This window comes from Streptomyces sp. NPDC057002 (assembly GCF_042673825.1).
Taxonomy (GTDB): Bacteria; Actinomycetota; Actinomycetes; order Streptomycetales; family Streptomycetaceae; genus Streptomyces.
Genome location: NZ_JBHURZ010000004.1, coordinates 279,962 through 336,060 on the forward strand (window position 1 = coordinate 279,962; position 56,099 = coordinate 336,060).

The 56,099-nt window shown below is 68.0% G+C and carries 56 protein-coding genes, 1 tRNA gene and 4 pseudogenes (2 of these 61 running past the window's edge); 30 read left to right on the forward strand and 31 right to left on the reverse strand.

The window, feature by feature from the left end:
* The 9 genes from ACFT32_RS21245 to ACFT32_RS21285 all read left to right on the forward strand — a co-directional run.
* Positions 1-336 carry the final stretch of a glycosyltransferase gene (locus ACFT32_RS21245; protein WP_382491373.1) on the forward strand. 951 nt of this gene lie to the left of the window's left edge, so 336 of the gene's 1,287 nt are visible here — the last part of the coding sequence; the start codon falls outside the window, past its left edge; it ends in the stop codon at positions 334-336.
* A gap of 99 nt (positions 337-435) precedes the next feature.
* Positions 436-1,017, forward strand: coding sequence for a dihydrofolate reductase family protein (locus ACFT32_RS21250; RefSeq protein ID WP_382491375.1), 582 nt, complete (start codon positions 436-438; stop codon positions 1,015-1,017).
* A gap of 23 nt (positions 1,018-1,040) precedes the next feature.
* Positions 1,041-1,595, forward strand: a complete 555-nt coding sequence (locus tag ACFT32_RS21255; RefSeq protein WP_382491378.1) for a dihydrofolate reductase family protein — start codon at positions 1,041-1,043, stop codon at positions 1,593-1,595.
* 197 nt (positions 1,596-1,792) lie between these two features.
* Positions 1,793-2,035, forward strand: coding sequence for a hypothetical protein (locus ACFT32_RS21260; protein ID WP_382491381.1), 243 nt, complete (start codon positions 1,793-1,795; stop codon positions 2,033-2,035).
* A 96-nt stretch (positions 2,036-2,131) separates the two neighbouring features.
* Positions 2,132-3,538: an FG-GAP repeat protein gene (locus ACFT32_RS21265; protein WP_382491384.1), complete on the forward strand. Its 1,407-nt coding sequence runs from the start codon at positions 2,132-2,134 to the stop codon at positions 3,536-3,538.
* Between the two features lie 35 nt (positions 3,539-3,573).
* Complete coding sequence (locus ACFT32_RS21270; RefSeq protein WP_382491386.1) at positions 3,574-4,995, forward strand: FG-GAP-like repeat-containing protein; 1,422 nt, start codon at positions 3,574-3,576, stop codon at positions 4,993-4,995.
* Positions 4,996-5,078: 83 nt separating this feature from the next.
* Complete coding sequence (locus ACFT32_RS21275; RefSeq protein ID WP_382491388.1) at positions 5,079-6,524, forward strand: FG-GAP-like repeat-containing protein; 1,446 nt, start codon at positions 5,079-5,081, stop codon at positions 6,522-6,524.
* Between the two features lie 17 nt (positions 6,525-6,541).
* Positions 6,542-7,972, forward strand: a complete 1,431-nt coding sequence (locus ACFT32_RS21280; protein ID WP_382491391.1) for an FG-GAP-like repeat-containing protein — start codon at positions 6,542-6,544, stop codon at positions 7,970-7,972.
* Positions 7,973-8,094: 122 nt separating this feature from the next.
* Entirely contained in the window at positions 8,095-9,105 is a 1,011-nt protein-coding gene (locus ACFT32_RS21285) for a Yip1 family protein (RefSeq protein ID WP_382491394.1), read from the forward strand.
* A gap of 54 nt (positions 9,106-9,159) precedes the next feature.
* Here ACFT32_RS21285 and ACFT32_RS21290 read toward each other — a convergent pair whose 3' ends face one another.
* Positions 9,160-9,657 (reverse strand): phosphoribosyltransferase, encoded by a 498-nt coding sequence (locus tag ACFT32_RS21290; protein WP_382491397.1) that lies wholly within the window; start codon positions 9,655-9,657, stop codon positions 9,160-9,162.
* Positions 9,658-9,667: 10 nt separating this feature from the next.
* Complete coding sequence (gene dcd / locus ACFT32_RS21295; protein ID WP_382491399.1) at positions 9,668-10,243, reverse strand: dCTP deaminase; 576 nt, start codon at positions 10,241-10,243, stop codon at positions 9,668-9,670.
* Positions 10,244-10,814: 571 nt separating this feature from the next.
* Between dcd and ACFT32_RS21300 the strand changes: the two genes are divergently transcribed.
* A tRNA-Gly gene (locus ACFT32_RS21300) sits at positions 10,815-10,888 on the forward strand.
* A 49-nt stretch (positions 10,889-10,937) separates the two neighbouring features.
* Here ACFT32_RS21300 and ACFT32_RS21305 read toward each other — a convergent pair.
* The 10 genes and pseudogenes from ACFT32_RS21305 to ACFT32_RS21350 all read right to left on the reverse strand — a co-directional run bounded on the left by ACFT32_RS21305 (position 10,938) and on the right by ACFT32_RS21350 (position 17,092).
* On the reverse strand, positions 10,938-12,107 hold the full coding sequence (locus tag ACFT32_RS21305; RefSeq protein WP_382491401.1) for a tyrosine-type recombinase/integrase: 1,170 nt from the start codon (positions 12,105-12,107) through the stop codon (positions 10,938-10,940).
* A 2-nt stretch (positions 12,108-12,109) separates the two neighbouring features.
* Positions 12,110-12,319, reverse strand: a pseudogene (locus ACFT32_RS21310) (excisionase family DNA-binding protein); the annotation flags it as partial.
* Positions 12,316-13,620, reverse strand: coding sequence for a replication initiator (locus ACFT32_RS21315; protein WP_382492711.1), 1,305 nt, complete (start codon positions 13,618-13,620; stop codon positions 12,316-12,318). The pseudogene ACFT32_RS21310 and the gene ACFT32_RS21315, both read right to left, overlap by 4 nt.
* A gap of 130 nt (positions 13,621-13,750) precedes the next feature.
* Positions 13,751-14,008 carry a SpdD protein gene (locus ACFT32_RS21320; RefSeq protein ID WP_382491404.1) on the reverse strand — a complete coding sequence of 86 codons (258 nt, stop codon included), beginning with the start codon at positions 14,006-14,008 and terminating at the stop codon, positions 13,751-13,753.
* A 26-nt stretch (positions 14,009-14,034) separates the two neighbouring features.
* Positions 14,035-14,229, reverse strand: coding sequence for a hypothetical protein (locus ACFT32_RS21325; protein ID WP_215120063.1), 195 nt, complete (start codon positions 14,227-14,229; stop codon positions 14,035-14,037).
* A gap of 9 nt (positions 14,230-14,238) precedes the next feature.
* Positions 14,239-14,430 carry a mobile element transfer protein gene (locus tag ACFT32_RS21330; RefSeq protein ID WP_215120064.1) on the reverse strand — a complete coding sequence of 64 codons (192 nt, stop codon included), beginning with the start codon at positions 14,428-14,430 and terminating at the stop codon, positions 14,239-14,241.
* On the reverse strand, positions 14,430-14,621 hold the full coding sequence (locus ACFT32_RS21335) for a hypothetical protein (RefSeq protein WP_104783024.1): 192 nt from the start codon (positions 14,619-14,621) through the stop codon (positions 14,430-14,432). Before ACFT32_RS21335 ends, ACFT32_RS21330 begins: the two co-directional genes overlap by 1 nt.
* Before the next feature lie 18 nt (positions 14,622-14,639).
* Positions 14,640-15,278, reverse strand: coding sequence for a DUF2637 domain-containing protein (locus tag ACFT32_RS21340; protein WP_215120065.1), 639 nt, complete (start codon positions 15,276-15,278; stop codon positions 14,640-14,642).
* 84 nt (positions 15,279-15,362) lie between these two features.
* Positions 15,363-16,724, reverse strand: coding sequence for an FtsK/SpoIIIE domain-containing protein (locus ACFT32_RS21345; RefSeq protein ID WP_382491409.1), 1,362 nt, complete (start codon positions 16,722-16,724; stop codon positions 15,363-15,365).
* Positions 16,725-16,741: 17 nt separating this feature from the next.
* Complete coding sequence (locus ACFT32_RS21350; RefSeq protein WP_215120067.1) at positions 16,742-17,092, reverse strand: hypothetical protein; 351 nt, start codon at positions 17,090-17,092, stop codon at positions 16,742-16,744.
* 367 nt (positions 17,093-17,459) lie between these two features.
* Here ACFT32_RS21350 and ACFT32_RS21355 point away from each other — a divergent pair, with 367 nt between their 5' ends.
* A complete protein-coding gene (locus ACFT32_RS21355; protein WP_251057841.1) occupies positions 17,460-17,681 on the forward strand; it encodes a hypothetical protein in 222 nt (73 codons plus the stop codon).
* A gap of 22 nt (positions 17,682-17,703) precedes the next feature.
* Here the strand turns inward: ACFT32_RS21355 and ACFT32_RS21360 are convergent, their stop codons facing one another.
* From ACFT32_RS21360 to ACFT32_RS21370, 3 genes are all read right to left on the reverse strand, one after another.
* Positions 17,704-18,432, reverse strand: a complete 729-nt coding sequence (locus tag ACFT32_RS21360) for a GntR family transcriptional regulator (protein WP_382491412.1) — start codon at positions 18,430-18,432, stop codon at positions 17,704-17,706.
* Positions 18,433-18,494: 62 nt separating this feature from the next.
* On the reverse strand, positions 18,495-18,959 hold the full coding sequence (locus ACFT32_RS21365; protein ID WP_382491415.1) for an ATP-binding protein: 465 nt from the start codon (positions 18,957-18,959) through the stop codon (positions 18,495-18,497).
* A 288-nt stretch (positions 18,960-19,247) separates the two neighbouring features.
* Entirely contained in the window at positions 19,248-19,988 is a 741-nt protein-coding gene (locus ACFT32_RS21370; RefSeq protein WP_382491418.1) for a GntR family transcriptional regulator, read from the reverse strand.
* 143 nt (positions 19,989-20,131) lie between these two features.
* Between ACFT32_RS21370 and ACFT32_RS21375 the strand changes: the two genes are divergently transcribed.
* From ACFT32_RS21375 to ACFT32_RS21385, 3 genes are all read left to right on the forward strand, one after another.
* Positions 20,132-21,238: a DUF1152 domain-containing protein gene (locus ACFT32_RS21375; protein WP_382491421.1), complete on the forward strand. Its 1,107-nt coding sequence runs from the start codon at positions 20,132-20,134 to the stop codon at positions 21,236-21,238.
* Between the two features lie 1,312 nt (positions 21,239-22,550).
* Positions 22,551-22,985: a hypothetical protein gene (locus ACFT32_RS21380; protein WP_382491424.1), complete on the forward strand. Its 435-nt coding sequence runs from the start codon at positions 22,551-22,553 to the stop codon at positions 22,983-22,985.
* Positions 22,986-23,161: 176 nt separating this feature from the next.
* Positions 23,162-23,794: a hypothetical protein gene (locus ACFT32_RS21385; RefSeq protein ID WP_382491427.1), complete on the forward strand. Its 633-nt coding sequence runs from the start codon at positions 23,162-23,164 to the stop codon at positions 23,792-23,794.
* Between the two features lie 202 nt (positions 23,795-23,996).
* Here the strand turns inward: ACFT32_RS21385 and ACFT32_RS21390 are convergent, their stop codons facing one another.
* Positions 23,997-24,761, reverse strand: coding sequence for a hypothetical protein (locus ACFT32_RS21390; RefSeq protein WP_382491430.1), 765 nt, complete (start codon positions 24,759-24,761; stop codon positions 23,997-23,999).
* 1,143 nt (positions 24,762-25,904) lie between these two features.
* Here ACFT32_RS21390 and ACFT32_RS21395 point away from each other — a divergent pair.
* From ACFT32_RS21395 to ACFT32_RS21410, 4 genes are all read left to right on the forward strand, one after another.
* Entirely contained in the window at positions 25,905-27,491 is a 1,587-nt protein-coding gene (locus ACFT32_RS21395) for a pentapeptide repeat-containing protein (protein WP_382491432.1), read from the forward strand.
* A gap of 630 nt (positions 27,492-28,121) precedes the next feature.
* The gene (locus ACFT32_RS21400; RefSeq protein WP_382491435.1) at positions 28,122-28,820 is read left to right on the forward strand and encodes a DUF6152 family protein; all 699 of its coding nucleotides are present in this window, start codon (positions 28,122-28,124) and stop codon (positions 28,818-28,820) included.
* Between the two features lie 3 nt (positions 28,821-28,823).
* Positions 28,824-29,306 (forward strand): DUF6644 family protein, encoded by a 483-nt coding sequence (locus ACFT32_RS21405; RefSeq protein ID WP_382491437.1) that lies wholly within the window; start codon positions 28,824-28,826, stop codon positions 29,304-29,306.
* Positions 29,307-29,509: 203 nt separating this feature from the next.
* Positions 29,510-32,131, forward strand: a complete 2,622-nt coding sequence (locus tag ACFT32_RS21410) for a beta-glucosidase (protein WP_382491440.1) — start codon at positions 29,510-29,512, stop codon at positions 32,129-32,131.
* Here ACFT32_RS21410 and ACFT32_RS21415 read toward each other — a convergent pair.
* Positions 32,062-32,847, reverse strand: coding sequence for a carboxymuconolactone decarboxylase family protein (locus ACFT32_RS21415; protein ID WP_382491442.1), 786 nt, complete (start codon positions 32,845-32,847; stop codon positions 32,062-32,064). The two genes, ACFT32_RS21410 and ACFT32_RS21415, sit on opposite strands and share 70 nt — an antisense overlap.
* Entirely contained in the window at positions 32,844-33,224 is a 381-nt protein-coding gene (locus tag ACFT32_RS21420; protein ID WP_382491445.1) for a cupin domain-containing protein, read from the reverse strand. Before ACFT32_RS21420 ends, ACFT32_RS21415 begins: the two co-directional genes overlap by 4 nt.
* 672 nt (positions 33,225-33,896) lie before the next feature.
* Here ACFT32_RS21420 and ACFT32_RS21425 point away from each other — a divergent pair.
* Complete coding sequence (locus ACFT32_RS21425) at positions 33,897-34,205, forward strand: hypothetical protein (RefSeq protein ID WP_382491446.1); 309 nt, start codon at positions 33,897-33,899, stop codon at positions 34,203-34,205.
* Positions 34,206-34,219: 14 nt separating this feature from the next.
* Here ACFT32_RS21425 and ACFT32_RS21430 read toward each other — a convergent pair whose 3' ends face one another.
* The 4 genes from ACFT32_RS21430 to ACFT32_RS21445 all read right to left on the reverse strand — a co-directional run bounded on the left by ACFT32_RS21430 (position 34,220) and on the right by ACFT32_RS21445 (position 38,259).
* Positions 34,220-35,080, reverse strand: a complete 861-nt coding sequence (locus ACFT32_RS21430; protein ID WP_382491449.1) for a helix-turn-helix domain-containing protein — start codon at positions 35,078-35,080, stop codon at positions 34,220-34,222.
* Positions 35,081-35,324: 244 nt separating this feature from the next.
* Positions 35,325-36,347 carry a zinc-dependent alcohol dehydrogenase family protein gene (locus ACFT32_RS21435; RefSeq protein WP_382491451.1) on the reverse strand — a complete coding sequence of 341 codons (1,023 nt, stop codon included), beginning with the start codon at positions 36,345-36,347 and terminating at the stop codon, positions 35,325-35,327.
* 33 nt (positions 36,348-36,380) lie between these two features.
* Positions 36,381-36,779 (reverse strand): cupin domain-containing protein, encoded by a 399-nt coding sequence (locus ACFT32_RS21440; protein WP_382491454.1) that lies wholly within the window; start codon positions 36,777-36,779, stop codon positions 36,381-36,383.
* Positions 36,780-36,864: 85 nt separating this feature from the next.
* Positions 36,865-38,259, reverse strand: coding sequence for an MFS transporter (locus ACFT32_RS21445; protein WP_382491457.1), 1,395 nt, complete (start codon positions 38,257-38,259; stop codon positions 36,865-36,867).
* A gap of 149 nt (positions 38,260-38,408) precedes the next feature.
* On the opposite strand from ACFT32_RS21445, the gene ACFT32_RS21450 reads away from it, so the two are divergent.
* The gene (locus ACFT32_RS21450; RefSeq protein ID WP_382491460.1) at positions 38,409-39,305 is read left to right on the forward strand and encodes a helix-turn-helix transcriptional regulator; all 897 of its coding nucleotides are present in this window, start codon (positions 38,409-38,411) and stop codon (positions 39,303-39,305) included.
* A gap of 228 nt (positions 39,306-39,533) precedes the next feature.
* Positions 39,534-39,872, forward strand: coding sequence for a hypothetical protein (locus ACFT32_RS21455; protein ID WP_382491462.1), 339 nt, complete (start codon positions 39,534-39,536; stop codon positions 39,870-39,872).
* 109 nt (positions 39,873-39,981) lie between these two features.
* Here the strand turns inward: ACFT32_RS21455 and ACFT32_RS21460 are convergent.
* From ACFT32_RS21460 to ACFT32_RS21470, 3 genes and pseudogenes are all read right to left on the reverse strand, one after another.
* Positions 39,982-40,233 (reverse strand): annotated as a pseudogene (locus ACFT32_RS21460) (site-specific integrase); the annotation flags it as partial.
* 67 nt (positions 40,234-40,300) lie between these two features.
* Positions 40,301-40,519 (reverse strand): annotated as a pseudogene (locus ACFT32_RS21465) (hypothetical protein); the annotation flags it as partial.
* A 182-nt stretch (positions 40,520-40,701) separates the two neighbouring features.
* Entirely contained in the window at positions 40,702-41,211 is a 510-nt protein-coding gene (locus tag ACFT32_RS21470) for a 2'-5' RNA ligase family protein (RefSeq protein WP_382491465.1), read from the reverse strand.
* 726 nt (positions 41,212-41,937) lie between these two features.
* Here ACFT32_RS21470 and ACFT32_RS21475 point away from each other — a divergent pair.
* The gene (locus ACFT32_RS21475) at positions 41,938-42,204 is read left to right on the forward strand and encodes a hypothetical protein (protein ID WP_382491468.1); all 267 of its coding nucleotides are present in this window, start codon (positions 41,938-41,940) and stop codon (positions 42,202-42,204) included.
* 135 nt (positions 42,205-42,339) lie between these two features.
* The gene (locus ACFT32_RS21480; protein ID WP_382491471.1) at positions 42,340-43,146 is read left to right on the forward strand and encodes a choice-of-anchor K domain-containing protein; all 807 of its coding nucleotides are present in this window, start codon (positions 42,340-42,342) and stop codon (positions 43,144-43,146) included.
* A 341-nt stretch (positions 43,147-43,487) separates the two neighbouring features.
* Here the strand turns inward: ACFT32_RS21480 and ACFT32_RS21485 are convergent, their stop codons facing one another.
* Positions 43,488-43,949: an HNH endonuclease family protein gene (locus tag ACFT32_RS21485; protein WP_382491474.1), complete on the reverse strand. Its 462-nt coding sequence runs from the start codon at positions 43,947-43,949 to the stop codon at positions 43,488-43,490.
* Positions 43,950-44,246: 297 nt separating this feature from the next.
* A complete protein-coding gene (locus ACFT32_RS21490) occupies positions 44,247-44,735 on the reverse strand; it encodes a hypothetical protein (protein ID WP_382491477.1) in 489 nt (162 codons plus the stop codon).
* 767 nt (positions 44,736-45,502) lie between these two features.
* Between ACFT32_RS21490 and ACFT32_RS21495 the strand changes: the two genes are divergently transcribed.
* Both ACFT32_RS21495 and ACFT32_RS21500 read left to right on the forward strand, forming a co-directional pair.
* Complete coding sequence (locus tag ACFT32_RS21495) at positions 45,503-46,132, forward strand: class I SAM-dependent methyltransferase (RefSeq protein WP_382491479.1); 630 nt, start codon at positions 45,503-45,505, stop codon at positions 46,130-46,132.
* A 105-nt stretch (positions 46,133-46,237) separates the two neighbouring features.
* On the forward strand, positions 46,238-47,134 hold the full coding sequence (locus tag ACFT32_RS21500; protein WP_382491481.1) for an aminoglycoside phosphotransferase family protein: 897 nt from the start codon (positions 46,238-46,240) through the stop codon (positions 47,132-47,134).
* Between the two features lie 64 nt (positions 47,135-47,198).
* On the opposite strand, the gene ACFT32_RS21505 is transcribed toward ACFT32_RS21500, so the two are convergent.
* Positions 47,199-49,643 (reverse strand): tyrosine-type recombinase/integrase, encoded by a 2,445-nt coding sequence (locus ACFT32_RS21505; RefSeq protein ID WP_382491484.1) that lies wholly within the window; start codon positions 49,641-49,643, stop codon positions 47,199-47,201.
* On the reverse strand, positions 49,640-50,773 hold the full coding sequence (locus ACFT32_RS21510; RefSeq protein WP_382491487.1) for a tyrosine-type recombinase/integrase: 1,134 nt from the start codon (positions 50,771-50,773) through the stop codon (positions 49,640-49,642). Before ACFT32_RS21510 ends, ACFT32_RS21505 begins: the two co-directional genes overlap by 4 nt.
* 440 nt (positions 50,774-51,213) lie before the next feature.
* Here ACFT32_RS21510 and ACFT32_RS21515 point away from each other — a divergent pair, with 440 nt between their 5' ends.
* Both ACFT32_RS21515 and ACFT32_RS21520 read left to right on the forward strand, forming a co-directional pair.
* Positions 51,214-51,789 (forward strand): GIY-YIG nuclease family protein, encoded by a 576-nt coding sequence (locus ACFT32_RS21515; protein WP_382492714.1) that lies wholly within the window; start codon positions 51,214-51,216, stop codon positions 51,787-51,789.
* A gap of 546 nt (positions 51,790-52,335) precedes the next feature.
* Positions 52,336-52,896, forward strand: coding sequence for a hypothetical protein (locus ACFT32_RS21520; protein WP_382491490.1), 561 nt, complete (start codon positions 52,336-52,338; stop codon positions 52,894-52,896).
* A 483-nt stretch (positions 52,897-53,379) separates the two neighbouring features.
* On the opposite strand, the gene ACFT32_RS21525 is transcribed toward ACFT32_RS21520, so the two are convergent.
* Positions 53,380-53,499 carry a hypothetical protein gene (locus tag ACFT32_RS21525; RefSeq protein ID WP_382492717.1) on the reverse strand — a complete coding sequence of 40 codons (120 nt, stop codon included), beginning with the start codon at positions 53,497-53,499 and terminating at the stop codon, positions 53,380-53,382.
* Between the two features lie 11 nt (positions 53,500-53,510).
* Here ACFT32_RS21525 and ACFT32_RS21530 point away from each other — a divergent pair.
* Together ACFT32_RS21530 and ACFT32_RS21535 are read left to right on the forward strand one after the other, a co-directional pair.
* Positions 53,511-54,044 (forward strand): annotated as a pseudogene (locus tag ACFT32_RS21530) (DUF1152 domain-containing protein); the annotation flags it as partial.
* Positions 54,041-54,265, forward strand: a complete 225-nt coding sequence (locus ACFT32_RS21535) for a hypothetical protein (protein ID WP_382491493.1) — start codon at positions 54,041-54,043, stop codon at positions 54,263-54,265. The pseudogene ACFT32_RS21530 and the gene ACFT32_RS21535, both read left to right, overlap by 4 nt.
* Positions 54,266-54,691: 426 nt before the next feature.
* Here ACFT32_RS21535 and ACFT32_RS21540 read toward each other — a convergent pair whose 3' ends face one another.
* Positions 54,692-55,312, reverse strand: coding sequence for a TetR family transcriptional regulator (locus tag ACFT32_RS21540; RefSeq protein ID WP_382491495.1), 621 nt, complete (start codon positions 55,310-55,312; stop codon positions 54,692-54,694).
* A 125-nt stretch (positions 55,313-55,437) separates the two neighbouring features.
* On the opposite strand from ACFT32_RS21540, the gene ACFT32_RS21545 reads away from it, so the two are divergent.
* Positions 55,438-56,099, forward strand: the 5' portion of a protein-coding gene (locus ACFT32_RS21545) for an aldo/keto reductase (protein ID WP_382491498.1). Its footprint extends 331 nt past the window's final position; only the first 662 of its 993 coding nucleotides appear in the window; its start codon is at positions 55,438-55,440; its stop codon lies beyond the right edge, outside the window.

Genomic DNA, 56,099 nt, shown 5'->3' on the forward strand with positions numbered 1-56,099 from the left:
TGGACCGTCGTCATGACGCTCATGACCCTGGGCGGCCGGTACCACAACCCCGGCGTGGCCCTGGTGTATCTCGCCGTGTATCTGGTGGTCCGGTACGGCCAGTCCGGGCTGTACGTCCTCATGCGGCCGGACATGACCGCGGGTCAGCGGTGGCACTCCTGGCTCGTCGGCACCCCGACGGCGGTGTTCATGAACATCGTGCTGCTGTGCCCGACGCGCTACTGGGCCCTGTTCAAGCTCCGCGACAACGCGTGGCAGTCGCGCGGGCTGACGGCGAAGACGTCCCTGCCGAAGGGGCGGCATCGCGGCGGCTCGAAGCAGCCGCTGAACGTGTGACCGCTCCCCTGTCCCGAGCCCGGGCGATGAGTTCCGGGCTCGGGACAGGTCTATGCATACGGAAGGGCCGCCCCGGCCCCCCGGCGCATGGGAGATGTGATGGGCAGCGTGATCATGCACAACGTCGTGTCCGTGGACGGCTTCATCGCCGACGCGGACGACCAGGTCGGGCCCCTCTTCGACTGGTACGGCAACGGCGACACCCCGCTGAATGAGTACGCCAGGGTCTCCAAGGTCTCGGCCGACTATCTGAAGCCGACGCTGGCGCAGATCGGGACGCTGGTCGTGGGGCGGCATGTGTTCGATATGACCAACGGGTGGGAGGGGACACCGCCCGCGGGCGAGCACCTGGTGGTCGTGTCGCATCGGCCCCGGCCCCAGGGCTGGCACCCGGACGCGCCGTTCCACTTCGTCGACGGAGTGGAGGAGGCCATCGCCAAGGCCAAGGAGCTGACCGGGGAGGACCGCAACGTCGGTGTGGCCGCGGGCGACGTCGGCGGGCAGGCGTTCGCCCTCGGTCTGATCGACGAGGTGGCGATGGACGTCGTACCGGTCGTCTTCGGCTCGGGCAAGCGGTACTTCGGGGCGGTCGACACCCAGCACCTGCTGGAGGACCCGCACACCGTGATCCAGGGCGACCGCGTGCTGCACCTGCGCTACCGCGTCCGCAAGCAGCCGTGACCGTCCAGGGGAGGCCGGCCGACATGGAACAGCAGACCGCAGCGGGCAAGACGCTCTGGCACTTCACGATGTCCCTCGACGGATTCGTCGCGGGCCCGGGCCACACGATGGACTGGATGACGGGGGTGACCTTCCGCCCCGGCCTCGTCCAGGAGTACGCCGAGACGACCGGCGCCGTGCTGGGCGGCCGGGCCGGCTGGGACGCGTACCCCGATCCCACCGGGATCTACGGCGGTGCCTGGCAGGGCCCCGTGTTCGTGCTCACGCACCACCCCCAGGACGCGGAGCCCACGCCGGGCGTGACGTTCCTGGACTGCGACGTCGCCGAGGCGCTGCGCATCGCCCTGGAGGCCGCCGACGGCAAGAACGTGGAGGTCTTCTCGCCGAGCATCGGCCGGCAACTCCTCGAGCGCGGGCTGCTCGACGAGATCGACCTGCACATCGCGCCCGTGCTGCTCGGCGACGGGATCCGGCTGTTCGACAACCCCGGGGGCGCGCCCGTACCGCTGGAGCTGCTCGTCGGGGAGGACCGCAAGGCCGCGGTGGACGTTCGGTACCGGCCGGTCCGGGCCGGGTGACACGGCCCCTCCACCTCAGAAGTCCAGCCCTCAAGAATTAACCGAACTCACGTACAACCCTTACGTCCCCACACAGGTCTCCTGATCGCCGACCACCCGTGAACGCCCGTACAACTCCCGGCGAACACGGACGGTCCCGGCACTTCATCGACGGTGGATGCCCGCCAGGCATCCCGCGTGCCGCAGGAGACTCCCGCATGGACCAGGACCAGCACCGGCGACGCCCCCAGAGGCGTCCGCACCCGCGCCCCGCCCTCGCGACGGCCACCGCCCCGGCCACGCCGACGGGCGGGTTGCTCATGCCCGCGACCGCCGGCCCGGCGACCCCCTGCCCGGCGACGAGCAACAGGGCGACGACCCGCAGGGCCGCGTCCCCGTCCAGGGCGACCGCGACGTCCAGGGCGACCGCGACGTCCCGGGGCTCCGCCCACACCGCCTGACCAGCCGCACGCCCCCGTCCTCCTCCTCACCGGGACCGGAACGGCCCTGCCCTCAGGTCCGGCCCGGCCCCACCCCTCCCCACCCGGAGCCCCGCCTTGCGCAACCGCACTCTCCTCCTGGCCGCCGCCCTCACCACCGGCCTCCTCTCCGGCACCCCGGCCACCGCCGCCCCCTCCGGCTTCGCCGGGGACTTCAACGGCGACGGATACCGGGACGTCGCGGCCGGCGCCGCGTGCGCCGACGTCGGCTCGGCATCCTGCGCCGGCGCGGTCGTCGTGCTGTACGGCTCGGCGTCCGGTGTCTCGGCCGCCCGCAGGGCCGTCATCACCCAGAACTCCGCGGGCGTGCCCGGCACCGCCGAGTCGGGCGACCTGTTCGGCTCCGCCCTGGCCACGGGCGACCTGGACCGGGACGGCTACTCCGACCTCGTCGTCGGCGCCTCGAACGAGAGCGTCGGCGACCGGGACGGCGTCGGCTCCGGCACCGTCCTGTGGGGCGGCAAGTCGGGCCTGACCGGCGGCAAGGGCCTGCCGCAGCCGTCGACGCTCGCCGAGTACGGAAACTTCTCCCGGGGCATCGCGACCGGCGACTTCGACGGCGACGGCGACACGGACGTCACGCTCACCGGCCAGAGCCACACCCGTATCTACCACGGCCCCTTCACTCGCACCGGCGGCCCGCTGAACAACCTCCGCGTCGGCGAAGTCGGCACCACGTTCGAGGTGTTCGCGGGCGACCTCACCGGCGACGGCGCGGCCGAGCGCGTCTACCCGTTCAACGTGGACGGCGACACCGGCGGCGAGATCGACTACTTCCGCTGGACCGGCACGACGTACAAGATGGCCGATCTGCCGAACGCCGACGGCTACCCCGGTTCCATCGGCGACATCAACCGCGACGGCTACGGCGACCTCGTCCTCGGCGACCACACGGACCCGTACGACCTCAAGCCCGGCGGCCACAAGGGCGGCCAGATCACCGTCTGGTACGGCGGCCCGAACGGCCCCGACCCGGCGCAGCAGCCGGCCGTCGTCCACCAGGACACCGCGGGCGTGCCCGGCGCTGCCGAGGCCGAGGACGGCTTCGGCAGCGCGGTGAGCACCGGCGACATCAACGGCGACGGGTACGCCGACGTCGTGGTCTCCGCCCCGGGCGAGGACGTCGGCTCGGCGACGGACGCGGGCTCGGTGACCGTGCTGTTCGGCTCCGCCGCCGGACTGAAGACCGGCAGCGGCGTGAAGTCGTACACCCAGGACACCGCCGGGGTGCCCGGCTCCGCCGAGTCCTCGGACCGCTTCGGTTCCGCGGTCGGCCTGACCGACGTGACCAAGGACGGCAAGGCGGACCTGGTCGTCGGCGTGTACGGCGAGAACTCCACGGGCGGCCTGTGGACCCTGCGCGGCTCCGCCACCGGCCTGACCACGAACGGCGCCCAGGGCATCACGACCACCGCCGTCTCCCTCAAGGGCAGCGTCAACCTCGGCTCGACCGTGGCCCAGTGACGCCCCGCCGACTCCCCTGTGAGGCACGTACACCCATGCGCACCCGTATCACCACCGCCGTCCTCGCCGCGGCCCTGACCCCGCTCGCCCTCACCCTCTCCGCCCCCGCCGCGCACGCCGCGCCGCCCGCCGCCCCCTACGACTTCAACGGCGACGGCCGCACCGACCTCGCGATCGGCGCGCCGGGCGCCACCGTCGCCGGGCAGGCGAAAGCCGGTGCCGTGTCGGTGGTCTACGGCAGCACCAGCGGGCCGAAGAGCTCCACGCGCACCCTGCTGACCCAGAACACCGCCGGGATGCCCGGTGCCGCCGAGGCCGACGACGCGTTCGGCTCCGCCCTCGCCTCCGCCGACCTGAACACCGACGGCTACGCCGACCTGCTGGTCGGCACACCCGGCGAGGACGGCAGCGACACCAACGACGGCACCGTCACCGTCGTCTGGGGCTCGAAGTCCGGCCTGTCCGGCGCCCGTTCGCTGTTCAGCTTCTTCAGCACCGACTACGACCGCTACGGCCAGACCCTCGCCGCGGGCGACTTCGACAACGACGGCGACCCCGACGTGGCGGTCGGCTCCACGGGCCCGGTCACCCTCTCCCTCGTCGCCGGGCCGATCACCAGGACCGGCGCGCACAACGGCGGTTCGGGCTCGCGCAAGGACATGTGGTCCACGTCGTACGGCATCACCCACCTGTCCTCCGGCAACGTCACCGGCGACGGCCACCCCCGGGTGATCCTGCACGGCCGCTCCGCCGGCACCGACGACGCCGTCACCGCCCTGGCCGACATGGAGATCAGCAACTACACCGACTGGCTGCAGAACCTGCCCGCCGGCTACGTCTCCGCCGTGGCGGACATCGACAAGGACGGCTACGCCGACATCGCCGTCGGCAACGACCGCGAGACCTCCGCCGACCCGGCGGGCGCCCTCGGCGGCAAGGTCACCGTCGTCTACGGCGGACCCGGCGGCCGGGACACCGGCCGCGCCCCGCTCGTCCTCACCCAGGACACCGCCGGTGTGCCCGGCGCCTCGGAGAAGGGCGACCGCTTCGGCAGCGGCGTCTCGCTCGGCGACATCAACGGCGACGGCTACGCCGACCTGGCGATCGGCACGGCTGGCGAGAACTCCGCCGCCGGTGCCGTCACCGTGCTGTACGGCTCGGCGTCCGGCCTGACCACCAAGGGCGCGACGTCGTACACCCAGAACACCGCGGGCGTGCCCGGCGGTTCCGAGAACGGCGACCGTTTCGGCGAGCGCGTCACGCTCACCGACCACACCGGCGACCGCCGCGCCGACCTGTCCGTCTCCGCGCCGGGCGAGAACGGCGACGGCGCGGTCTGGTCCCTGCGCGGCACGGCGACCGGCCTCACCGCCACCGGCTCGACGAGCCTCGGCCCGGGCACGACCGGCATCTCGACCGCCGGGGCGCCGGGGTACGGCACGGCGCTCAACTCCTGACACGGCCTCGACTCCTGACCACCACTCCTGACTCCTGACCACCACTCCACGCCGAACACTCCATACCGAAAACGGGGACTTCGATGCGCAAGCGCACCCTCCTCCTGGCGACGGCCCTGACCACCGGCCTGCTCACCGCCCTGCCCGCGACGACGGCCACCGCCGCCCCCGCCACCGGCCCGAGGGCCGACTTCAACGGCGACGGCTACGGCGACGTCGCCTTCGCCGCCCCCTACGCCAAGGTCGACGGCGCGGGCATGGCCGGCTACGTCGCCGTGGTCTACGGCGGCGCCACCGGCCTCGACCCGGCCAAGCGCACCGTGGTCAGCCAGAACACCGCGGGCGTGCCCGGCGAGGCGGAGGCCGAGGACACCTTCGGCGACGCGCTCGCCATGGCCGACCTCAACGGCGACGGCTACACCGACCTCGCGGTCGGCTCCACCGGCGAGGACGTCGGCACCGATGTCGACGGCGGCTCCGTCACCGTCCTGTGGGGCTCGGCGAGCGGCCTGAAGAACGGCACCACGGTGAAGGACCCGGCGGTCTCCGCGCACGACAACTGGGGCAAGCTGCTGACCGCGGGCGACTTCGACGGCGACGGCAAGGCGGACCTGGCCGCGGGCGCCTACGCCGACACGTACGTCATCCGCGGCGGCTTCACCACCACCGGCACCACCGGCCCCGTCCAGCGCGTCGCCACCCCCGAGACGGCGTACAGCGTCGACGCCATGGAGGCGGGTGACACCAACAAGGACGGCAGGTCCGACCTGGTCCTCACCTACCGCGTCCAGCTCGACGAGGGCGAGGTGAACAGCTGGTCCAAGGGCGTCGCCTACCTCGGCACCGCCACCGGCCTGGACACCTCGGTCCCCCGCCCGCTGAACGGCGGCACCTCCCTCGCGCTGGGCGACATCGACGGCGACGGCTACGACGAGATCGCCATCGGCAACGTCTTCTCGAAGGAGGACGACCACAGCGGCTCCCTCGGCGGCAAGGTCGTCGTCATCCGCGGCTCGGAGGGCGGCCCGGTCAACGGCGACGCGCCCATGGCCGAGCTCACCCAGGACTCCGAGGGCGTCCCCGGCTCCGACGAGGCGAACGACGGCTTCGGCAGCTCCGTCTCCATCGGCGACACCAACGGCGACGGCCACGGCGACCTCGCCATCGGCGTCGTCTTCGAGGACGTCGGCACCATCGAGGACACCGGCGCCACGATCCTGATGAACGGCGCGGCCTCCGGCGTCTCGCGCACCGGCGCCCGCACCTTCACCCAGGACACCGCCGGCGTCCCGGGCGCGGCCGAGGCCATCGACTACTTCGGCTCCGACGTCCTGCTGGCCGACGTCACCAAGGACGGCCACGCCGAGTTCACGATCACCTCCGGCTTCGAGGACGAGGGCATCGGCGCCATCACGGCCCTGCGCGGTTCCGCCACCGGCCCCGTCACCGACGGCGCCCGCTCCTTCGGCCCCGGCAGCCTCGGCCAGGTCCGTTCGTACGGCGCGTTCGGCGCCAACCTCATCGGCTGACCGGCCAGGGAGACAGCATGCGCAGATCCACCACGACCGCCCTGGTCGCCACCCTGCTGGCGACGGGCGTCACCCCCGTGTTCCTCACCGCCCCCGCCTCGGCCGCGCCCGCGAAGTTCGCCGACGACTTCAACGGCGACGGCTACCGCGACCTCGCCGCGGCCGCGCCCTACACCCCGGTCGGCGGCAGGACCGACGCGGGCGCCGTCGTCATCACCTACGGCTCGGCGAACGGCATCAGTGCCGCCCGCCGTACCGTCCTCACCCAGGACACGGCCGGCATCCCCGGCACCGCCGAGCAGGGCGACCGTTTCGGCGGGACCCTCACCTCCGGCGACCTGAACAGCGACGGATACGCCGACCTGGTGATCGGCAGCACCGGCGAGGACGTCGACTCCGATGCCGACGGCGGCTCCGTCACCGTCGTCTGGGGCGGCAAGAGCGGCCTGTCCGGCGGCCGCGGCGTCCCCGACCCGGCCGTGGCGGCCCACGACGAGTACGGCGTGTCCCTCGCCGTCGGCGACTTCAGCGGGGACGGCCTGGCCGACCTCGCCGTGGGCAGCACCGGCAGCGACATCTGGATCCACGAGGGCATCTCCAAGGCCTCCGGCTCGGGCACCCACCGCGAGCTCACCACCGGCCTCCAGACCGGCAGCGGCCTGTACGGCGCCCAGAACCTCGCCTCCGGGGACCTCAACGGCGACGGCACCGACGACCTGGTCGTCACGGGCAGCGAGGCGTCGACGTACGACGACGGCAACATGATCTACCTCGGTTCCGGCTCCGGCCTGACCTACCAGACGTTCCTCAAGAGCGACGCCTGGGACCTCGCGGCCGTCGGCGATCTCAACGGCGACGGCTACGACGACGTCGTCACCGCGGCCCCGGGCACGAACGGCAAGAGCCTCGGCGGCTCCGTCACCTCCTGGCTCGGCAGCGCGAACGGCGTCCGCACCCAGCCCCAGGCGACGATCAACCAGGACACCCCGGGCGTCCCCGGCGCGGACGAGGAGATGGACGCGTTCGGCAACGACCTCTCGGTCGCCGACGTCGACGGCGACGGCTACGCGGAAGTGGCCGTCGGCGTGCTCCACGAGACCATCGACGCCGCGAAGATCGCCGGGAGCGTGATCGTCCTGCGCGGCTCGGCCGCCGGCCTGACCGGCACCGGCGCCCAGTCGTTCACCCAGAACACGGAGGGCGTGCCCGGCACGGCCGAGTCCGCCGACCGCTTCGGCGCATCCGTACGCCTGTCCGACCTCACCGGCGACGGCAAGGCGGACCTGTCCGTGGGCTCCGACGGCGAGAACCACCCCTCCGGCTCCCTCTACAGCCTGCGCGGCTCGGCCACGGGCGTGATCACGAAGAACGCGATCAGCTTCGGCCCCGGCTCCCTGGGCATGTCGACGACGGACTACCTGAGGCTGGGCCAGGACATGCTGCGCTGACCCGCGGGTGCGGGGCCCTGGTGCGGGGCCCCGGCGTGGGGCAGCGGCGTGGGGCCTCGGCTCGGCCCGTACGGCCGAACCCTGACAACCCATCGGCTCCCAAAGGGCCTTACCCCTAAGGGATGTCACAGCTCGGCCGCAAAGCCGGGCCCGGAAGCCCGGGCCCGGCACGCCACCGCCCGGGACCAGGTACGTTCGAAGACGTGGCTGGATTCAGGATCGGACGCGGCCGGAACAACGGCGCTCCTCAGACGCGACCGCATAACCCCCCGCACGGGCAGCAGACGCCGCAGGGACCGTCGTACGGTTACCCGCCGGCGCCTCAGCCGTACCCGCAGCAGCAGCCGTACGGCAACGGCGGCGGCCCCACCTGGCCGCAGGCGAACGCCGGCCCCGGCGGCGGCTACGGCGGCCAGGGCGAGCCGGAGTACTTCGGCGACGGCGCGTACCCGCCCGGCCCCCAGGGCCCGCCGGACCCGTACGCGGCGAACAACCCGGGCCACACCCAGGCCTTCTCGGTCGGCGAGGACCCCTACAACCAGGGCGACACCTACCGCGCCGGCGCGGCGGCCCCGCCGCCCGGCCCGGTCGGCCCGCGCCTGCACTGGAAGGCCCTGCTCCGGGGGATCCTCCTCTCCCCCAAGCAGACGTTCCTCCAGATGCGCGACTACTCGATGTGGGGCCCGGCCCTCATCGTGACGCTCCTCTACGGCCTGCTCGCCGTCTTCGGCTTCGACGGCGCCCGCAAGGACGCGATAAACGCCACACTGTCGAACGCGGTCCCGATCGTCCTGACGACGGCCGTCGCGATGGCGCTCAGCGCGTTCATCCTGGGCGTGGTCACCCACACCCTGGCCCGCCAGCTCGGCGGTGACGGCGCCTGGCAGCCCACGGTCGGCCTGTCCATGCTGATCATGTCCCTCACGGACGCGCCCCGCCTGGTCTTCGCGATGTTCGCCGGCGGCGACGCGACGTTCGTACAGCTCGTGGGCTGGGCCACCTGGATCGCGGGCGGCGTCCTCCTGACCCTCATGGTCAGCCGCTCCCATGACCTGCCCTGGCCGAAGGCGCTGGGCGCGTCGGCGATCCAGCTGATCGCACTGCTGTCGATCGTGAAGCTGGGCACGGTCTGAGGTTCTGCGCGCACGAAAAAAGGGGCTCCCGGAGGAGCCCCTTTTTGCTGTCTGTCAGGCGTCGAGGACCTGCCCGGCGCGCCGCACGACAGGCGGTTCAACACTCCACGGGAAGTTGATCCACTCATCGGTCCGCTTCCACACGTACTCGCACTTCACCAGTGACTGGGACTTCTCGTAGACCACGGCGCTGCGCACCTCGGCGACGGTGTCGAGGCAGAAGTCGCGGACCAGCTTGAGCGTCTTGCCGGTGTCGGCGACGTCGTCGGTGATCAGGACGTTCTTCTCGGAGAAGTCGATCACGTTGGGGACGGGCGCGAGCATGACGGGCATCTCGAGGGTCGTCCCCACGCCCGTGTAGAACTCGACGTTCACCAAGTGGATGTTCTTGCAGTCCAGGGCATAGGCGAGCCCGCCGGCCACGAAGACACCGCCGCGGGCGATGCTGAGCACGACGTCGGGCTCGTACCCGTCGTCGGCGATGACCTGCGCGAGCTCGCGCACGGCGACGCCGAACTGCTCGTAGGAGAGGTTCTCCCGTACGTCACTCATATCCGGTCGCTCACACCTGGGTCCGATGGAAATTGAGGAAGGACCGGGAGGCGGTCGGCCCCCGCTGACCCTGGTACCGCGACCCGTACCGCTCGCTCCCGTACGGGAACTCGGCGGGCGAGCTGAGCTTGAACATGCACAGCTGCCCGATCTTCATCCCGGGCCAGAGCTTGATGGGCAGGGTGGCGAGGTTGGACAGCTCGAGGGTGACGTGCCCGCTGAACCCGGGGTCGATGAACCCGGCGGTGGAATGCGTCACCAGTCCCAGCCGCCCCAGCGAACTCTTGCCCTCCAGCCGGGAGGCGAGATCGTCGGGCAGTGTGATGACCTCGTAGGTGCTGGCGAGGACGAACTCCCCCGGGTGCAGGATGAACGGCTCGTCCCCCTCCGGCTCCACGAGCCGGGTCAGATCACTCTGCTCGACGGAGGGGTCGATGTGGGGGTACCGGTGGTTCTCGAACACCCGGAAGTAGCGGTCCAGCCGCACATCGATGCTCGAGGGCTGCACCATCGCGTCGTCAAACGGATCGATACGCACTCGTCCGGCGTCGATCTCGGCCCGGATGTCCTTGTCTGAGAGAAGCACGCCCCGAGGATACGCAAGGCGCGCGGAGCCACCACAACCGGACGACTCCACGCGCCTTATGCCCTTTGGCTATGCCTTTGTCCGCTGTTCGTTCGCTGTTCGCTACCGATCGCTACCGATCGCCGCCGATCGCTCCGCTCGCTACCGCTTCTGGTGGCTGACGGGCACGACGCTCCGGAGCCGCGTACACCGCGGGCACCGGAGCAGCCGGCCGGGGCCGAGTCGCTCGGCCTGCTGCATCGGGAACGAAGCGGTGGTGAACACGTGCCCATCGGCACAACGGACGACGGTGCGCTCCATCAAGTCCAAGAGTCCCTTCCCCAAGAGCCGCGTCTGGCTGGTGCTTGCCTGACGACAAAAGCCACAGTACGGGATAAAAGGAACAGCCTTCGAGGCGGCGCTCCGGTCCCGCCCGACCCCTCGCCGACGCCCCCACCGTACGCCCCAACTCCGGTTACCCGCAGCCGCATCCCACCCCTGAAACGCCCTCAGGCCCCGCGGCATCAACACCCGGGGTCTGACATGAGGTAAAGTGGCGAACGTTCGCACACCGACTCCGTCGGCGTCTTACGCGGGTGTAGTTTAATGGTAGAACATCAGCTTCCCAAGCTGAGAGCGCGAGTTCGATTCTCGTCACCCGCTCCACGAAGAAGGCCCAGGTCAGAGACCTGGGCCGTTTTGCTGTCCGCTGCGATCAGTCGTCGCGTGCCAGATCCGTGCCAGAACGCTTGTCGGCGGCCTTTCGGGCAGCCTCCTCCCGAGCCTTCTGAACCGTGGCGTCGAGGCCGGCGGCGACCTCTTCCTGTCGCTCCTCGTCGGAGTGCTGATAGATCAGCGCGGCCTTCTCCGAGGACTGCCCGGCTCGGACCATCGTGTCCTTGAGAGTGGCCCCGGACCGCGTCGACAGGGTGTGCCCGGTGTGCCGGAGGTCGTAGAACCGGAAGCCCTCAGGCAGGCCGACGACCTCCCGTGCCTTCCGCCACTTCCGCCCGAAGGTGCTGCGCCGGAAGGGAGCACCCTTCTCCCCCACAAAGATCAGCCCATCGGGGCCCGGCTCGGCGTAGGACTCAAGGTGCCAGCGGAGCTCCCGGTGAAGGAAGGCGGGAAGAATCACAGTCCGGGTGCCCGCCTCGGACTTGGTGTCGCCCTGGACGCGGCGACCGTCCATCCGCTCCGGCTCGGCGAGGCGGACGCGGAGGCGCAGGTTGTCGAGGTCGATGTCCCGGCGCCGGAGGCCGACCAGCTCTTCGGGCCTGAGCGGGCCGTAGGCGCCGAGGTAGACCATGAGCCGCCACCGCATCCCCACCGCATTGGCGAGGGCGTCCACCTGGGCGACGGTGGCGATGCGCCGCTCAGCGGCCTTCTCCTTACCAGCGCCCTTGATCCGGCACGGATTGCGCGTGATCAGCTCGTCGTCCACGGCCGTCTCCATGATGGCCTTGAGGAGCCGGTAAGCCTTGGCGGTGATCGTCTTGGCACCCGTGAGCCGCAGCCGTTCGGCGCGCCACTCCCGGACTCGGGGCGCGGTGATCTCGTCCAAGTCCAGGTCGGCTAACGCGAACAAGTGCTTGTCGAGGAGATACCGGTAGAGGTCCTGCGTAAGCGGCGCGAGCTCCCGTTCCTCCACCCACTTCTCCGCGTAGGCCCGGAAGCCCACCGCGCCTGCCTCCGGGTCACGCCAGTCACCACGACGAATCTCCGTCTGCCTTTCGGCGAGCCAGTCATCCGCGTCGGCCGTCGTCTCGAACGTGAAGGGAGCCGGACGCATCACGCCGTCTGGCCCCGGATAGCGCGCCTGGTACCGCCCGGAGGGAAGCCGTCTGATCGCGCCGAAGCGGCGGCGCCTGCCCCTGCTGTTGGCCATAAGGCAGCCCTTCCGTAGCGCGGGCGAGGCCGCCTCAGCGGCTCCACCGTGCGAGACCGGATGAACTCCTCGACCGCGCTCTCCGGGATACGCACATGCCGGCCGACCTTCACGTAGCGGATGCGCCGTTCCTCGACGAGCCGCCGGGGGAAGCGGGTGGTCGTGCCGAGCAGCTCGGCGACCTGGTCGACGGACAGGTAGCGGTCGTTCATGTAGCGGGCTCTCCTTCCGTTCCGGCGGCGGGTTCGAGGGATGCGGTCAGCCACTGTTCGCCGGTGCTGAGGCCGGTTCCGGCGAAGACCCAGTGGGCGAGTACGAGCGTCGTTTCGCCGTCCTGCGGGGTGGTGACCGGAGCCGCTTGGGCGCGGCGCCATTCGGCGCGGGCGTCGCGGAGGGCGCCCAGAGTGGTGGAGTAGCGGCGGGACTTGGTGGAGAAGTGGCCGCGGAAGCCGAGCATGTGGGCCCAGGCCCGCAGCCGGAGGTCTGCCAGCTCGGGGCGTGCGCCGAGGGTCCAGGCCGTGCGGATCATGCGGCGGGCATGGTCGCTGATCCGGGCCTGAGCCAGCTCGGCGAGGAAGCGAAGCTGGCGGTCCAAAGTGCCGGTCGCGGTCTCCGCACCTTTGGTGGCGTACTTGGCGATGTACGCGGCCACCGCGCGTTCGGTCAGCTCTTGGCCGTCGTCGAAGTCGGAGGAGCGGATCGTGCGGACGTCGAGCTGGCGGCCGAAGGTGAAGGTGTGAGACCGGCCGTCGACCTCCGGTCCGGTGACGCGTGCGGCGGTGGTCGCGGCGCGGATGGCATCCGTCAGCAGCTCGGCCGTCGCCCAGACCGGAGGCGATGTGTCGCCGCCTTCCGGTCCGTCGAGGCGGATGACCGCGTGGAAGTGGACGGCGCCGCGCTTCTGGTACTCGGCGACCTTGGCGAAGGAGATGCGCGCGTGGTCGCGGAAGGCGCGTTGGGTAAGTCCGGCGCGCTTGGCGACCTCACGGCGGAGGTAGATGGAGAACCGGCGCCAGAGGGCCCCTGCGTGGGCGTTCCAGAGCACGGCCGCTTCGTAGTCGTACCTCTCGGGATCGAGCGGTGTGCCCAGGGCGGAGTCTGACTCGGAGTGGCGTGTGCCGCAGCGGCAGTTCCGGCCGCTGGAGGGTCGGTTGTGGACCGGGCCGAAGCTCGGGGCGGTGAAGGTGGCGAATACGCGCGGGTGCGTGCCGACCTGTTCGGGGGTGCCCTTGCCGCCCCGCAGTCCGGCGGTGATCAGGTGGTAGGTGTCGCGGCGGTAGGTCTCGGCGCAGGCCGCGCAGCGGGTGGCACGTCGGTTGTTGCAGCGGACGAGGAGCTGGCCGGCGGGGAGGTTGGCAGAGTCCAAGTGGTGCAGGACGTTGCCGATCTCGCCGGTTGCCGTGTTGACGTCGTACTCGGTGCGGTGGCCGTCGAGGCGTACGGGGTGGGTGCAGCCGCCCAGGCCGGAGAGTTGGCGGGCCAGCTCGGGCATGGTGCCGCACGAGGCCAGCATGGAGAGTTCCGCCAGCGGGGGCGGAGTCTGCCGGGTGATGATGGGCATTCCTTTCGGCTGTTTCAGCGGTTGGGAGGGACGGCCCCGGGGCGGCGGGATGCTTGGCGGCGTTTGCCGCCCCGGTGGCCGGTCAGCGCCTGTTGGCGCCAGTGACGAGGGAGCGCAGGACCACAGCGGCGATGGCCACGGACACGGCCGAGACGGCGACCGCCGCCAGGAGCGCGGTGAGGACGACGCCGACGACGACAACGGCGGCCACCGCACCGGCGCCGACCCCCACGAACGGTGCGACCGAGTGGCCGGCGGAGGGAGCCGGGGCATGGTCCTGCGGGATGTGAGTGGTGATGCTCGGGACGTGCGGGGTGTCGGGCAGCTTGGGGCGGAACATCGCGGGACTCCTTGTCAGTCGGGGTGTCATTCGTGGGTGCCGTTGACGACGTCGACCCCGGAGCGGGTGCCGGACTCGATGGCCGGGGCGAGGAAGGTGTACGAGAGCCAGAAGCCGAACAGTGCGATCACGACGGCGACCCAGAGCCGGATGCCGAGGAACTTGATCGCGGCCCAGGCGACGACGCCCAGGACGAAGACGAGCGGCAGCGAGACAGTCATGGGCGCTCCTCAGCGGACGCGGCAGCGGTGGGTGCGCGCGGCCAGCTCGGCGGCGGCGCGGCTGTCGTAGTCCGTGGAGAAGCCGCAACGCGGAGCCGTACAGGCGGCGGTGTGCTTCTCGCGGCCCCGGCTGTCGTAGTAGGTGCCGACCTGGACGGGGCCGATGCGGACGACGCGGCGGAAACGGCGGTTGGCGGACATCAGGGCATCTCCTTGTCGGTCTCGCCGGTGAAGTCGGTGACGTGGTCGGCCAGCCAGCGCAAGATCTCGTCGCCCTCGTAGCTGTCGGCGGCGAGGATCACCGGCTCGGCGATCAGCACGGCTTCGGTGAGGCGGTTCTGTCGGGTCAGCTCGGCGGCACGCTTCAGCGCGCGGAGCGTGGACGGACGCAAGGTGGAAAGTCCTCCAGGTCAGGGGAGTTGAGTGGCGATGGTTTCGGCGAGCGGCATCGGGACACCGAGCCGGGCGCGAAGGGTCGAGGTGTCGATGTCAGTCCCGGTCCGGGCGCGGTGTTCGTCGGCGACCTTGTGCGCCATGGCGACGAGCGCGGGCGGTACCGGGGACGGCGACGGCGAAGCCGGCTCCTTGCCGACGGTGGGCAGTTCGGTCGATGCCGCAGTAGTGGGTTCGGGTGCTGTGGCCGTCGAAGGCGGCTCGGGTGCCGCCGCCGGAGCCTCTACGGGCTTCGGCGATCCGTGAGCGAGGAGCGTGCCGCCCAGGAAGGCCACCGCGGGCCAGCCCGCGACGAGGATGCGCAGCCAGGCCGGGACGTCGTCCAGGTCAAGCAATCCGGCCGTGGCGACGTTGGCTCCGAGCGACGCGATCAGCGCGACGAGGAACCAGCACCACCCGGCCGTTTTCGCCTCACCGGAGCGGAGCCGCCGCCAGGCGGCCACCAACAGCAAGTCGACGGAAACCGGGTAGGCCCACGCCTTCCAACCGTCCTGTCCGGCAGCCGAAGCCAGGTCGTGCAGGTGGGCGAAGGACAGTGCGGCGGCGATCAGCGCTTGAACGAGCACGGCGTCAACGCGGACGGGCAGAGTGCGCACGGCGCGACTCCTTCCGGTTCCAGGCATGGATGGGGTAGGGACTTGGCGCGGGACGGCCGCGCCGACCGTTGGAGCGCTTCGGCTCTAGTCGGTGACCGGCCGAGGGGCGGCCACGGGCCCGGACGCCTTCACAGGCATGGGCGGGGCGTACGGCCGGAAAGGCGTGAGCGCCGGTACGTCCGGGGCGAGGTGTGCCGTCTCGCGGCAGGTGGCCGCAGCGTCGGCAAGGGACAGGTGTGGGGTACGGATGCGGGACCAGCCGCCGGACGTGTCACCGACGACGGCGAGGCCGGGCAGCTCGGCAGCAACGGCGCAAGCCGCATAGACCGCCTCAGACGCGATGTCACCGAGAGCCATCTTGGCGGACGCTTCGTCGTTCACACGATGGCAGACACGGCCGGTCAGTTGGGCCCGCAGCATGGTGGCGCCCTTACCCAGCTCGGCCCCGAAGCGCTGTCCGCAGACCTCCAGGTAGATGCCGGCCGCACGGCCGAGCTGGGCGAGCCGGATGAGCTGGGTGACCATCTCGTCCCGCCGCTCTTCCTCCTTCCTCGTGGCGATGAGGAAGAGTTCGGCCACCTCATCGATGAACAGCACGACGGGCGCCGGCCGTTCGTTCTCCGGCAGCCCCCAGATGTCCGAGGTGATCTCTTCATCCGGAGTGCCGGGAGCGATGCCCTGCCGGGCCTTGATCAGGTCGTAGCGGTCCTCCATTTCCTTCACGAGCACGGGCAGCAGTTCGGCTGCCTGTTCCGGATCGGTGGCCAACGCGGAGAGCCGGGGCGCGAACGGCGCCAGCTCGACACCGCGCTTGCAGTCGATTCCCACCAGGACCACCGGCTGAGTGGCCAGCCCAGTGATCAGGTTCCGCAGGAACATGGACTTGCCCGACAACGTGGCGCCGAGCACGAGTTGATGCGGTACGGCTCGGTAGTCCCGCACGAACGCGGTTGCGTCCTCCTTCAGAGCCACCGGCACCTGAAGCAGGCCGACGTCCATCCGGCGAGGCATTCGCACCTTTCGCAGGACGTCGAACCCAACGAGCCGCAGTTCCACGACCCCAGGCTTGACTTCTCGGACGTACACGGCGTGAACGCCCCAGGCGTGCCGCAGCCGTTCGGCAGAGGCCGCCACGTCGGCAGGTTCCTGCCCCGGGGCGAGCCGCAGCCGGAGCCGGAGGCCGGTCGAGGTGGGCCGGATCATGCCCCGGCGAGGGGGCACCGGCCGGACCTCTCGCCGAGTGGTCGCCTTGACGGCCAGTGCCCGCCACCGGGACGGTTCGACCGTCAGGCCGCACGCATCCATGGTGGAGGAGTACGAGGCCAGTAGTCGGGCCACCGAGACCGGCAGTCCGACCGTGGACCAATACGCCGCCGGGTGAGCGTGCCGGGCGTAGGCCGCGCCGCCTATCGCGGCGAGCGACCCGCCCAGCTCGGCCCACGTCACCAGGTCGGTCGCGTCGATCAGCCCGCCTCAGCCATCGGGAAGGCACCCGGAGCCACGGCGGTGGCCCGGTAGGCGATGCCGTGCCGCTGCTGGCCGTTGAAGACGGACTCCCACGGCCGGGCAATCAGCCCCGGCAGGGCGACCGGCGCCCCGAGCGTCAGCCCCTCGGCGACACCGCTCTCAGGAACCGTGACCTTGATCAGCGACGACTCCCCCTCCTCGATGTAGACAACGCCGATGGTCATCAGGGCCTCACCGCTCACGGCGTCCTTGGCGACCTCACCGGTCTGCCGGTCACGCACCTTCGGCGCCGGAGCTTCGGTGAGCAGGATCGTCGCGGTCGAGGCGTCAATGCGGATCACACGCACAGAGATTTCTCCTTCTGAGTCGATCAACTCGCCACCTGACAAGTTGACTTAGCAAGTTCGAAGCTACGGATGCCAGGTTGACTTGTCAAGTGTCTTCATTGCGGTCGCCGAGCAGCCCTACTACCCCGAGCGCACTATGGAGTTAGCAGCACAGGGAGGGCGCGACATGAGCAAGCAAGACCGCGCTCCGGACCCACAGTCTTGGGGCCCGCGCAACCCCCAAGGAGCAGCACCACCGCCGGCCTCCTGGCCAGGACCACCGCAGCAGGGGTCACCCCCAATGCAACCGCCGTATCAGGGCAGTACGGCACCCCCGCCGAGGAAGCGGCGCCGTGTCTTCCTGTGGGTCTTTCTCGCCGTACAGATCTTGTTCCTGGCCTGGGTCATAGCGGGAGCCGCGAGCGGCAGCGGAACCCCCGACGAGTGCAGGGGCCTGACAGGAAACGATCTGGAGGTGTGCGAGGACGCCGGCGATGTCGGAACCACGATCGGCGTGGGCCTGATAATCGGGCTCTGGGTAGCCGTCGACTTCATCCTGGCCCTCACATATCTGATCTACAGGCTTGCCAGCCGACGACCCCGGGACTGAGGCACATTCACCGGTTCACTCATCAGCCCAGCCGGTAGGTGTCCTCAAGTTCCTGCCGGTCAGCCGGAAGTAGCACGTCAGAGACTTGCAGCGCCTGCCCGGATGCGTCGCACGCGATGACGAGGACGCTCAGCACTGGCACGCCGTCCGGCAGGCCCAAGAGTCCCGCTTCACCCGCCTCAGGAAGTCGAGCGGAGACCCGTTCCGTGACATGGTCGAAACGGATCTTCTTCCTGGCCTCCAGGTGTGCGCGCACACCTCCGGCCAAGGTCTCAGCACTCGCCAGCTCGGTGTCCTCGGCCAGGCCCGCGGGGAAGTACGACGAGACCAGCTCGACGGCTTCGCCATCCTCCTCGACCAGGAAACGGCGCATGAGCACCTTGGCTCGCTTCGGCAGCCCGAGCGCAGATGCGACCCGCACCGGAACGGGGACTTCGGCAACATCGACGAGGCGTCCTGCGGCCTGCGACTCGTCGCGCTCCAGAGCCTCTCGCCCCCGCCGATCCCTCTGCTCCACAACCTCCGGCCGGCCCCGAACGATCGTGCCGTACCCCTGCCGGGACTCAAGCCAACCGTCACGCTTCAGCAGCTCCAGCGCCCGAACGACGGTCGGGCGGGACATCCCGAAGGCTTGCACCAACTGGTTTTCGCTGGGCACCCGAGTGCCGGGCGGGTACGTGCCGTCCTCGATGCGGCTCTGGATCGTCTGAGCTAGGCGCACGTACTTCGGTGCCGCCACTTCATACGCCATGGACGCCGCCTGTCGCGATTAGCCAAGTCAACTGGTCAACCAGACTAGCGACAACTGGAGCGTCAGAACAGGAGCGGAGTGAAGCCCTCGCTGGACGGCCACGCGCCGGCCACGTCGCAGGAGACCATCGTCCCCCCGAAGCGGCTAGGCCCGGCATGCCACGACTCGGCAATAGAGTCGACCAGCAGCAGACCGCGACCGTGAGCGTCACTGGCCTCTGGCCGCCGCATCTGAACGTTCGCGGGGAAACCCGGGTTGTGCACCTCGATCCGAAGCGACGTCGCCACCCGAAACCACTCGACGCGCACCACCCAGGACTCATCCGCCTGCCCATAGAGAACCGCGTTGGTCACCAGCTCCGAGATCATCAACGCGCAGTCGTCGATCGAGCAGGCCGGGTTGTACGGGGCGAGGAACTTCCGGAACCAGTACCGGGCCCGAGGCACGGACTCCGCGACGGGGTGCAAAGTCATGGCACCGAGTCGCGGCCATTCCTCAGAAGGAAAGCGGTCGATCGTGTAGGCCATCCGCGCTCACTCCTTGCCGCTGCCGTCACAGTCAAGGCAGCGCCGTTTCGATGTGACACGGTGGCGATCGTTGGCCGTGGAGAGCGCCACAGCCGTACGGGAGCCAACGCGCTTCCAACCGCGCCCGCGACAACCCCGGCAAGTTAAGTGCGCGTCCTCGTCCGGCCGCTGACTCGTCACCCGTGCCCCCTTCCGAACCAAGTGGCCTTAGCCACTTCCTGGATAGTGGCATTAGCCACTTCAGATCCGCAACCCGTTCGCCGCAACTCGCGGGACCTCACCGCACCATCAGGTGAGGGGGTAGCCCTGCTCGAAGGCCCAGCGATGCGGCGGGTACGTGGCTTCGGCAAACTCCAACGGCCGGTCCTGGAGGTCGAAGACGACGTGGTGGACGATCAGGACGGCCGAGCCGGGCTCCAGTTGAAGGTCAACGGCCTCCTCCTCCGTGGCACCCCGCGCACACATGCGATCTTCCGCGTAACTGCCCTGCCGCCCGGTCATGTTCTCGACGTACATGAGCGTTCCCTCTTGGATGCGCTCCGGCTCAAGCAGCTTCGGCGCACGGTGGCCGACATCCGGAGCGAACCACGAAGTGGACAGCGTGATCGGCCCGTCCTGGTTGTTGGTCACCCGCCGCCGGTGCACAGCCCGACGATCCTTGACCAGGCCCAACCCTTCAGCGACGTGCGCCGGCGCCTCCATCCAACCGGTCGAGGTGATCACCGCGTACTCACCGGGCGTGTAGATCTTCCCCGTCTGCCGAGCCCGCCCGTACAACTCCCGTGCTCGACGGTTGACTTCCAGGCTCCGCACGTACGTGCCCGACCCCTGACGCTTCTCGACGAGCCCTTGATGGCTCAGCGCCTCCAACGACCGTGCGGCCGTGGGCCGGGACACCTTCCAGTCCGTCGCCAACTGCCGTTCGGACGGCACCTCGTCGCCCGGTCGCAGGTCACCTCGAAGAATCTGATCACGGATGTAGTGCGCGATCTGGAGATACTTCGGCTGAGCCTCCTCGATCTGTGGCATCAGTCCTCCTCACCCAACGTGGGCTCCAGGTGAGTAGTGGGCTACCCCGCTACCGGCCTGAGGCCGATTCTCGACACAAGTGGCTATGGCCTCTAGCCACTATAGGGTGAGTGGTCAACCCCGTACCCCGTAGGCTGAACCGCATGACGCGGTTGATCGTCGCAGCAGGAGGAGGGGGCGACGCCGTCGCCGCCGCAATGCTTCACGCCGCCCTCTACGGCGACGAGGACCAGGCGGTGATCCTCACGTACGCGTGGGACCGCCTTTTGGTCGACCCAGTACCCGGCCCCCGAGGACCAGACAACTTCACCGGTCTCCTGCCCCTCACCCCAGCAGTCTGGGCAGTGCCGGCCGAAGCCCGCCCCATCGCTCCGGCAGGCTCGACTCTCCCCCGACTCGCTGCAGAGCTCCGGCAGCACACGTTCGCGCTGATTGATCCGCACTACGGGGTCGAGGGCGTTACCCGCCAAGTCGAAGAGTTGGTGGACCACTTGTCACCAGAGTCGATCGACCTGCTGGACGTGGGCGGCGACATCCTCGCCCGCGGCGATGAGCCGACGTTGAAGAGCCCCCTCGCCGACGCCGTCACCCTCGCCGCGTGCTGTCAGGTGAACGCGCCCGTCCGTCTCCTGGTGGCGGGCCCCGGCCTCGATGGCGAACTCCCTCTCGCCGAACTGCGCGGCGTGCTCGGTCCGCTCCTCCACACCCTCACTGCAAAGGATGTCCAGCCGGTCAGCTCGGTCCTGGAGTGGCACCCGTCCGAGGCAACCGGGATGCTCGCGGCGACAGCCCGAGGCGTGCGCGGCACCTGCGAGATGCGAGACGCCGGCCTTCCGGTTCCCCTCACCGATGAGGGGCCGACCGTGCATGAGGTGGACCTGGACGAAGCGTTGACCCGCAACCAGTTGGCCCGGGCCATCCTGACGACCGCCACCCTGGACGAGGTCGAGGCACACAGCCGCGAAATTTGCGGCTACTCGGAGATCGACTACGAGCGGAACAAGGCCGCGTGGCTCAAGGACCAGCCATCGGTGGAGCTCGACCCGGAGGCCGTACTGTCCTGGCTCGACGACTTCCAATCCGAAGCCCACAGCCGCGGAGTCACCCATACGACGTTCCGCCGCATCACCGAAGCCCTGAACCTCAACGGCTCCCTACGCGAGGACCTGCGCCAACTACTCATCAGCAGCTGCCCGGAGCAGTACACCACACCGCTATGGCGTATCCCTGCTGAGCACGCTAAGGCCTGACCACTTCTTTACTATGACTAATCCGCTGGGCGGATAGGGGGTCGCCTAGCCCTCTCATTAAGCCGTTTGGCACGATGCAGATCGAGTTCCTCGATCTCTTTTCTCAACGCCTCTTTGTGCTCGTATGACAGATCGGGCGAAGTGCGAATCTTCACCAGCTCGGCCCGGTAGGTGTCATACTGCTTCTTCTCTCTGCGGTGATCCAAGTTGTCTACGATGTTGGCCACTAGCGTTGGAACGAAGAGGATCGCAGCTGGCGCCGCCCAGATAAATGCGCGCCCCGGCCAAGTTGTAGACCCCAAGGTCATGCCGATTGTGACCATTAGCATTGCCACGCCAGCACTAGAGATCGAGTCAGTACGCGTGTACTGGGGCTCCTCCTTTTTGCTAGCCATTGGCCCCACCGCGCTTCCGCGCCCGATCCTCACTCGCGATGCGACGCCATTCATCGATGTTGGCGTTTAACGTCCTCTTTCTGGACAGTGCGCGCCGCGCCAGTTTTAACACGACTGGTGCAGCTGCCACAGCTGCGGAGGCCACAAGTTGAACCACGGGAAGATAGTCCACAATCGGCACTCTACCCAGCATTGCGCCAACCCACGCACGTTCGTTATATAGTCGTTCGGATTTAGATCATCCACTGCCAGCGGGGCGCGAGGACCGAAACTAATGCCGATCACGCGTTCGAGCTGCCGACTGAGTTACAACCTTCTTTACGGGTTTCAAGGCGGCTCGCTCCGCTCGCCGCGCGCGGCCCGGCCCCCGGCCGGGCCTGCGCTCCTGTCTCCGCCCCGCTCCAGCCCGGCCGGTGCCCGTCCCGCGCGCACAGCAGCCGCCCAACCTCAGAGGGGGGGTACGTCGTAGTTGGGAAGGCCGGCTCCACAGCTTTACGGAGCCCCTTAGGCGTGAGCCTCGAAACATCGAGCAGACTGCTGCACCACGAACGCCCACCCCCTTCCCCGGAACGGCCGCACAGCCACAGGGGGTGATTAGCCCACAAAGTCTTCATCGCTCAGATGCCAGTCGTCTACTCTGCACGGTAACTGGAGTGCCGGCAGCGGGGCTGGAGCACCTCAGTGGGCAAGCGGGGGGCAATGATGAAGACAATCATGCACGGCGCATCGGAGATGACGCATTCCGATGGATCGAAGAAGGCTGAAGGCGAGGCCGCCGCCGAAGACACTGAGATCCTAGGGCCAACGCTGGCCATATACTCGCCTGCAATATTGAACTACGCATGATAACCGACCCATTGATCCACCGCAGATAGGGCACTCCAATCATGCCGTCAAATTCACTTTCACCCTGCCCAATGCCCCAGGCGCATAAGCGCCTCATGGATTGCCATGCACAATGGCACGCATTGCAGGAATCCTATTTTGACCCGGACAGTTTCAGGCTTGCCCTGAACGCCTTCCTGCAAACACACCGAAGCGTGACCAGCCTACTCCTTAAACATAAGTCGAATCTTCCAGAATTCCAGGACTGGTTTTCCGAATACGACAACCACGCCGCAAAAACCGACGTGATGCGTTGGGCCAAAAAGTCACGCAATCGGATTGTTCATGAATCCGACCTCGATCTCAACAGTTCATGTCATGTGACCTGGATCGGAAACTGGTACAACCAGCGGGAAGTAAAAGCTACTTTCCCGCCTCGCATGAGCGTGAACGAGATTATTGCAGCAATCAAAATTCACGCGGCATGCCCCCGTTCGGGACCATCACGATTAAGAGGCGCTGGGTAGACAGAGCACTCAACACTTGGGAGGTATTGGACGCAGCAGCCGCATGCTACATGCACCTAAACGACTTGCTGCGCGCGGGTCACTTGGCAGCCTACGTTTCTCGCTGCGACCTCGAAGGAAGCTACGCTGAGTGCGTAGACTCCAGCCTAACCAACACATCGGGAAAGCTCAACTGCATGCATATTGCGCAGTCTGAACTGGCCAGTCACTTCTCTGTGCCTGATGGAGCGGTTTTGGAGGATGTTTCGGAAGAGTTTGAGATCGATGATGTGAAAGCACAAGCGTCTGCCAAGAGGTACAAGATTCCCGAATTTCCCGATGGGGATGCCATTGCGCGCGTGCCGGGGATGATGGTTGTTGCACGTAAGGTCATGGAAAAGGATGGCGTCCACGGGACATTCGCTTTCTGCTTCAAGGGGGAATCTCTTCTAACCATCCAAGCGATGCAATTCGACAGCCAGAGGACGAAAATCCTGTCATTTGAAAGGCTCGCCGACCTCGTCGAGTCTACGAGAGCGGATGGCGTCCTAGTCATCGGTGAGATGTGGACAGCCTTGCAAACTGCTCGCGAAAAGCAGCTCGGCACAGTTCTATTCCCGGCGCGGGACCGATTGGACCGAATGGAGGCGCTTTCGGTTTACGCTGTCACCCGCGACGGCCGCCAAGCGGAAACGGTCTGCTTCGTAGAGCGGGGTCCAAATGGCGAAGCCCGCTGCGGCGAAACAACCGGAATTGAGCTTGGAGGTGCAATGAACACCATGATTCCTGTCAGAAAAAAGTGGAAAGAAATGGAGAGCCGTGGCCTCTGATGGTTTGGCAATCCGCGAACCCGCCTACACCAACAATCACGCATGCTACGGCTGACCAAGTCCCGCCCCGTATGGTCAGCCCCAAAGCCGCGATTCCTTCACCAGCAGGCCCACAGACTGCATAGCATGCCGGAAATTTGCGAGAAGTGATCACTTACATTAAAGCGGTCGAGCATGAAGCGGTTACACCGGCCATCACGCACTATTCAGGATTGCCTTTCTCCCAATACTCATCCATTCCTTCAAGGTCGGCTTTCCCGAGGTGGTGAGCAGCTTCCATCGCCAGGCCACTCAAGCGCTGCGAGACATCTTTAGGAAGAGCCATTGAACCAATGCAGATCCCAGCATAAAGAATCACGCTGCGGCCGATTTCATTGAGGCAAATCAACAGGCCGATCTCGTTGTAGAGCCCGCCAGCTACGGGCGGGGCATGGGGAATAAAATGTTGCGGACTGTGGCCAGGGTGAGCTCCGTATCCACTCAGCTTTGAGTATCTGTCCTGGTCAGTTGGCACGTCCCAACCCCCCTGCTCCAGACGCAACCGAACCTGTACTGCAGAGTACTTGCGACGACGAACCCGCTCATCAGCGCTTCGCCATTCAGTCAGGGTGTCTGGATCATAGAGAAACAGGGATACCAAGTTCACTCTCTCCGCGATTGAGCGAGATACGGTGAGAGCCTCGTCATAAAATCCCATATGCATTAGGCGGATTGCGGCACGTGCGGAGTTACACACACCTCCAGTCAGATACTCAACCGCGTGATCACCGCCCCGACATCCCCAATAGCAGCTGGATGCCCTATCCAAAATAGAAAGCAAGGTGCCGAGGATGGTGTACAACTTAGGTGCTCTTTCACCCAGAGTGGGAAGCATCTCCCTCGACTGCGCATCACAGGAGTCTTCGAGACTCCTCATAGCTGCGTAGAAGCCTTCCCCTTCGAAATCATCATCCGTTGATTGAGGCATGGATCCTCCTCCTCACACTGCACCTGCTTGGAACGTACACCTCACCTCGTTCCCGAGCGATGACCTGCACCGGTGGCCGGCTGCGGCCATCCAGCGACAGATGCAGTTGCAGTAGGTACACTCAAGTCGCCTGCAACTCCGTGTAGTTCGGAAGCGGGATCGGTGCTGACGAGGCAATGCCAGGTGCTACGAGCGAGGGCGCCAGTAGCCCCTGGTGCCCACACCGATCTCTCTGCTTCGAAAGGGGCTACATGGAACTGGCGGGATGGGTGACGGTCGGGACCGCAACGGTCGTCGGGGGGTTCACTGTCGTGGGACACCTCTTCGACCAGGTCCCGGCGCTCTCCCAGAAGTTGATCACTGCGATTCGGTCCGTTCGCGCGGTGCGTGACGAAGTAAGGGCCCACCGCAAGTGATCACCGACCCCACCAGTGGGAGCCTTTCACACTGGTGGGGTCGGGACCTCACGGACCGACCGTGGTTGTGTGGCCCTGATCAGCGCCGCAAACCAGTAGCGTGGCTGAGGACGGTGGGGGTGCACCGAGGCATACGCGCGCCTGGTCGGTTGGCGCACCCGCCGCCGTGGCTGGCTGTCGGTGGCTGAGGTTCGTGCCACAACCGTGCCAGATGCAGGAGTCAGCCACGGTCGACAGCAGTACCTCATGGTCGAGTGCCCGCCCGCTTCCTACCTCGGTGAAGTCGCAGCTCAGAAGCACGATCCCCCTGCCTCTCTCCTAATGCGGGTGCTCATGGACGGGCGTGCTCCCGGGCCGTCTTCGGGCCGTAGAAGGGCGCTCGGCGATGACCAACGCAGCACAGGGCACTGCCGGGCAACACTGAGCGCTCAGTGGCAGCAGCCCGGAGGGGGCCGGCAATGTCCCGGTGCCTCGCCAGACAGCGGCGACCGTGTAAGCCAGGAGGTTCACCAAGGTTCCCAACTCCCGGATCATCGCGGCCAGATGCGGTATTGGTAGGGGCATGAGTGAGCCGTCGCCTGCCCCCGAGCCTCCAGACTGGCCGCACTGCGGAACCGGGGCCGACTCTACGAATGACGCCATCGGATGCTTGGGCATTCAAATCAGCCCGGGTGGGGCGTGTCTGGAACACACTACGGAACAAATCAGGCGCCGGTACCTAGACTCCTTGGGGCCAGGAGACTCGATCGATCTAAGCGGCACCGTATTTGACGCGAACCTTCTAGATGAAGTGCTCGATGCCGTAAAAGACCCCAGCACCGGAAAGTCTACTTTCGGCCTCGCTGCTTTTAGAAAAGCAAGTTTCGGCGGCGCGACGGACAATGCCAGCGCAGCATCATTCGCCGATGCACTGTTCCAGGGGGACGTCGATTTTGGCGAGTCTCATTTCGGTGACGGCTTCTCTCTGGAGCAGACAGAATTCCTCGGTGGCGCATCCTTCTGGCGAGCGAAGTTCTCTGGTGACACTTTCTTCGAGGGCGCGCTATTCAGGAACGAAGTGAACCTCCGCGAAACCGATTTCGATTGGCTACTCTCAAATACAGCTCAATATTTCGGAAACGTGGACTTGACTGACGCCACCCTTCGAGAGATATGGCTTCTCGGCGCAGTATTCCATAAGGGCTTGAAGATGCACTCCACTACACTACAAAGCGCTTCCCCAATAGGCCCCTTTATGTGCCTAGGGGAGCTCAGTCTGTATGAAGCAAATTTTCCGAAACCCACTACGCTAGAGGTCACAGCAAGGCGAATCGCGTGCTATAGGACTACCTGGGGGGCGGTAGCAAAAATCAAAGCGCGCCATGCTCAAATCTTATTGGAAGATCCTGTACTCTCACAACCACTAGCAATCGTCAGCGCATCCACCCCCTTCGATGACATTCCACCCGAATCTTTTACTGGTACCACTCATAGCGGAGAAGCAAAGATTGTCTCACTCGACGGAGTGGACTGCGCTTGGCTCACACTGTCAAACCTCGACCTTTCCTCATGCAGATTCGATGGCGCTCTTCACCTTGACCAACTCAGGCTAGAGGGGAGATGGATCTTCTCGAATCCTCCTCAAGGCACACAATGGCAGTTGGGAATTCCATTCAGTTGGAACCAGCGGCAGGTGATCGAAGAGGAACGCATGTGGCGCGCTTTGCCATCCCACCCTGCATCTCTGCATCGTGGGTGGGGCGCCGCTCCGGAGCACCCACACGATGTCCCGAGCCTCGCTAGTCTCGCAATTATCTACCGTCAGCTCCGCAAGGGCCGTGAGGATGCAAAGGACGAACCGGGCGCAGCAGACTTCTACTACGGCGAAATGGAAATGCGCCGCCACAGCAGAGGATGGGGGACAGCAGAACGCTGGCTGCTTCAGGCGTATTGGCTGCTGTCCGGCTACGGCCTGCGTGCCTCGCGTGCGCTCGGCTGGCTCACCCTCGCAATGATGACGACGATCTTGCTGATGATGGGCTTCGGCCTCCCCCAGAACTCCCCCAAGCAGGAGGCTACCGGCACCGTTCCGCCCGGTGGCGGCACGGTGACCTTCGAAATCGACAAGGACGATCCGAAGAATCCGACAGGAGATCGCTTCACCGGCGAGCGCTTCGACAAGGCGCTCAGCGTCACGCTCAACTCGGTCGTGTTCCGCTCCAGCGGGGAGGAGCTGACGACAGCCGGCCGGTACATCGAGATGGCATCCCGCTTCTCCGAGCCGGTGCTGCTCGGTCTTGCTGCGCTCGCCATTCGGGGGCGAGTGAAACGGTAGGCGGGCGGTGTCAGAGGCGTGCCAGACCCGTGCCAGATCGTGCGGGGAACCACGGGGAATGCCGGGGAACCAGCCGACCGTTTCCACTAGGGTCCGACGCTACTCCGCCGCAGGTCAGCTCCAAGACAAGCCGCAGATACCCTTAGCTTCCCAAGCTGAGAGCGCGAGTTCGATTCTCGTCACCCGCTCCACGATGAAACCCCAGGTCAGCGGCCTGGGGTTTGTTTGTTGTCTAGTCCAATTCGAGGGTGGCGTGCCCTCCGCGTGCCCTAAATCGAGATCGACTGGCCACTTCAGGGCCGCTCGGGTGCCACTCTGGGCTACCCGACCCTCAGGCACCTCGAATAGCGAGACGCAATTCGTGTGACCCGCACCACCATTACCTCCAGTGTCTGCGAAGTCGCGTACGCAAAGCCGAAGTTCACGAACCTCAGCCGGAGCCGAGGTGAGGCCGGTGGGCCTGCGCTGGGAGGGACAGACTCTCCCTCCCGCCACGAGTGTCACCGGCTCAGACTCGCTGCTGCGTGCACACGGCGTCCTACCGCGCTGCTCGACGTGCACGTTCGAGCGCAGACGCCGCGTCGTCGCGTCGTCGCGTGCCGGAAGATCTCCGAGAGTGGGTGACTGAACGTGAGCAAACCGCGGATGCTGTCCCGGGCAGGGCTGGTCGCAGGAATGTGCGGGATTGCTTTGTCGGTGTTGGCGGTGCCGCAAGCCTCCGCGCACCACGGTTGGTCGGAGTTCGACACCACACGCGCTTACTACCTTTCAGGGGAGCTGACGAACGTGCGGTGGGGCAGCCCGCATGTCGAGGTGACCATCCAGGTGGAGAAGACAGCGGTGCCCCAGGGGTGGGCCGACCGCGAGATCCCGCAGGACGTCGAGGCCATGGGCACCCGCGACACGATGAAGGCCACGCGCCCCTACGACGGCGGCCGCAAGGAGCTGCACCTGGTGCTGGCACCGCCGGAGACGCTGCGCGGATGGGGCTTTGACCGGCGTCTGGAAGCCGGAGAGACCCTCGAAGCCGTGGGGTTCCTCAGCCGTGATCACGACGACGAGCTGCGACCGGAACTGATCTTCCTGGAGAACGGGCAGGCCGTGCGGCAGCGGTTGTTGTCGTTGCCGGACAAGCCCGTCCCGCCGGGCGCTTCCGGCGAGTCCGCCACGGGCTCCGGCGGCGACGGCCGGCAGGGTTCCAGTGCGACGGGCCAGGCTGCCGATTCCGGTTCGTCCAGTGCTGTGGTGTGGACGGTTACCGGGGCCGTGGCGGTGCTGGTGGTGGCCGGTGGCGCTGTGTACGTGCGGCGCCGCAGCACGGAGCAGTAGGTCGTGTCGGGCTTCTTCAGCCGGCTCGAAGAGTCGGGGCTGTCCGAGGCCGTGCGGACGACTCCGTATCTCTATGCGGTGCTGGAGTGCGTCCATGTGCTGGGGCTGGCCGTGCTGGTCGGTCCGGCAGTGGCGTTCGATCTGCGGCTCCTGGGCTTGGGGCGGCGTGCGCTGCCGGTGACGGTGGCGGCTCGGCATCTGCTGCCGCTGGCTCAGATCGGGTTCGTCGTCGCCGCGCTCACCGGCGTCTTCATGTTCGTCTCCGGCGCGGTGTCGATCGCAGCCAGTGGTGCCGCGCCCTTCAAGCTGGGACTGCTCGTCGTCGCGGGGATCAACATCGCCGTCTTCCATCGCGGCGTCTATCGCGGTGTCGACGGCTGGGACACAGATGTGCGTCCCCCTGGCCGGGCTCGCGCGGCAGCGGTGATCTCCCTGGCGTCGTGGACCGGCGTCACCGTCTGCGGGCGCCTGCTCGCCTACACCTGATCCGGGTCGGCTGAGTGGTCCGGCCGACTCGCTGGGCGCGCTGTCCGTGCGTCGGCACGCCGTAGGTCACGGTCCCCGCGTCCGGTCGTGCCGGGCTCGGGTCCGTTGCGCTGCCTTCAGGCTGAGGGTCTCCTCAGGCCGGTGCAGCGGCTGTTTCCCATCCGAATCCGAGAACGGCCGCACTGGTGCGGCCGGGAGCCGCCATGAAAACAAAAAGAGTGCTGGCCAGTGCCGCAACCGCCCTCACGGTACTGGGCGGATACATGCTGTGGCCTACGAGCGCAGCGTCCTCCGACCAGCGCAGCCGCGCAGATCGGCAGGTGAATTCCCTGGTGCGGGCGATGAGCCTGGACGAGAAGATCTCGTTCGTCCACGGGTCGACCGATCCGGAGAGCCGGGGCCAGGCCGGCTTCATTCCCGGAGTCGAGCGTCTGGGCATCCCGCCCCTGCGGCTGACCGACGGCCCCGCCGGGATCCATCTGGCACAAAGGGCAACGGCCATGCCCGCTCCCGTGGCGCTGGCGTCCACCTTCGACGATCGCCTGGCCCGTGACTTCGGCAAGGTCATCGGGCGGGACGGAAGGGCGCTGGGCCAGGATGTCCTGCTGTCTCCGATGACCAACATCATCCGCGTTCCCTATGGCGGCCGGAACTTCGAGACGTTCGCCGAGGACCCGCTCCTCTCCTCCCGCATGGTCGCGCAGGAGATCGCCGGCATCCAGGGTGAGGGGCTGATGACCTCGGTCAAGCACTTCGCGGCCAACAACCAGGAACGCGACAGGCAGACGCTCGACGCGCGCGTCGGCGAACAGGCCCTGCGCGAAGTCGAGCTGCCGCCCTTCGAAGCCGCCCTCAAGGCAGGCGCGAGCTCGTTCATGTGCGCCTACAACAAGGTCAACGGGGTCTACGCCTGCGAGAACGAGGAACTCCTCAACAACGTGCTGCGCGAGCAGTGGGGGTTCGAGGGCTGGGTCATGTCGGACTGGAGGGCCACCCACTCCACTAAGTCACTGAGCGCGGGCCTGGACCAGGAGATGCCTCTGGGCCAGTACCTGGACGCGCCGCTCAAGAAGGCCGTCCAGGACGGCAGCATCCCGCAGAGCAAGCTCGACATGTCCGTCACCAGAATTCTCACGCAGATGCACCACTTCGGCCTGCTGCGCTGTGCCTCGCCCGCCGGAGCCCGCGAAGGGTGCACGCTGCCCGAGCGACCCGCCCCGGCGGGCACCATGGGCGACCGGATCGCCCAGCAGGTGGCGGAGCAGGGCGCGGTTCTGCTGAAGAACGAGCGGCACACCCTTCCGCTCACCACGCGCTCGGGCAGCCTCGCCGTGATCGGCCAACCCGCCCAACGCCCGGTGATCGGCGGCGGAGGCAGCTCCGAGGTCAACCCGCGCACCGTCACCGCCCCGCTGGACGAGATCCGCAAGCGCGCCACCGGCGCCGTCGCTTACCGGCCTGGGCTTGATCTGACCGGCACCCGAATCGACGACAATGCCCTGCAACCGGCCTTCCCCACAGACGGGATCGATCTCGGCTACGACGAGGAGAAGACGTTCACCTCCACGCTGACGGTCAAGCGTGGCGGCATGTACACCTTCACGGTCGGTGCCCCGCAGTCGATCTCCCTGCTCACCATCGACGGCACCGACGTACTGCGCGGCTCACGCAACAAGGCCGCCCGTGGCGCCCTGCGGCTGAAGCCCGGCACCCATGAGTTCAAGCTCCAGCTGCGCTCCATCCGTTCGACCGACCACGTCAGCATGTCCTGGGTCACGCCCGAAGCCGTCGCAGTCGACCGCGCGCAGGCCGTAGAGGCGGCTCGCGCGGCGAAGACCGCCGTCGTGTTCGCCTTCGACGAGGGCACCGAAGGCTTCGACCGCACCGGTCTGTCCCTCCCCTTTGAACAGGACCAGCTGATCGAGGCGGTCACCCGCGCCAACCGCAACACCGTCGTCGTACTCAACACCGGGTCAGCCGTCACCATGCCCTGGCTGAACCGCGTCAAGGCGGTACTGAACATGTACTACCCGGGTGGCATGGGCGGCCGTGCCACGGCCCGGCTGCTCTACGGGCAGGTCAGTCCGAGCGGGCGCCTCACCCAGACCTTCCCGACCTCCGAGGAGCACACCTCGGTGGCCGGCGACCCGTCCGCCTACCCAGGTCGCGACGGGGTGGTCACCTACAGCGAAGGCGTCGACGTCGGCTATCGCTGGTACGACAAGACCGGTACCCCGTCGCTTTTCCCTTTCGGATACGGCCTGTCCTACACGTCATTCGAGTACAGCCGCTTCCAGGCCAAACCCACGAGGGATGGGCTCACCGTGACGCTGCGTGTGCGCAACACCGGCAGGCGCACCGGGTCGGACACCCCGCAGATCTACCTCGGCCCGGACTCCTCCTGGCCCGGCGAGCAGCCCACCAAGACGCTCGCCGGCTACACCAAGGTGACGCTCGAGCCCGGTGAGGAAACGACCGTCCGCATCCCCATCGACCGGAACAGCCTGCGGCACTGGAACGCCGACACCCACGAGTGGGACACCGGCCGGGGTTCGCGCACAGTGTGGGCCGGAAGCTCGGCCACGCGCCTCCCCCTCCACACCCGCATCCCCCTCCGTGGTCCCACCCCCCCCCGGAGGGCGGTGGGGCCCAGCCGATCGGCGGGGCCCCACCGCCATCATCGGTGCCGGTCTTGCTCGCCGGAGCGCGGCAACCTCGCGTTGCTCGACCTGTCAGCGAGTCCGTTCCGGGTCGGTCACCGCGACCTCAGGACGTCCCTGATCACGGGCATGGCGGTGAACACCTTCGGCCAGCCGGTGAAGTAGGCCAGGTGGTTCAGCGTCGCGTCGACCTCGTCATCGGTGAGCCCGGCGTCCATCGCCTTGGTGAGGTGAACCGTGATCTGGCCACTCTGCCCGGTCGCGACGAGCGCCACGACGGTGATCAGGCTCCGGTCACGCGGCTTCAGGTCCGGGCGCAGCCACAGGTCGTCGAAGAGCACGTCGTCGGTGTCGTCGACGACTCCCTGGGAGACTCCGCCGTACTGCTCCTGCACGCGTTGCTCACGTGCCCGCTCGGCCTCCTGGTCCTGCGGGAGCAGTTCCGGGTCCCTCTCGGGGAGTTGGTCGGCACTGATCCCGTGCGCGGCGAACACCTTGGCAATGGGGGGCACCGCGGCCTTGGCGTTCTGCCAGCCTGTGTAGAACGCCAGGTGCGTGACCGTCTCCGAGATCTCCGCGGCGGACAGCCCGTCGTCGAGGGCTCGGTCGGTGTAGCGACCCAGCTCCTGCGTCTGCCCGTTGGAGATGAGCGCCGCGATGGTGATCAGGCCCCGGTCGCGACGCGAGAGGCTGTCGTCGTTCCAGAGCTCCTGGACCCGCTCCTTGTCGTACTTCGCCAGGGCCGGGGAGACCGACTCGATCTGACTGGTGCGCGAGCGGGGTGCGGAAGCCGAGCCGGGATCGGCCTGCGCGGTGTACCCGGCGAGGAACGTGCCCGCGGCGATCGTCGCGATGAGGGCGATTGTCCTGGGCTTCGTCATGCTCCCTGCCCTCGCTTCCCGCGCAGGTACTGCTCGTCGGTGACGTGCTCCAGCCAGTCCACGGTGGCTCCGTCGACGTCGTACGTGACGGCGGTGTGCGTCATCGCACTCGCGTTTGTCGCCCCGTGCCAGTGCTTGACCCCCGGGGCGAACCAGACGACGTCACCCTCGTGGACGGTGATGCGCTTCTTGCCCCACTGCTGCACCCACCCTGTGCCCTCGGTGATGATCAGGCGCTGTCCGGCGGGGTGGGTGTGCCAGGCCGTGCGGGCGCCCGCTGAGAACCGCACGTCGGAGGCTCGCTCGGAGTTCTCGTCGCCGATGTACTGCGACTGGATCGACACCTCACCGGTGAAGTTCTCCGGAGCACCCGGCACGATCGCTCGTTCCGCGTCACGCGAGACGACGATCCCAGGACGTGAGGTAGCGGTTGCGGGCTCGGGCGATGCGGCTTGCGCGCTCGCGGCCCCGACGGCGGCCGGGGCGGAGCCCGTCGCAAACCCGGTGAGCAGAAGCGCGCTGCCCGCGACACCGGCGAGCAGGGCGGCTCGGGTTCGTCGAGATGTTTTGATCATCGTTACTTCCAATCTCTGCAGGGTGGTTGGGATCGGACGGCACGCTCGATGGGGGTTTCGGCGGTGAGCCGGGAAGGCATCGGCAAGGCAGTCCGGGACTCGTACGTCCTGCTGTCAGAGCGCGCCTGACACGCTTTCAGTGGTCAGGGCGGGCAGTAAGGGAGAGTTCCTCCCAGGGAGGAACTCTCCCTGCCACCTCCCTGGTGCCGTCGGGCACAGTCGCCACAGCGGTCCCCTCGACCGCGACGAGGCGCCCCCGATGTTCCGTCCATGGGAGATTCCATGAGCTCCGAGCCCGCCACGCCCCCGACGCCGACCGAGCGGGTCCCACACGGCGTACGGTGCTGGCCACCACAGCGGCAGTCGGCGGCGCACTGACCGTGGGCCGCACCCCCGAAGCCGGGCGGCGGGAAGCCCTCGCGTACGAGATGAGCCTGACGTGCTGAACATCGCCGCCACCGTCGCCGACTGGTTGTGGCGGGCAGCATCTCGGGCGGCTGCGTGGACGGCGACGTCTACGAACTCCGTCGTCGTCCACTGGCCGAGGACGGCCCGCCCGAATACGCCCGTTTCGACTCCTCCGACACCGACACCGACACCGACGCCTGGGCGGCGGTACTGATGTGCGGCGGCAGCATCAGCGTGTACGTGCAGCCGCCCACCCGGTCTTCGCCACTGGCGACCGCTTCCCCCACGCCCACACCGTCGTCACCGACGACTCCAGATTCGACATCCCGTTGCTGCGGGACGCACTGCAACGCCCGCGCACTTCCCGGTGAGTGATCAGCTTGCCCGGGTCAAGCAGCGACCGGAGCATCCGATGCGGTGTCGGCCGACAACCGAGCCAAAGCCCGCAGTCGGCGGCTTGAGTGGCTGCCCGGCCGGGCGGTCCAGCTGACCAGCCGCTGGTCCGGATCGATCGTGCTGGCCAGGGTGCTGCTCTCCAGTTCCAGGGTTCCCGCGACCGGGTGCCGCATGGTGGTGCCGCGGACCTCCACTGCCACCTGATACGACGACCACCACCCACGGAAAGCGGCATCGCGCTCGGCGAGTTCACCGACCAGCGCCTCCAGCCGGGCGCTGCCCGGGTTGGCCGAGGCCTCCATCCGCAGCTGCGCCACCGACTGCCGGGCCACGTCCTGCCAGTCGGCGTGCACCTCTCGCATCCGCGGATCCGTGAAGATCAGCCTTACCCAGTTGCGCTCGTCCTGCGGGATCCTCGCGAAGTCGGTGACCAGGACCGACGCCAGGTCGTTCCAGGCCAGCACGTCCATGTAGCGGCCAAGGACGAGCGCCGGAATGGCCGTCAGCCCGTCCAGCAGCCGTCGTAGCTGCGGCTGTACGCACTGAGCCCGGGGCCGCCGGGCCGCGCCGGCTTCCCGGCCGAGCAGGCCGAAAACGTAGTGGCGTTGCGTGTCGTCGAGCCGCAGCGCGGAAGCCACGGCCGCCAGCACGCTCGGGGTGACCGCGATCCGTGCCTGTTCGATGCGGCTGTAGTAGTCCGTGCTGATCGCGGCAAGCTCAGCCACTTCCTCGCGCCGGAGCCCGGGCACCCGACGTGGCTCGTCCCAGACCGTGAGGCCCACGGCTTCCGGAGGCAGCTCATCACGCCGGGCCCTGAGGAAGGCCCCGAGTTCCCTGGCACGTCCCCCGGGCATCAGCGGCCACCCTCTGAGCTCGGGACCGGACTCCGCCGGGGACCAGCCGGACGCTGGATCGCGAAGCATGGAAGTGCCATCTGTCCGATTGCCTTTCCTTCACAGGGCGTCTTACCGCCATGCAACAGGGCCTCTCAGGCACGGGGGAGAGCCTGTTGGGCGGGGTACTCACAGGGTCTCCCCGCCTCCGGAGCCTGCTCCTAAGCTGGTGATTTTGCGATACCAGGAGGGTTCCTTGGTTCGGTCATGACCCGGGACGCAGAAGTGTCTTGATGGCGCGGCGTTCGTCCATGGCCCGGTAGCCCTCGGCGGCCTGGTCGAGGGGCAGCGTGAGGTCGTAGACGCGGCCGGGCTTGATGCGGCCGGTCATGACGCGGTCGACGAGTTCGGGCAGGAAGCGACGTACGGGGGCGGGTCCGCCCTGGACGGCGACGTGGGAGTAGAACAGGGCGGCGCCGTCGAGGGTGACACCGTGAGGGACGCCGGTGATGCCCACTCCGCCGCCGGGCCTCGTGGAGTTCAGAGCCTGCTGGGTGGACTGTTCGGTACCGACGCACTCCAGGACCCGGTCGGCGCCGATGCCGCCGGTCAGGTCCTTGATCCGGGCCACGCCCTCGTCACCGCGTTCGGTGACGATGTCGGTGGCGCCGAACTCGGCGGCCAGCTTCTGCCGGGACTCGTGTCGGGACATGGCGATGATGCGCTCGGCGCCGAGTTCGCGGGCGGCCAGGACGGCGGAGAGGCCGACGGCTCCGTCACCGACGACGGCGACGGTGTCTCCGGGCCGCACGCCGGCGGCGACGGCCGCCCACCAGCCGGTGCCCATGACGTCGGAGCAGGCCAGCAGATCGGGCACCTGCGCGTCGGTGGGCAGGTCAGGGGTGGCGACCAGGGTGCCGTCCGCGAGCGGGACACGGACGTACTCGGCCTGGCAGCCGCCGACGAACTCGCGGTGGAGGCAGTTGCTGGGGTAGCCGTTGACGCAGTTGGGGCAGGTGCCGTCGCTGGCGAAGAAGGATCCCACGACGAACTGGCCCGGCCGCACCGTGGCGACCTCGTCGCCGACTTCCTCGACAATGCCGACGTACTCGTGCCCGGCGGGGGCGGGGTCCTTGGCGGGGTTGATGCCGCGGTAGTCCCACAGGTCCGAGCCGCACACGCAGGTGGCGAGAGTGCGGATGACGGCGTCGGTGGGCTTGAGGATCTTCGGGATGTCGCGTTCCTCGACGCGTACGTCCTTCGGCCCGTACATGACTGCTGCACGCATGGCGGGATGCTCCTTGCTGCTGTTCGAGGTGGATCAGAGGTCGCGGATGCGGGGGCCGGCGTACTCGGCGTCGGTGACGTGGTCGAGCCAGGTGACGTCGTCGCCCTCCCACAGGGCGAGGTGGGTCATGAAGTGGCCGGGGGCGGCACCGTGCCAGTGCTCCTCGCCCGGCGGGGTCCAGATGACCTGGCCCGGGTGGGCTTCCAGGACCCTGCCGCCGCGGGACTGGATCAGGGCGATGCCCTCGACGATGTAGAGGGTCTGGCCGACTCCGTGGGAGTGCCAGGCCGTACGGGCTCCGGGCGCGAAGTGCACCGCGTTGGCCCGAGCCTTGGAGGGCTCCGCGCCGCGGTAGATGACATCGGCCCAGGCGTCGCCGGTGAAGTTCGCCTCCCGCAACTTGCGGGTGGAGGGCCGCTCGAGCAACTCCATGAGGGGGCTCCTTGCTTCATGGGCCGCGGCAGTGCGCGGCCGGTCAGTCGGTTGGCAGGTTCGTTCGCCGGTGCCGTTCAGGCGGTCAGGCGTCGCCGCGCCGGGCGGTGCCCATGCGGGGAGCGGCCAGCGCGGCGACCAGGGCCACGGCGGCGGCCAGAAGGAGGCTGACGCGCAGGCCGTGTTCGAAGCCGGCCGAGGCGGACAGCAGTGCGCCGAAGACCGCGACGGCCAGGGCTCCGCCGATCTGCCGGCTGGTGTTGAACACGCCGCTGGCGGTACCGGTGTGCTGCGCGGAGACGTGCTCCAACAGCAAGGCGGTGGTGGGCGGCATCACCAGCGGCCCGGACATGCCGATGGGGATCAGCAACAGCGCGGTCACCCACACCGGCACCGATGCCGGCACGCCGGCCAGGGCGACCGATCCTGCCGCGATCAGGAGCAGCCCGGCGATGACCGGCACGCGCGGGCCGGTGCGCTCGGCGATCCGGGCGGAGAACGGGGTCAGGCAGGCACTGAGCAGCATCATCGGCAGGAACGCGATCCCGGCGCCCAGCGCAGACAGGCCGTGCTGCTGGAAGTACAGGGAGAACAGGAACGGCAGTCCGTAGAAGCCGACCATGAACGCGAACCCGATGCCGGTGGCGACGACCACGGTCGGCGAGCGGAACAGCGCGAGTGGCACCATCGGGTGGGCCACCTTCGCCTGAGCGGTGACGAACGCGGCCAGCGCCACGACCGCGACGCCCAGCGAGGCAAGCACCTGCGGCGCGGTGAACCCGGCCGCTCCGGCCTCGATGGCCCCGAAGGTGAGGCCGCCCATGGCCAGGATGGCGGTGGTCTGCCCGATCCAGTCGAACGGGGCCGGACGGGTTGGCGAGTGCGGCGTACGGGCGAGCAGCAGCAGGGTCAGGATGCCGACCGGCAGGTTGATCCAGAAGATCATCCGCCAGGAGGCCAGGCTCAGCACACCACCTAGCACTGGGCCCGCGGCGGCGGCGAGGGCACCGCCCATCGCCCACACCCCCACCGCGCGCGCCCGGCGAGCCGGGTCGGGGAACGCCTGGCGCACCAACGCCATCGAGGTCGGCATGGTCACGGCCGCGCCGATACCCTGCACCACGCGCGCGGCGACGAGCACCGGCAGCGACGGGGCCAGTCCGCACGCCACGGACGCGACGATGAACAGGGCCAGGCCGCCGGCGAACGCCTTGCGCGCGCCGATCCGGTCCGACAGGGCACCGGCCGACAACAGCAGCGCGGCGAACATCAGCGTGTAGGCGTCGACCACCCACTCCAGGCCGGTGATGCCGCCGCCCAGGGCGTCACGGATCGAGGGCAGGGCGACGTTCACGATCGTCGCGTCCAGGGTGATCACGAAGAAACCGAGGACGGCGGCCGCCAACGTCGCCGTGGCGTGCCGGTTCTTCCCGGGCGCGCCCGCCTCCGACGACCGGTGAGAGGAAGCGGTGAGGGGCATGACGGTGGGTGATCCTTCCGTAGTGGGGGCGGGCTCGACGGCCCGGTCACCCATCCACAGAACCACGCACCCCCTCTGACCTGGGAGTCCTTGTGGGGAGGGGTCCTGTCAGGGACCCTCCGCACCGGGGTGTGTCCTACGCTGAAGCCGTGCCGACCGACAGCGTCCGCGAGGACATCCGCAACTTCCTCACCAGCCGCCGCGCCCGCCTCACCACCGAGCAGGCCGGCCTGCCCGATTTCGGCGGGCGGCGCCAGGTCAGCGGACTGCGGCGCTCAGAAGTCGCCCAGCTCGCCGCGATCAGCGTCGAGTACTACACCCGCCTGGAGCGCGGCAACGTCGGTGGCGTCTCCGAAGAGATCCTGGACAGCCTTGCCGGCGCCCTCCGGCTCGACGACGTCGAACGCGCCCACCTCGCCGCCCTCGTCCGCGCCGCCAATGCCCCCCACCGCGCCACCGACCGTGACGGCGGCGCCTCGCACGTGCGCGACAGCATCCAGCAGGTCCTCGACGCCATGACCGGCGCTGTCGCCTTCGTCCGCAACGCCCACCTGGACGTCCTCGCCACCAACCAGTTGGCCCGTGCCCTGTACGAAGAGGCAATCGACACCGCCGAGCAGCCACCCAACCTGGCCCGCTTCGTCTTCCTCGATCCGCGGGCGCGCCGCTTCTACCGAGACTGGGACCGCATCGCCCACGACGCCGTGGGAAGCCTGCGCGCCGAAGCCGCCCGCACGCCCGGCAACACCGACCTCGCCGACCTCATCGACGAACTCGCCTCCCGCAGCACCGAATTCTCGACACGCTGGGACGCACACGACGTCGAGTACTACCGCAGCGGGCAGCAGCACTTCCACCACCCCACGGTCGGTGAACTCGACCTCGACTACGACGCCCTCGAAATCCCCGCCGACGCCGGCCTGACCATCGTCACCTACACCCTCGCTCCCGCCGCGCCGCACGCCTCCGCGTTCCATCGGCTACAGCGGCACAGCCCCACCTCCGCCGAGCGGCCAACCCCGCAGGCTGACGGCGACCCATCCTGAGGAAGCCGCCTGCCCCCTCAGTCCGTTGGTCTTAGTGCTTTCTTCCGAGACGCTGCACCAAGGGGACTGATTCGGGCCCAGCCCGGCGTCCATCGTGTGAGCGCATGAACGATGCAGCGCACCAGGGCTCCAGCGAACGGGCATTGAACGCGGTCCGGGGCTACATGGACCAATGGCATCGCCGTACGAGACGCGCTGGACGGTCTGGACGGGGGAGGTTCGATCGAGGTGTACGCCATCCTGAACGGCCTGTTGCGCTCCACCATCAGCATCGTGGAGCTGACCGGCAGGCCGTCGCAGCCGGACGATCTGGTGCGGCAGGCCGACGAGGTAGCCGCCGCGGCGCCGACTCATTACGAGTTCGCCGTGGGCGAGGCGACACGGATCTGGGCGGGCGGTGACCCGTCGTCGATGCGCGCGGTATCGTGCCGAGACCTCACAGGGGCGGTGCACATAACGGCCGTGGACGTCGCCGCTCTGGGACTGGCGCTGTGGGGCACGCCCGGGTTCCTCCGTCTTCTCGAGGAGGCCCACGAGGTGGCCGCGCCGGTGGGCGGTCGGCCTTGAGGCATCTGACCGCCCATTCGCGGCGTCCGGAGCCAAGACTCTCGCCGGCCTCATCGTCGATGCCGCCCTACCAGGCGAAGCTGGCGAGACCTTGAACGGGCCGGGTTCCTCATCGACAACGCGTTTGTCGCGCCTCCGCAGCTTGCTGCCGCTCGGAATCCGACTCGCGTAGTCGCTGCCGAACCTCGGCGTCAATCCCCTGCGCCAGCCTCCGCTGATGCTTCACCGTCGAGTGCTGATGGATCAGCTGGGCGCGCTCCGAGGACTGACCGGCACGGACCATGAGGTCCTTCAGCTTCGCGCCGGTGTCGGCGGCGAGGTTGTTGCCGGTGTGGCGCAGGTCGTAGAAGCGGAAGGGATCCGCCAGATGTTGACCCAGTGCAGCTGGCCGGCGCCGCGGCCCAGCCGCATGCGCAGTCGTATGCAGTAGCCCTGAACACGTGGGCGGGGCCGCCCCGCCATTCCACCTGCTGCGGATCGTCCAAAATGGTCTTGGGGTCGGCGACCCCAGCGCCTTCGAGGAACACGGCCAGGTCGTGGTCGCTGTAGGCGGTGCCGAGGATCTCGTCCCGACCATGGCGGTGCACGGTGGCCCTCCGACCGCATGAGAGGGAGGGCCGGTGCACGACGATCGGCGCGCTGGTCACACCGTCCAGCGCGCCCCGGTCCGGTTCGGTGAGCCAGTCGGCCCAGGGCGTCCAGGAGTGTCACCGGTCCGGTCGAAGCGGCCGAGTCGTCGCTCGCGCCCGTCACCTGCCCCGACGTCATGGGCCGCTTCTCGCGCAACCCTGGCCTCGGAGCCTGATGGCGCTTCAGCGGGCTGTGCGGGTCAGGCAGTGAGGTCTTTCCTGACGAGGGTGGTGAACGCGGTGGCCGACGCCTCCTGTTGCACGTCCACGCTGGGAGCCGCTCCGCTGGCCGAGGGAAGCCGGAGCGCTTTGACCTCGGAGGCGGGGAAGTCTTCCCGGGCCAGGCCGAGCGTCACGTGGGGCCAGAAGCCGTCCTCCGCGATGTTCAGATGCTGGGTGATGTCCTGCTGAATGCGGCCCAGCTCAGGGCTGTGGTCGACGCCCAGGCGGACTTGTTCTCCCCTTTGCACGGTGGCCTCGTCGTACTGGTAGGCCGGGTTCTTCCGCAGGGTCCAGCTGCCGTGGCGTACCTCGCCGGTCAGGCGGACAGCAGGCGCAGACCATGTTCCTTCGCTGATGAAGGAGCGTGCGTCGGCCAGTTTCCGGTCGTCCGCGCCGTGCAGGAAACCCAAAGTGATGTGAATGTGCTCCGGATACTGCGGGTCGACGCGGTCCTGAAACTCGCGTTGCAGGTCGACCAGATCGTCCACCAGCTCGGACGGGACCCTCAGACAGATGAACGCGTTCGTCGTCTGACCACTCGCCATTGCTTTCCTCCGTGTTCACACTCCGCGCCCACAGCGGATTCCCGCCCGCAGGCGACCTCGTCGCCTCGGCTTCACAAGGCGAGCGCGCCCAGCCTGAGCTACGGCTCCGGCAGGCAGGCGCCGGATCCGCCCGACCGAGGCGGACGAATGTCCCTCCAAGAAACCAGCCCCGCCGCCCCCGCGCACCTCGGGCTGTCACGCTGCGTGATGGGTCCTGGCCCGTCGGGCGGAGCGGCTCACCTCGCGAAGTCGCCGACAACGTCGCCCGCGAGACGGGAGAGGAGCCGCGGCCGCGCGAGGGCACCAGGGAGGAGGTCGGTCAGCGGTTCAGCGGTGGCGGAGTTCCTCAGCCCAGTCCCGGAGTAGGACCTCGAGGTCGAGGTTGTCGCCGCGGGCCACGGTCTGGAGCAGCTGCGCGCACGGTCGCTTCGACGGCCAGGCCCGCCGGACTGCCCAGGATCGGGAAGGCAGCGCGGACGCGGGCGGCGGCGTTCAGCTGGAGCAGGGTGTAGGCGTAGAGCATGGCCGCGTCGAACCCCACCGGCGCGCTCCCCCAAGCCTCCCAGTCCCGTCCAGTCCATGTACTGCTGCGGCGCAGCGATGCGCTCCTTGCCTGGCCGCCGACACCTTCTCCAGCACCCCGGCGCGGTCCCGCCAGGACGCCGGCAATTGGAGGTCGTCCTGGAGCACCGGGTCATCGGACAGGACAGGCTCGGCGACGCGGGCCGACAGCTCAGCCCGGTAGGCGGTGACCTCGTCGACGGCGTCGTGCACGCCCAGGAGCGCGGGCCGGTGCACATCGAAGTCACCGAAGGCGTGCTGGGCGTCCAGGGCGCGTCCCACTGCTTCCCCGCCGCCTTGTCCTCCGGAGTGGGCACCAGCCGCAGCCACGCCGGGACGCCGGCGGCGGTGCGGGCTGGGCGGGAGGGGTGGTGAAGGCGATGGTCGCTGTGCGCCGGTGCACTCCCAAGAGGAACGACTCATTCCAAAATATTAACGCTATGTAGTGATATACCACTCTCTGTAGTCGCACCGGACAGGTGCGGCGAGCAGAGAAAGGACTGATCACCCGTGAGCAATGCGGTCACCGAGGGCGTCTGGACCTCGACCACAGTCGATGACCCGAAGTACAACCCGACCGGTCTGGGCACCGACCACGTGGAATGGGGCGTCGGCACGAAGAGCGGCTACCGGTTCTCCGGCGGTTCCGTGCCGGTGAAGCTGGACGGCACGGAGTTCACCCTCGGCACGTTCACGCACGAGAACAAGCCTCTCGACGGAGGCGTCACCGGCCGGGAGTTCGACGTCCACCTCAAGGTGGCCATCACCTTCCAGGACCAGGTCGAGCACTACTTCAGCTTCCGCTTCCACCACAACGAGACGGACGACGGCCCCGACTTCGTCACCCTCGACGAGTTCCGCTCCCCGGAGACCGCAATGATCGACGGCGAGAAGTACCACGTCGTCATCAGCGGCTTCAAGCAGGACGGAAAGATCACCCGGCGCTTCGTCAGCCCCGAGGACGGCTCCAACAGCGCCGACATCGTCGCCATGTTCACCGCGAAGAACAAGAAGCCGCGGCTGGAGGCAAGCGTCAACCGCCAGGGCGTGAACCCCGGCGAGTCCGACGAGTACGTAGAGCTCCGCAACATCGGCAACGCTCCCCTGGACCTGTCCGGCTACACCATCTCCGGGCCCAACACCGACAAGAAGTTCACCTTCCCCGCCGGGGCCGAGCTGGAGGCCGGCGACCGCATCCGCGTCTACACCAACGAGACCCACCCCGAAACCGGCGGCTACTCCTTCAACAGCCCCGAACCGATCTGGCTCAACGCGGACGAAGGCGAGGAAACAGTCCGGATCAGCCCGCCCCGCTGACCCCTCCGTACCCGCTCGAGGCGGCCGAACCTCACAGTCCCCGAGTAGAGGCTTCGAGGGGCAGGACGGGCCGGGTAACTCACCGACGGTGTCGTGCGCGCCGTTGCGCTGGTGTCCTCGCCGGGCTGTGCTCGTCGGACCAGCGACACTGGCAGCGCGTGCACGGTCCAGGGCCTGCTCCCCCGTACAGGCCAGACCACATCCTTCTCCGGTTGACTGACCGGCCGGTGGCCGACCCACGGCCCAGGGGCCCGGGGCCGTGGGTCGGCCCGTCTACAGCCCTGGCGTCCACTAGGAGGGCCCGCACCCATTACAGGCACGGGCCCTGCGGCCGGCCGGGTTCAGGGGACGGGGTTGACGGTGACCTCGGTGTCCGGGCACTCCTCGGCGATGCGCCGCATGGCCGCCTGCTCGGCCGGATCCACGCTCAGCTCCCACCCGAGCTTGACCGCCACCTGGTCGGACAGATAGCGGCATCGCTGGGAGGGGTTGTCGGGCACGATCCAGGTGGTGACGTCCTGGTCGGACTTCTGCCGGTTGGAACTCTGGCTGACCGCCACCAGATGCCGGTCATCGCCCAGGTAGTTGGCGTACTCCACACGGCGCTGCCTCGTCCACTGCCAGGCGCCGGAATCCCAGGCTTCCGCGAGCGGCACCATGTGGTCGATGTCGGTCTTGGTGACCTCGGTGTCGTCGTACCAGGAGCACCAGAGGCCCCCGGTCAGGGTGCAGCGCCCGGTCCGCGTCGGCGGCTCGATGGCCTCGGCCAGCAGGACCTCGGCGCGGGTGTTGCAGCCGCACAATCACCCGCCCGTGCACAACAGTCGTACCGGCGAAACGAAACACCCACCGGCGTGGGCGAGCACGGTCAACGGCACCATCGGGCGCAGTTGCCCGTCGCGTAACCGAGACCGTGCCGCCGGACCCTGGCTTATCAGGTTCCCCGGGGAGCTCGGTCAGCGGTAGCGGAGTTCCGCAGCCCAGTCCCGGAGCGGGGCTTCGAGGCCGTTGAAGGTCACGCTACCGCTCGCCATGTTCTGCTCCTCGTTCGCGAAGGAGGGTGAGGGGTGGCGAGGCGGACAGGTGCGAGGCTGTCCGTATCAAGGGGTCACGCCTCGTCCGATGCGGTCGAGCCGGACCAGGCCCAGGCGGGTCCCGTACTGGGTGTGAAGCCAGATGCGGCCTTTCTCCCCGCTGCCCTGCAGACGCGGGGCACCGAAGTGGTGGGTCCGGCCGTCGGAGGTCTTGATGTGCACTTCGGCCTTGTCCACACACCAGTAGGACACGGAGCCGGAGGTGTCCATCCGAATGTAGGCGGGGTAGAGGTCGAGGTCCTCGTCCAGCAGCTGCGGCTTGCGCGGGTCGTTGTACTCGGCCTTCTGGACGGGGGCGACCCGGATGTCAGCGTCCTCGGTGTTCTCCTCGCCCATGATGAAGCACGTCTTCGCGCCCTTCTCGAAGTCGCCGTTGTCGCCGGTCGTGAGCGCGAACTCCCTGCCTCCGATGCCGAGGTAGATCCAGCTGTAGGTCTCGGATCCGCCCTCGCTGGACGTGTGCACCGTGGCCCTGATCTGCTTGATGTCTGCCATGAGACTGCTTCCTCTCGTTGACGGCTCTTCAACCGCTGCGGCGTTCGACGTCACCGGCGCTTGCACGCCAATTGGCCAGCCCGACCGGCGCGGAAGGAGCCGCACTGCCGGGGACCTACTCGGATGCCGTGGCATCGTGCGCTGCGCGCTCCGTTCGGGAGTGCGCAGCGGGCGGGGTGGGCGCGAAATGTCGGTGAACCTGCCGAACACCCTGCTCATCACCCTTAGCGATGAACCATTGCCCAGAGTAACCATGGTGAAGGGCGCCGCAACTCGACAAGGCTCCCGCTGCCCGCCACGGCCCGCGCCAGCCGTCCGCAAGATCGCCCGGCAGGTGACAGAAGCTTCCTCACCCTCCGTGACCAGCTGTCCTTCGCACGCCCCAACGCCCTCTGCCACCGCAACGCCGCCGACCACGTCGAGGAAGCGATGCTGAACACCCTCAGATGAGCCAACCCGCACCCGGCACCACGGCCGGCGACGGCCGGCCATCGCGGGTCGCCGCGCCTACCCTCGGTCGCGGGCAGCTCGTAGGCGCGCACCTGCTCGTAGGTCAGCAGCACCCGCTCGGTGTGGCTCCAACAGCCCGTGCGCGCCGCCCAGTCGCGTTCGATGTCCTTCGGTAGCCGCGTAGAGCTTCAACGGGACTTCTCTGAACTAAGGAGAATGTCCCGTGATCAGGTGCCGGGACGATCAGCCCTGAGGGGAAGCGCCGTAATGGGGCCGGAGAACGGCTGCGAACGGTACGGGTGTTAGTTTTCCTTCCCGTGTTAAGACACCAGGACGAGACCAGGGCGGCCTACGACGGGGTCGTCGACTTGTATGCCTCGATGTTCAGCGATCAGTTGGAGACGCGGCCGTTCGCGCGGAACATGATCGGCACCTTCGCCGAGCTCGTGCGTGGCACGGGGAACCTGCGGGTAGCCGACGTCGGGTGCGGCCCCGGTCATCTGACGGCCATGCTGCATAACTTGGGGCTGGACGCCTTCGGGCTCGACCTCTCCCCGGCCATGGTCGACCACGCTCGGCGGGCCCATCCGGCGCTGCGGTTCGACGAAGCACGAATGGAAGCCCTGCCGGTCGAGGACGGCGCGCTCGGCGGAGTGCTGGCCCACTACTCGATGATCCACACCCCACCTGGAGAATTGCCCGCGCTGCTCGCCGAGCAAGTGCGTGTCCTGGCACCAGGGGGCCTGCTCCTGGTGTCCCTCTTCGGGACCGAGGGACCGGAGCCGGTCCGCTTCGACCACAAGGTGACGCCTGCCTACAGCTGGCCGGCGGACCAGTTCGCCGAGCTGCTGGCCGCGGCCGGCCTCGTCACGTTCGCCCGGCTGCTCCATGACCCAGCGACCGAGCGGGGCTTTCTCGACACTCATTTGCTGACCCGCCGTCCTTAGCCGTGAGTCGGGGATGTGTAGATCATCCGCGTGGATGAGGCTCGGCTACAGACGTTCCGGAGAGCGAGAGCCGCTCTGCCTGCCGCCTCGGTACTGTGACTTCGCATGACCAACACCGAGATCGAGATCACCGCAGACCTGGTCCGCAACCTGCTGCAGGAGCAACATCCAGACCTTGCAGGACTGGCCATCCGCGAGGTGGCAGGCGGCTGGGGCAACCAAATGTGGCGCCTTGGGGACGAGTTGGCCGTGCGCATGCAGCGCATGGACCCCACCCCGGCGCTCCAGCTAAAGGAGCGGCGGTGGCTGCCTGTGCTGGCCCCGCGACTGCCGCTCCCGGTGCCGACTCCGGTGCGGCTCGGCGAACCGTCCGAGCGCTTTCCTAAGCACTGGACCGTGATGACGTGGGTTTCTGGCGAGCCACTGGACCACGTCTCGATCAACCGCGGCGCCCACGCGGCCGACACGCTGGCGGGTTTCCTCCGGGCACTGCACGTGGAGGCGCCCGCCGAGGCGCCGATACCTACGGACCGCGGTGCCCATCCCAGGGACTGCACGGACGGCTTCGACCACTTCCTCCACGCCGTTGCCCTCGACGACCTCGCCGACGATGTCCGGGCCGTCTGGGACGACGCTGTCGCAGCGCCAGAGTGGGAGGGGCCACCGCTCTGGGTACATGGCGACCTCCATCCCGCGAACGTCGTGGTCTCGGACGGAACGCTCTCGGGCATCGTCGACTTCGGTGACATGTTCGCCGGCGATCCGGCATTGGACCTCGCCGCCGCATGGGTGTTGCTACCCACGGGCACGGCCTCACGGTTCTTCGACACGTACGCGCGTGCAGACGAGGCGGCGATCCGGCGCGCCCGCGGGCTGGCCGCTATGAAGAGCCTCTTCCTGATGCTCATGGGGCAGAACGGAGATAGGGGCCTTCCCGGCGGCAAGCCGCACTGGGGACCCGTAGGCCGGGCGGCACTTGATCGTGTTCTGAAGGGCGTTTGACGCACGCTTCTTCGAACTTGTTCTCGATCTTGATTGAGCCATGCGGCAGCCCACCTTCGTGGGTTCATCGATCACCACGTGTGGTGGGGATGCCCAGGTCCACGGCCGTAGGCTGCCCGTGGCCCCGATCGAGCTGGCGGAGCTTCTCCTCGGCACCGGCCAGGCTGACCTGGAGACCTTCGACCTCGCCGAGCCAGCCCTCCGCCTCGGCTTCGGCGATTCGGGCGATCAAGTTGTCGCGGATCTCGGCAAGCCGCGCCCGTTGGGCCGGGTCAGGTCGCAGGAGCGAACATCTGACACAAGCGTGCTCATGAATGCAGGCGGTGCCGTAGGCACGAGCGCAGGTGCCGACGGAGAGCTTGCGGCGTTCGAAGTGACCGAGGAAGTCCTCCCATTCGGCTTCGGTGGGGGTGCGGTACTCCTCGGTGGGGCGCAGAGTGCGGCGGCGGGTGATGAAGGCGCGGTGGGCTTCAATGGTCTCGGTGGGGTAGACGGCGTTGTAGCCCATGGTGGTGTTGATGTTGGTGTGACCGACGATGACCTGGGCAATGTGGGGCGGCAGGCCGGAGCGGATGGCGTCGGTGATGAACATGCGCCGGAAGTCGTGCGGGGCGAAGTCCATGGGTTGGCCGGTGGTGTCGGTGAGGCCAATGAAGGCGAGGATCTCGGCCAGGGCGCGGCGGATGAATTCGCCGGTCATGCGGGAGGGCTCTCCGGCGCGGTCCCACTGGAACAGCAGTGGTGCGGGCGGGTTCCAGATGCGTTCTTCGTAGTCGTAGGCAGCCAGCAGCGGGATGGCGCCGGTACGCGGGTCGCGAACCCGGCGGACGATGGTGGCCAGGACATCGGCGAGCTCGGGGCTGACGAGCAGGACGCGCTCCTGGTCGGTCTTGGAGGGAGCGATCTGGAGCAGGGGGACGATCTCGCCGGTCGTGGGCAGGCGGTACTGGACCAGGGCGTGGTGGCTGGTCTCCAGCATCTCCTCGATGCGGGCGCCGGTGTGGCGCAGGAACTCCACCGCTGCCCAGGCCCAGAAGGCGCGGTGCTCGGCGAGGTCGAAGTGCAGGAGCGTCCCGGCCGCGTCGCGGGCGCTGGCGCCGCCGTTCTTGGTGCGGACGAAGACGACGCCGCCGACGGTGAACGTCGCGCCTGGTGACACGGCGTGCAGGGCTTCCAGGCAGGCCAGGCGATGGCGGTGGTGGTCGGCCGCGGCCCGGGCAAAGGTCTCCAGGGCAGGGAGACGTTCGCGGGTGCGCTGGTCCATGCGGGCTTTGACCCGCTTGGTGCGCTTGGCGTCCAGGGTCTCCGCTTCCTTGATCGGACACGGCGCGGCCCATGGCCCCCAGCGGGCCGGCTCCTCCACCGCCCAGCGTGCGATGTCGAGGTAGAACGCGCGCACCGTCATCATCAGCAGGGCCCGGTCGGCCCGCTCGACCACTGTCTCTTCCACGGTGCCGTCCAGGCGCTTGCGCCGCTGGATCCGGGTGCTCAGGCGCTCTTTCCAGGCGGTGACCACCTCCGGTGGCAGGTCCAGGGAGGCGATGCCGGGGTGGTGCCGTTCCAGATCGGACCAGAAGTTCCGGGTCAGGTTGCGTGCCAGGTTGTCCAGCGTGCTGTAGTCCAGCCGGTGCCGCCGCTCCTCCAGGTAGTCGATCAGCAGCGCCCGGACCGTCGCACTCTCCACCCCGTGCCGGTCCACTAGCTGCTCGCAGGTGAGCTGACCGGTAAGTCGGCCCAGCAGCCGCAGTGTCGTCGGTGCGTCGGAGGGCAGATGGCCCAGCTCACGCAGCCAGGAGTAGAACAGAGTGCTCCCGCCACCGCTTCTGACGCTGCCAGCCGCGCGTGCAACGGCGGTGTACTCAAGCGCGTCGCCGACGGTGATGTCCGCCAGGCCGCCCCCCTTGGCCAGGAGGATCCTGGTCAGCGCCAGACGGGCCTTGCCTCCCGCAAGGGCCGACCATCGCCCTGGATCGACGTGCGCCTCCAGCTGGGCGAACCCGGCTGGGTCACGAACCTCCTCGACGAACTCCCTCAGATGTGTGCTGCGATGGCCGGCCAGCCAGCCCAGCGGCAGGCGCACCACGTCAGCACCGGCCAGTGTCAGCAGTCCGGACTGCACGGTGCCCCACCGCGTCACGCCGGTGGCCGAGGCGATCCAGGTCGGTCCCTGCTCGGCCCACCGGCGCGGGCAGGCCGCCGCGGGCGAGGCTTCCCACCGCTCCTGCCAGCTCGTCCCGGGAAAATCGGCCAGCCAGGTGAGGATCGCGCGGGCCCCCGTCAGCCGGTACCAGCCGGTGTTGGCGACGGCCGGATCGTACGGCGGCATCCGCAGCGCGGCGAGAACCTCCTGCGCGGGCTTGCACGTCATCGACCACCGCGTCCCGGCTTCACGGGCGGGAAACCGGGCGCGGGCCTGTTCCAACGGTCCGCCCGCGGCCTGGGGCACCGGCAGCCGCTCGCCGGGGCCAGCGGCTGCCGTGCCGGTCAGATGCCGGATACGGGCCTTCACCAGGATCCTCCGAAAAGGTCAGTGAGGGCCTGGGCCCGGTATCCAGCGGCGGGCACCGCCGGGATCCGGGCCAGCCGCTCCTGGCGCACATGGTGTGCCCGTACGGCTTCGACGATCTCGTCGCGGCCAGCTGGCACGTAGATCTGAGTGGTCGTCAGATGGGCGTGGCCCAGGACCCACTGGACATCCGTCAGCGCCAGCTTCGGATCCCGCGCCATCCGGTACGCGGCTGTGTGCCGCAGATCGTGAAGTGTCCAGTTCGCCCCCAGCAGGGCGTTAGCCCGGTTCAGCATCGCCCGGGCCGCGTGGTACGTCAGCGGACGGAACGGCCGCCGCAGTGTCCACCACAACTTCTCGGCTGGATCCCGCGGCACTCCCGCCCGCCATGCCTCCTCCTGGTAGAGCCGCAGCCACACGAAGGCGTCCGGGGACGACGGCAGTTGTTGATACGCCCGTGTTCCTTTGCGGATCACCCCGAGCAGCTGATCGCCCGGCAGTGGGTCACGCTGGCAGCTCGTCAGCAGTTCTTCGGCACGGGCGCCGTTGGAGACCCAGAACGCCAGCAGGGCCCGGTCCCGGTGGTACCGCAGAGCGGCGAACAGTTCGTTGAATCTGTGGTCAGGGATCCGCCGCGGCAGCCGGGCCGGGACCGACGGCCGGTAGCGGCCTCCGCCCGATACCCGGGCCGAGCCGCCCGCGGCAGCCGGACGGCGGCGATCCCGCCCTGCGGGAAACGGATTGATGATCGGGCCTGTGCCTTCCTCCAAGTGGAAGGCGTAGAACGACCGCAGCACAGCCTCGCTGTGCACCCGCGTCCGCGCCGAGTACATCGCCCCCGGCGCGGCCCGGCCGGTTACCGGATTCGGCACTCCTACCGGAGGCCGTACCGGAGGCGCGGCGGCACCGCTGGAGGCCCGACGGCGCCAGTGGACGCGGACCGGCTTCGGCGCCACCTGCATCCAGCGGGCGAAGTCCCGGGCATCCACCCGCGTGACACGGTTCCATGCCAGCCCCCATCCGGCCAGGAACCGCCACCAGCGCAGCAAGTCCATCCCGTACGAGCGGACCGTCGACACCGGCCGTCCACACGCCTGAAGCTCACCGAAGAACGCGTCAACCGGCTCCACCACGGCCCCGTCCGTATCCAGTAACACGTACGGTCGGCCAGGATCCACAGTCTCCACCAGCCCACCCGATTCCGGCAGCACGAAACTCACCAGATCCCGGGTGGGGCCACCCATCTCAAGCATGGGCGGGAAGCTAGCAGGAATGGTCTTTGACCTGCGAATACGCCGCCTTTAGTTCAGTCAACGGGACATCCCGAAAGCGATGGTGCCCGGCCAGGTAGCGGTAGCCCTCATGCCTCCAGCCTCGGCGGCCGTGCCCCCCCCCCGGCTTCCGGGAGGGAAGCCGCAGCCGCACGAGGGCACCGGGGGCTCGGTCAGCGGTGGCGGAGTTCCTCAGCCTGGAGCGCGCACACGCCGACATTGGCCCCGCCGCGATGAACGCGGTACTTGGCGACCGCCAGATAGGGCACTCAGTCACGGCTTCGCCCCACCGAGCACCTGCGATGATCAGCCGCGGCACGCTTGGAGGCTTCGTGGACGCTACCGCTCTCAGCAGTCCAAACCGACTGTGGTCAGCGCAGGAGGTCTTGGTGCGCCCGAGCCCAGTCCCGGGAGTTGCAGGCGTGTACGGGTGGCACTTCGAGCAACCGCCCCATCCGGATCTGGACGCCCGGCGCCTGCTCTACGTCGGAATAGCCCCGCGTTACATGGCCAACCGGACCAGCACCCAGAACCTGCGCAAGCGGGTGCGCTACCACTTCCGGGGCAACGCGGCTGGCTCAACCCTGCGGCTCACCCTCGGATGCCTGCTCGGACTTGAGCTGCGCCGCGTGGGCAGCGGCAAGCGGATGACCTTCGGCAAGGCCGGCGAAGCCGCCCTCAGCCAGTGGATGGCGGATTACGCGCGGGTGTGCTGGGTCGAGCAAGACGACCCGTGGACCTCGGAGTCACAGCTCATCTCCCAACTCGACCTCCCACTGAACCTCGACCAGAACCGCCACAACGCGTTTCACAGTCGCCTGAAGGAGCTACGGGCCCAAGCACGCCAGCGAGCACGGGAGTTGCCCATCAGCTCGTAGGCCGCCGCCGGGCAGTTGTCTGGGCCGTCCCTGGGCCGTCCGACGTCGCTCAACAGTGGCCTACGACGACCAACGACGACCGCTCGGCCGCTCATGAACACCGCCCTGACCAGGAGAGACCCAGCTCACCAAGGTCCCCGGAAAGACCCAGGGCAAGAAGAAGTAAGCCCATACCTTCATGCCCCCATCTGCGAGTGCGTCTTCAGGTAGAAGCGCTCGATGTGCTCGGCATCCAGGCTCTCAAGCCGGTCGGCGCCCAGGTCGGATACGGGGTACACCCGTACGCCACCTCTTACCCGTACTTCGTGTAGATCTTCTGATCTCCCCCTCATGGCGCGCTCGATGTAGTGGTGGTACACGGCGTCGGTTCACGGCATCACAACAGATACATCCACAGCTTCGGCCAGACGGATGTCCCTGAAGGCACTCTCGTGAGTGTCGGTCAGGGTCCGGAACAGCGGCCACGCGATCGTGGGGTTAATGCCGCATGGACTCTTCCTAAGGAGGAGTTCTGTGCCCAGAAATAGGAGGTCCATAGGAGGTCCAATGGATACGAACGCGGAGTCGGAGGGTCAGTCCGCCGCAGTAGCCGGCCTCTGGCGATACTACGAGGAGCACGCGGCCCAGGCACGCCAGCATGAAAACCTGCGGGCGACCGTGACAAGCACGCTCGCGGCCATCGCGGCAGCAGTCGTCGGACTGGCCGGAGTGGGCGGATTGTCGGAGGCAGACATCCCGGCCGGAGTGGTGGTGATCATCCTCAGCGCTCTCGGCGTTGCGCTCAGCATCAAGCACTACGAACGCAACAGGATGCACACCCAAATCCTCAGCGTGATCGGGAAAGAGATTGATCAATCGGGACAGAATCCGACCATCAAGGTGAAAAGCACGCGCGAACTGCGGAAGCTCGGCAGGGTGCAGCACGAAAAGAAGTTCTCGGTACTGAGACGCCCTGAGCCAGAATCCTCCGAGCCTTCAACCCCTGTGCGTTCACCCTGGGTAGATCGTGTCAGGCTCCATATTCTCTGGCTGGGGCTCCCCGTCGGGATCGGGCTCACCGGTGTCGCAGTGATCATTCTGTCTGCCGTCGGGGTAAGGACGCGGTGAGCCACCGGCTCCCCTCAACCGCCTCTCCCACAATCTTGTGCTTCAGAAGCGGTTACATCATCCACGGAACCGAGCCCCTCGGACCAGCTAGAGATCATGCGACCACTCCGCTCTTGTCAAGACCCCAGCACCTGTGCCACATCCATGCCAGATCGTGCGGGGAACCACGGGGAACACCGGGGAGCCAGCCCAACGCCCACCAGGCGCCGACACTGCTCCGCCGCAGGTCAGCCCCAGAGCAAGCCCGAAATGCCCTTAGCTTCCCAAGCTGAGAGCGCGAGTTCGATTCTCGTCACCCGCTCCATGTGAAACCCCCAGGTCAGAGACCCGGGGGTTCTTTGTTGTCTAGACCGGTCGGACGGTCGCGCACGATAACCGCACCATTAGCTCTCGGCAGCCTCTTCGCTGTGGTGCGCACATATCTGATCTACAGGCTTGCCAGCCGACAACCCCGGGACTGAGGCACATTCACCGGTTCACTCATCAGCCCAGCCGGTAGATGTCCTCAAGTTCCTGCCGGTCAGCCGGAAGTAGCACGCCAGAGGCTTGCAGCGCCTGCCCGGATGCGTCGCACGCGATGACGAGGACGCTCAGCACTGGCACGCCGTCCGGCAGGCCCAAGAGTCCCGCTTCATCCGCGTCAGGAAGTCGAGCCGATCAGTTCGGTCCTGGAGTGGCACCCCTCCGAGGCGCCCGGGATGCTCGCGGCGACAGCCCGAGGTGTACGCGGCACCTGCGAGATGCGGGACGCCGGCCTTCCCGTCCCTCTCACCGACGAAGGCCCGACCGTCCATGAGGTCGACCTGGACGAGGCCCTGAACCACAACCAGTTGGCCCGCGCCATCCTGACGACCGTCACCCTGGACGAGGCAGAGGCACACAGCCGTGAGATCTGCGGCTACTCGGAAATCGACTACGAGCGCAACAAGGCCGCATGGCTCAAGGATCAAGGATCAAGGATCAACGGCCGACGAAGCTCGACGCCGATTCGGTCCTTGCCCAACTCGACCAGTTCGAGACGGAGGCACGAGGCCGCGGAGTCACGCACACGACGTTCCGCCACCTCACAGCGCGATGAGCTGCGCCGACTACTCATCAACAGCCGATGGGATCAGTACGCGGCTCCGTTGTGGAGCCTGCACCAATGAGCGCCTACGGCAGCGATCCGGACCCCAACGTGCAGGACGTCACCGGCAACGGCACCGAGGCCGACGTTGCCACCAACCTGCTGAACGGCGACGTCAGGCTCTGCATTCTGTGGACCCAAGAGATCCTCTTGTCCGCCGATGCAGCCGACCAGGTGGCCGAAGCCCTTCGACGAGCCGCAGCGCAGTCCCGGCGCATCACAGCTGCCCCAAGTGCCGACTGAGTGACAACCTTCTTCACGGGTTCAAGGCGGCTCGCCCCGCACCCCGCGCGCGGCCCGGCCCCCGTCCGGGCCTGCGCTCCTGTCGCCGCCCCGCTCCAGCCCGGCCGGCGCCCGTGCCGCGCGCACAGCAGTCAGCCGCCTACTGCCAGAAAAGGGGTACGCCGTGGCTGGGGCGGTCGGCTCCACGGCTTTAGGCAGCCACTTTGGCGCGAGCCTCGAAGATCATGGCCCCAACGTCGTGCTTTAGAGGTAGTTTCTTATGGCTTGATCGCTCGCTGAACGGTGTCGGACGGATCCCTTTGAGGTTCCGTTGGTGGTGGTACTGGCGAGCAGGGATACCCGAGGGTTCAGCATCCTGAGCCTGATTCCGGTCACGAGCGCACGTACCCCGTTGCGGGCAGGTCCCCTGCCCGAAACCGGTGTTACTCAGACCGCTCGGGGGAATAGCTGCTCGACTGCGGTCACCACCGCGGCACGGCGGGCGGCGGTGGTGGGGTCCACGGCGTGTGCGGCGGCGGCCTTGCTGAGTTCGGGTTGCGACGCCCAGGTCATGGCGATCTGGTTGACCAGGGCGAGGACGTCGGCCGGGTCCCAGGCGGGGTCGAGCTGTCCAGCCTGCTGCACCTGGCGGAGCTGGTCGATTTTGCGGGCGATCACTGCCTGGTCGGGATCGTCGGCACCGGCTGTGGTGCCCTGCAGTTCGAGGCGGCCCCAGGTGATCAGGCGGTGGTGGTCTGGACGGGCGACGAAGTAGTCGAACAGGCGGCCCGCGTAGCCAGGGAGGTCGGACGGGTCCATCTGGGTGGCCTCGGCGATGACGACATACTCCCGTGCAGCAACAGCGGCATAAAGCGCGTCTTTGCTGCGGAAGTAGGCGTAGACGCGTTCTTTGCTGGTTTTGGCGAGCTTGGCGATGCGGTCCACGCGGGCGCCGGCGATGCCGTGGCCGGCGAACTCCTCCATGGCAGCGGCAAGGATGCGCTCGCGCGTGGTGTCGCCGCCGGCGGTGGGCGCTGCGGTCTGGCCGGAGTCGCGGGACTGGGGCATAGGCCCAGAATAGAGCACCGAACCGTTCGGTTTGGTCGTCGGGGTGGTCGGCGCGTACAGTCAAACGGAACGGTTCGGTTTGGCCTCTGTGGGTGAAACCGACGAAATAGCGAGGGAGTGAACTCATGCAGCACCGCAATCTGGGCTCTCAGGGTCTGCGCGTCTCGGCGCTCGGCCTGGGGGCCATGGGCATGTCCATGGCCTACGGCGCCTCGAACGACGACGAGAGCATCGCGACCATCCGCCGCGCCCACGAACTCGGCATCGACTTCTTCGACACCGCCGAGCTGTACGGCGCCGGTACCGGCAGTAACGAAATCCTCCTGGGCAAGGCAGTCCGCGACTTCCGCGACGAGGTGGTCCTCGCCACCAAGTTCGGCTTCGACATGACGACCCAGCCGCTGGGCTCCGGCTTCAACAGCCGCCCCGAGAACATCCGCAAGGTCGCCGAGAACAGCCTGCGCTTCCTGCAGAGCGACCACATCGACCTCTTCTACCAGCACATCTCCGACCCCACCATTCCGGTCGAGGAGGTCGCGGGCGTGGTCGGCGATCTGATCACCGAAGGCAAGGTGAAGTACTTCGGCCTGAGCAACGTCGGCCCCCAGTACATCCGACGCGCCCACGCCGTCACCCCGCTCTCGGTGCTCCAGTACGAGTACTCGCTCTTCGAGCGGGAGGTGGAGGAGGAGATCCTTCCCGTCCTGCGGGAGCTCGGCATCGGCTTGGTGCCCTACTCCCCGCTCGGCCGCGGATTCCTGACCGGGGCGGTCAAGCCCGCGAGTGA

Coding starts and splice junctions, on each gene's coding strand:
- ACFT32_RS21305 (WP_382491401.1), bottom strand. CDS start 12,107: ATGGCCAACAGCAGGGGCAGGCGCCGCCGCTTCGGCGCGATCAGACGG.
- ACFT32_RS21390 (WP_382491430.1), bottom strand. CDS start 24,761: ATGCCTCAATCAACGGATGATGATTTCGAAGGGGAAGGCTTCTACGCA.
- ACFT32_RS21365 (WP_382491415.1), bottom strand. CDS start 18,959: ATGGCCTACACGATCGACCGCTTTCCTTCTGAGGAATGGCCGCGACTC.
- ACFT32_RS21250 (WP_382491375.1), top strand. CDS start 436: ATGGGCAGCGTGATCATGCACAACGTCGTGTCCGTGGACGGCTTCATC.
- ACFT32_RS21290 (WP_382491397.1), bottom strand. CDS start 9,657: ATGAGTGACGTACGGGAGAACCTCTCCTACGAGCAGTTCGGCGTCGCC.
- ACFT32_RS21410 (WP_382491440.1), top strand. CDS start 29,510: ATGAAAACAAAAAGAGTGCTGGCCAGTGCCGCAACCGCCCTCACGGTA.
- ACFT32_RS21320 (WP_382491404.1), bottom strand. CDS start 14,008: ATGTTCCGCCCCAAGCTGCCCGACACCCCGCACGTCCCGAGCATCACC.
- ACFT32_RS21520 (WP_382491490.1), top strand. CDS start 52,336: ATGGATACGAACGCGGAGTCGGAGGGTCAGTCCGCCGCAGTAGCCGGC.
- ACFT32_RS21500 (WP_382491481.1), top strand. CDS start 46,238: ATGACCAACACCGAGATCGAGATCACCGCAGACCTGGTCCGCAACCTG.
- ACFT32_RS21330 (WP_215120064.1), bottom strand. CDS start 14,430: ATGTCCGCCAACCGCCGTTTCCGCCGCGTCGTCCGCATCGGCCCCGTC.
- ACFT32_RS21490 (WP_382491477.1), bottom strand. CDS start 44,735: ATGGCAGACATCAAGCAGATCAGGGCCACGGTGCACACGTCCAGCGAG.
- ACFT32_RS21280 (WP_382491391.1), top strand. CDS start 6,542: ATGCGCAGATCCACCACGACCGCCCTGGTCGCCACCCTGCTGGCGACG.
- ACFT32_RS21255 (WP_382491378.1), top strand. CDS start 1,041: ATGGAACAGCAGACCGCAGCGGGCAAGACGCTCTGGCACTTCACGATG.
- ACFT32_RS21415 (WP_382491442.1), bottom strand. CDS start 32,847: ATGACGAAGCCCAGGACAATCGCCCTCATCGCGACGATCGCCGCGGGC.
- ACFT32_RS21535 (WP_382491493.1), top strand. CDS start 54,041: ATGAGCGCCTACGGCAGCGATCCGGACCCCAACGTGCAGGACGTCACC.
- ACFT32_RS21315 (WP_382492711.1), bottom strand. CDS start 13,620: ATGCTGGCCTCGTGCGGCACCATGCCCGAGCTGGCCCGCCAACTCTCC.
- ACFT32_RS21385 (WP_382491427.1), top strand. CDS start 23,162: ATGCATATTGCGCAGTCTGAACTGGCCAGTCACTTCTCTGTGCCTGAT.
- ACFT32_RS21440 (WP_382491454.1), bottom strand. CDS start 36,779: ATGGAGTTGCTCGAGCGGCCCTCCACCCGCAAGTTGCGGGAGGCGAAC.
- ACFT32_RS21380 (WP_382491424.1), top strand. CDS start 22,551: ATGCCCCAGGCGCATAAGCGCCTCATGGATTGCCATGCACAATGGCAC.
- ACFT32_RS21515 (WP_382492714.1), top strand. CDS start 51,214: ATGATCAGCCGCGGCACGCTTGGAGGCTTCGTGGACGCTACCGCTCTC.
- ACFT32_RS21375 (WP_382491421.1), top strand. CDS start 20,132: ATGACGCGGTTGATCGTCGCAGCAGGAGGAGGGGGCGACGCCGTCGCC.
- ACFT32_RS21325 (WP_215120063.1), bottom strand. CDS start 14,229: ATGACTGTCTCGCTGCCGCTCGTCTTCGTCCTGGGCGTCGTCGCCTGG.
- ACFT32_RS21275 (WP_382491388.1), top strand. CDS start 5,079: ATGCGCAAGCGCACCCTCCTCCTGGCGACGGCCCTGACCACCGGCCTG.
- ACFT32_RS21540 (WP_382491495.1), bottom strand. CDS start 55,312: ATGCCCCAGTCCCGCGACTCCGGCCAGACCGCAGCGCCCACCGCCGGC.
- ACFT32_RS21270 (WP_382491386.1), top strand. CDS start 3,574: ATGCGCACCCGTATCACCACCGCCGTCCTCGCCGCGGCCCTGACCCCG.
- ACFT32_RS21360 (WP_382491412.1), bottom strand. CDS start 18,432: ATGGCGTATGAAGTGGCGGCACCGAAGTACGTGCGCCTAGCTCAGACG.
- ACFT32_RS21370 (WP_382491418.1), bottom strand. CDS start 19,988: ATGCCACAGATCGAGGAGGCTCAGCCGAAGTATCTCCAGATCGCGCAC.
- ACFT32_RS21445 (WP_382491457.1), bottom strand. CDS start 38,259: ATGCCCCTCACCGCTTCCTCTCACCGGTCGTCGGAGGCGGGCGCGCCC.
- ACFT32_RS21435 (WP_382491451.1), bottom strand. CDS start 36,347: ATGCGTGCAGCAGTCATGTACGGGCCGAAGGACGTACGCGTCGAGGAA.
- ACFT32_RS21430 (WP_382491449.1), bottom strand. CDS start 35,080: ATGCCCGGGGGACGTGCCAGGGAACTCGGGGCCTTCCTCAGGGCCCGG.
- ACFT32_RS21285 (WP_382491394.1), top strand. CDS start 8,095: ATGTCACAGCTCGGCCGCAAAGCCGGGCCCGGAAGCCCGGGCCCGGCA.
- ACFT32_RS21260 (WP_382491381.1), top strand. CDS start 1,793: ATGGACCAGGACCAGCACCGGCGACGCCCCCAGAGGCGTCCGCACCCG.